We start from the raw sequence: 49073 nt of genomic DNA, 5'->3' as shown, positions 1-49073 counted from the left end.
ATAATAGGAGAAGCGGTAAAGTGCTTACCACCTGATATTAGACAAACATTTTCTGATATTTCCTGGAGTGCCATAGCAAAAATGCGGGATAAAGTTATTCATTTTTATCATGAGATTGATTATGAAATAATATGGGAAACAGCCACTTCTGATATACCGGCTTTGATACCTAAGTTAGAAAAAGTCTATCGATATTTGCTAGATTTAGAAAAATCCTAAAAACTAGCCGAAGTTGTTTGAGACTTTGGACTGGGTGGTTTCTAGGCCTTTTACAAGGTTTCCATAGACTTGATAGGCTTTTGAAAGGTCGATAAGCTGCACCATTTCTCTTACTGGATTTACGTTAGAACCTTCTAAAGCCCCTTGTATTAAAGTGGATGTTGTGTCTGGCGTGGCGTTTTGAGCGGTATAAAGGTCGTTGCCGGCTTTTTCTGGATTAGTTAGGTCTACAAGCCTATAGTTCCTACTTGTGTGGGCGTTTCGTTGGTACCTTGAGTTGTTATAAATACGTTTCCTTGGGGTGATATATGGATAGATGTAGCTATGGGTGGTATTTGAATGGGTTGGTTTTTTGGACCCAACACCTTCATGCCGTAGTGATTTACGAGATACCCGTTCTTGTCTAGTTGAAAATCTCCTCTTCTTTGATAAAATATTTGGCCTTTGTCGTTCATCACTTTGAAAAAGCCTTTGCCGTTTATGGCTAAGTCAAGGGGGTTGTCTGTTTTCTTGATGGGTCCTTCGGTAAAATTTGTGTATATTTTTTCCATGATAGGATAAACGTAGTTGTTTGAAGGGTTGTCAGGAGCTGTGCCTGGTTCTTTGGTGGCGTCTGGTGTATAGTAGGCCAAAGCCGATAGAAAATCTTTTTTAAAACCGGGTGTATCTGCGTTTGCTATGTTGTTGGCTACTACATCCAATCTTCTTTGCTCTAAACTCATTCCGCTGGCAAGCACGTACATCGGTTGGTAGTCCAAGGCCATATTTTAACTCCTTTCCTTCTTATAAATATATGCATTTTCTATAAAAGATGCAAACAATTTGTGGGCTTTGAAAGGTTTGCTTTTAAACTCTGGATGAAATTGACATCCTATATACCATCTGTGGTCCTTTAACTCTAATATTTCAACTAGAGATTTTTTAGGGTATATACCAGAAGCTATAAAACCGTTTTTTTCAAAATCTTCTTTGTATTTGTTGTTAAATTCGTATCTGTGTCTGTGTCTTTCGTATATTAGATTTTCTTTGTAGATTTCATAAGCTTTTGTATTTTCTTTTATAAGGCATTCGTAAGCTCCCAATCTCATAGTCCCACCCATGTTTTCTACGTTTTTCTGGTCTTCCATAATGTCTATAACGGGATTTGGTGTATTTGGGTCAAACTCTGTAGAATTTGCATCTTTAAAGCCTAAAACGTTTCTAGCAAACTCCACCGCCATAAGTTGCATGCCAAGGCATATGCCAAAAGTAGGTATGTTGTGGGTCCTGCCGTAGTTAAGGGCTTTTATCTTACCCTCTATTCCCCTTTCTCCAAATCCCCCTGGTATTAGTATACCGTCCATATGCTCTAAATCTTTTTCTTCAACATTTTCAGAGTCAAACCAAACCATATTTACTTTCAACTTATTTTCAATACCACCGTGTATAAGAGCTTCTATAAGGCTTTTGTAAGCGTCTTTTAGCTTTATATATTTTCCTACTATAGCTATGTTGACGCTGTCTTGCAAGCTCTCAAGCCTTGATACAATATCTTCCCATTTTGATAAGTTTGGTGATTTTTGTTCTAAGTTAAAAGCTTCTATTATGATTTTATCTAAGTTTTGGGCTTTTAAAATAAGAGGGATTTTATAAATATAATCTACATCATAAGCAGATATGACATTTTCCGGTTTTACATTGCAAAACATCGCTATTTTTGATTTTACATCTTGAGGAAGCTCTACCTCAGAGCGGCATATTATAATATCTGGCTGGATACCTATAGCTCTTAACTCTTTTACCGAGTGTTGGGTTGGTTTGGTTTTTAACTCACCTGCAACTGATATGTAAGGGACATAGGTTAGATGTATAAAAAGTGTGTTTTGTTTTCCAAGCTCAAGCTGAAGCTGTCTTATAGCCTCTAGAAAAGGCAAGCTCTCTATATCTCCAACGGTACCACCTATTTCAACTATTGTGATGTCTTTATCTTTTGAGACTTTTAATATCATAGACTTTATTTCATCGGTGACGTGCGGGATCACTTGCACTGTAGAACCAAGGTATGCACCTTTTCTCTCTTTTTCTAAAACGCTGTTGTATATTTTCCCAGCGGTTATGTTGTTTAGTTTAGACAAGTTTGTATTGGTAAACCTTTCATAGTGTCCTAAATCAAGGTCGGTTTCGGCACCATCTTCTGTTACAAACACCTCACCGTGTTGATACGGGTTCATAGTTCCGGGATCTACGTTTAGATAAGGGTCTAACTTTTGAAGAGTTATATTAAGCCCAAGACCTTCCAATAAAGCCCCTATGGAAGCGGAAGCTACACCTTTACCAAGAGAAGATAAAACACCGCCTGTTACAAATATGAACTTGCTACTTGAATTGTGCATTCTTTATTATATCATGCTAATGGGTTTTAAAAGTTGTTATAATGAATGTATGAAAAAAGGTAAACTTTTATTTTTCGTTTTGGGTTTTTGCGCTATATCCTACGCCTATCCAGATATAAGCATACAGCTTAAAGATAACAAGAGTCTTTTGCCAAGCGTTTATAAGCTTGGTGTTGCTATAAATTATAGCGCTCAAAGTAGCGACGATGTAGTAGTTTATCTTGGTAGAGTTGATACTATGATAAGGAGTCTTAACATACCTTACAAAGGTGGTAATTTTAGTATTTTAAGAAACTGCTTTTATAATAATAACAAATACATATGTGAAGGCTACAAAGGGATAGATAGCTATACTTTTTATATGAAAAACCCAAAAGACCAAGATAAGCTATTAAACGCTTTAAAAGGTATAAACTATCAAATAACTTACTCTGGTTTTGTTGTTCCCAAAGAAGAAATTGATAAAGCAAAAGATTATCTTGTAAAAGATTTAGCTAAAAAATCTATTGACTATGTAGCAGAGTTTTCTAAGATCTTTAACAAAGATTGTTTTGTAAAAAGCTTATCTTATGCAGAAAACACTCCTAGACCAATAGCTTTTGCTATGGCAAAAACTTTACCTTTACCGGCTGTATCGAAGCAAAATGTCAGCATGAGTGCTTTTGTTAATATCTCATGTAGATAGAGCTTCTTGGGGTACATTTGGTAGATATACTATTTCTCCTTTATCTGTGAGGGCAAACTTATCTTGAAACTTATCTTTGTAGCCTTTGTCGTTGTTTATAAAACGCTCTAAGGTTTTTGGTTCGTTGTGTGCTCTCATAACATACTCTTTTGTAGTGCCATTTGAAAATGTGATTAAAACTTTAAGGCAGTAAAATTTAGAATTTTCACCGTCAGCACAGCGCTCTATCTTACCATCTATTGGTTCTACCTTAACGCTTCTTGCCACTATCTTCATAATCTTACCAATATTATATCATTTATTTTGTCAAATTTTTCCATAAAAAGGTCTCTTGGAGTTAGTTCTATATAATTTTCTGTGATGGCTTTATCAGAGGATATGGTTAGTGCTCTTAGTGTCTTGCCTTCCATGTTTTTTCTAAAGATTGCTCTTTTTTCTTTGTCAAGTATATGAAGGGTGTTTGAGCGCTCTTTTTTGGTGTTTGTATCTACTTTCGGTGTTAGTTTTTGTGCTTTTGTAAGAGGCCTATCTGAATATGTAAATATGTGAAGGTAAGCAAAAGGAAAACCCTTTAGGAAATTGTAGGTGATGTTAAAATCTTCATCGGTTTCTGTTGGAAATCCCACTATTACATCTGTACCTATAGCGCTAATTGGTCTTTTTTTAATGATATAATCTACAGTTTCTTCGTACTCTTTTAGCGTATATTCTCTTCTCATTGCTTTTAGGATGTTGTCGCTGGCGCTTTGAAGAGAAAGATGAAAATGAGGCATTATATTTTCTTCTTGGGTTATAAGGTCTAACAGGTTTTTATCGTTTTTTATCTCATTCACATTCATAGAGGAAAGTCTTATAAATATTGGTATTTTTATTAGTTTTTTTAAAAGCTTAAAAAGTGAAGTGCCTTTATCGTGTCCGTATTGGCTTAGCTGTGTGCCGGTTAGTACCACTTCTTTATAGCCTTTTTCGTATAAATTTTGCACGCTTTTAAAAACAAGCTCTTCGTCTACGCTTCTTGATTTACCTCTGGCAAAAGGTATTATACAAAAAGTGCAAAAGCTGTTGCAACCTTCTTGTATTTTTAAAAAAGGTCTATGGTTCTCAAAAATTATATCCTCTTGAAAGGCTATATCGTTTTGCCTAAATATGTTGTCTACGTAAGATAGCTTTTGTTTGGTATCCATGTAATTTTTTATAGCTTCTAATATATCTGTCCTATTTGCGTTTCCTAAGACTATATCTACTTCTTTTAATTTTTCCAAAACTTCTTTTTGAGTTTGGGCATAGCAGCCAGTAGCTATTACAACGGCGTTTGGATTTTCTTTTTTGGCTTGATATATAGCTTGTCTTGAGCTTCTATCCGCTTGTGATGTGACGGTGCAGGTGTTTATTATGTATATATCTGGTATTTCTGATTTTTCATAACCATGTTTTAAAAGCCATGAGCTTATAAAGTCTCCGTCAAATTGGTTCATTCTACAGCCTAAGTTTACTACCTTAAACTTCATTATCCGCCTATAGAAGTCATCGCTCTGTTGCAGTCTAAAAAGTTATAATTGTTGTTTATTATATATTCGTTCGATAGGTTTTTTTGCGTAATTATGTCTGGCATTATTTTCCTAAAAGCTTCTATACCCTCTTCTCTTATCAACTTTTTTATATTTATGCCGCCGTTGGTCCTAAGACAATACATAATAGTGCCTTCAGGCGTAAGCCTTAGTTTTGAACATCCATCGCAAAAAGGACTTGATATAGGACTTATAAAACCCACCTCCGTGTCTATAGATTTTATTAAAAACCTTCTTGCACTTTTAGAACCATCTGGAGGTAGCGCTACAAGTTTTCCATAAGTTTTTTCTAAAAGCTCAAACACTTGGTGGTTGTAAAAAATTTTTGATCTATTGAAAAAATCAAGCTTCCCAACAGGCATTAGCTCTATAAACCTTATCCTTGCTCTTACATCTCTTGCAAATTCCACAAGGGGTATTATCTCATCGTCGTTAAAATTTTTTATGAGCACTGTGTTTAGTTTTATGTTAAATCCCAAAGAAGAAGCTTCGTAAATACCTTCTAAAACTGGCTTTATATCGCTTTTGGTAACATGTTTAAACTTATCTTCATCTAACGTATCTAAGCTTATATTTATAGTATCAAGACCAGCTTCTTTTAAAAGTTTTGCATACTCTTTTAGATATGTACCGTTGGTGGTCATTGATATAGACTCTAAGTTTATAGCTTTTAGCAAAGATACCAGTTTCCAAACTTGAGGCCTTACGAGTGGTTCTCCGCCGGTGATTCTAACTTTTTTAAGACCAAAATCTTTCATGATAGAAACTATATCTCTTATCTCCTCGTAAGATAGAAGCTCCTTGTGTGATATATAATCCACGTTTGTGGGTCTACAGTAAGAGCATTTCATGTTGCACTTATCGGTGATGGATATTCGAAGGTAAGTTATCTCATGCACCCATGACCCATTTAGAGCTTCCATCTCTAAAAACCTCCTTTTTCCATATGGGGGCTTCTTTTTTTACTTCATCCACTATAAACCTTGAGCCTTTGTAAACCTCGTCTCTGTGAGAGCCAAGCACCAGTACGAAAAAAGATACTTCTCCCACTTTCACGCTACCTATCTTATGGTAAATATAGGCGTCTATTAAAGAAAAATCCTTTATGGCTTTTAATCTTATGTCTTCAAAAATTTTTAAAGCCATGGGTTCATGGGCTTCGTAGAAAAGCTCTACTATATCTCCGTCTTCTTTTGAGGCTCTTGCTATACCAAGAAATGTAAGCGAGGCTCCTACCTCTTTGTGTATAGACTTAAGTATATCTTCTTCGGTGGCAATAAACTCTACTCCTATAGATACCTTAGGAATCATCAAATTTAATATATTTAAAAGCTTATAAACTTCTATGCAGTATATTAGCTTAATCCATGGCTTCTGCTGCTGTTACTATATCTATTAGCTCTGCGGTGATGGATTCTTGACGGGCTTTGTTGAATATAAGAGTCCATTTCTTGATTAGGTCTGAGGCGTTTCTGGTGGCGTTGTCCATTGCTACCATACGGGCAAAGTGCTCTGCGGCGTTTGATTCTAACATGGCTCTGTAAAGTTGGTAGTTCATGTATATGTTTATAATGCCGTCTAGTATATCAGTTTCATTACCTTCTATGTTGTATACTGTGTTGTGGTCCAATGGGCGTTCTTGTATATTTATGTCCTCTTCTCTTATTGGTAAAAACCTTCTTTCTTTTGGAGCGTATGTGGCTTTTGTTATCATTTCATTGTTGAAAAGCACTATAAGGTCAGTTTCTTCTTCTTTATACCTTGATATTAGTTTAGCACCAAGTTCTTTTACTATATCAAAGTTTATTTCTTTCTTAAATACATCTTGATAAGAGCTAACTATGTTGTATTTTCTCTTAGAATAGTACTGATGGGCTTTTCTTCCTATTATATGAAGATTTACGTTTTGATTCTGACAAGATTTTAGATAGCTATCCACTTTTTTAAACAAGTTTGCGTTAAAAGCTCCAGCCAATCCTCTATCTGCGCTTATAACCACCAAGTCCACGGTTTTTAAATCCCTTCTTCTAAAAAGTGGATGAGAATAAGTATCTATATGGGCAAAAAGATGAGCCATTATTTCGTAGAGTTTATCAGAGTATGGTCTTGCTTTGAATATAGCCTCTTGGGCTTTTCTTAGCTTGGCAGCAGAGACCACTTTCATGGCGTTTGTAATACGCATAGTGTTTTTTATACCAGCTATTTTACTCTTTATATCCCTTGGTGATAGTTTCGGCATAAATCTTCCACCTCTTAAAAGTTTGCTTTATATTATATCATTCTTTTGATTGTTATTTTACCGTTTTTTACCTCTAATATTTTATCCTTTGATAGTCTTATTTGCTTGGCGTTTTCTAAAAGCCTTAAAACAAGCTCTGTTTTTTGAAAGGTCTTTGTACCAAAGATTTTCCTTACTATGCGCCTTTGTATAGCCTTTGGTTGGGATTTTAGGCTTTTGATATCAAAAACATCTATACTTTTTATAAGGTTTTCCGTATAATTTTCTAAAAAAGCTTCTTCATCTTGAAGGATTATAGATTCTTGCAGCACAGTGGATAAAAAATTTGGGTTTATCTTTTTTAAAATAGGTATCACCTTGTGTCTTATTAGGTTTCTTGATATAGTCTCATCGTAGTTTGTATAATCTTCTTTCCAGCTTAGGTTTTCTTTTTGTGCAAAATCCTTAATTTCCTCTTTTGTGGCGGTGATAAGGGGTCTTATTATGTTGTTTTGAAAAGCCTTAAAACCAGATAAACCTTTCAATCCACCTCCTCTTACAAACCAAAGAATCATCGTTTCTGCCAAATCATCTAGGTGATGGGCTGTTGCTATCTTGTTAAAAGCCTCTTTTTTCGCTGTCTTTTGTAAAAATTCGTAGCGCTTTTTACGAGCGTTTTCTTCTACGTTTCCCTTTAGGGATTTTATATCGTAGCTTTCTACGTATATAGGAATACCAAAGGATTTGGCAAAGTTTATACAAAACAGCTCATCATCTTTTGCATCTTCTCTTAGGTTATGGTTAAAGTGAGCTAATCCAATCTCAATTCCAAATACATCTTTTAGTTTGTACATAAGATAAGACAATACAACAGAATCCACACCGCCAGAAAAACCAATTAGTATTCTATCGCCTTTTTCTAAAAGCTTAAAAATCCTGTTGGCTTCAAAAATCTTTCTTGCAAGGTTCATCAATTTTACTTGTTATAATCTCTTTCACCAAATATGTAGGTACCTATCCTTATTATGGTGGCACCTTCTTCTATGGCTACTTCAAAATCATGAGACATGCCCATAGATAACTCCGGTAGCGTTATATTAAAAATATTTTCTAAATCTTCTTTTAAGTTTCTTAGCTTAGCAAAAAAAGGGCGTACTTTTTCTTTATCTTCAAAATAAGGTGGTATGCACATAAGCCCTTTAAGTTGTAGGTTTGGTTTTGATAGTACATATTCGACTAGTTCTTTTAGATGCTCTTCTTTTACGCCGGATTTTGACTGTTCTTGTCCTACGTTTACTTCTATAAGAATATCCATACGCTCCATTCGTTTTGAAATCTCGTCCACAAGCGCTTTTCTATCTACTGAGTGTATGAGTTTTACTTTATTTTTTAGGTATTTTACCTTGTTTGTTTGAAGTGTGCCTATAAAATGCCATTCTATATCAAAATCTTTTAGAGCTTCGTATTTTCCTAAAAACTCTTGGACTTTGTTTTCTCCAAAAAGCCTAAGACCGTATTTGTAAGCTTCTTTTATAACATCAACGGGTACTGTTTTTGTGACGGCTAAAAGCTTTATATCTTCTTTTTTTCTAGAAGCTTTTGATGAAGCTCTTTCTATCTTGGTGTATACCTCTTCGATGTTATTTTTTAGCATACTTATTTGGATACGTTGCCCAATATTTTTGCTATAAGCTCCAAAGAGTTTTGATTTAAAACTATCTCAAGCACTCCTAAGATAAAAATCCACATCTTAAGCACTTTTATCTCTCCTCTTACTTCTTGCCTTAGTGCTTCAATCTCTCCTTTTAGCTCTTGTCTAATCGTCTGCATCTCTTGTCTTAGCGACTCTATCTCTTGTCTTACAAGCAGTATATCTTCTTTTGTGGCTAACTCTTTTCTTAGTTCATCTCTTAACTCTATTTTTCTTTTTTTAGTTTCTTCAACTACTTTTTCTTCTAAATAGTCTTGGGTATCTTCAAGAAGTTCTACAATTTCAACGGCAGTCTCTTTACCAAACTTTTCTACCAACTTATCGTAAATGGCCATTGGTATGCTTGTGCCCATTCGTTTCCTCTAATAATAATATAACACCTTGTTGGTGTTTTAGCCAGAGTATAATATTTTTATGGAAGATGTAAGGTTAGAAATCCTAAAAAATGAAAAAGTGGGCATACATACTTATTTGATGGTGTTAAAACTAAAACATCGTTACGATATAAAGCCCGGGCATTTTGTTATGATAAAGCCAAACGATAGTTTTGATCCTTTAAACAGAAGGGCTTTTGCTATAGCAGATGTAGAAGAAGATAATATGTATATATACTACGACGTAATAGGCAAAGGGACTACTGTCATGAGCGGCTTGAAAGAAGGGGAGTTTGTGGATGTGCTGATGCCTCTTGGTAATGGATTTTTTGAAGCTTCTTACGATAAGTTAAACGTTGTGTTGGCTGGGGGTATTGGCATATCTGGAGTTAGTTTGTTTTGTAAGCTTTTAAAAGCTAAAAACTTAAATTTTAAAGTATATTACGGAGCAAGGTCAAAAGAACACCTTGTTATGCTTGATTGGTTTTCAAAATACGATATACCTGTTGAGGTTTATACCGACGATGGGAGTTTTGGTAAAAAAGGTTATGTGACAGATGCTTTAAAGGATATGGAAAATGTGAGTGTGCATGCGTGCGGTCCTACCCCTATGTTGAAAGCTGTGCAAAACATTTCAAAGCAAAAGGGATTTGAAGCCTATATTTCTTTGGAAAATCCTATGGCTTGCGGATACGGAGTTTGTCTTGGCTGTGTGGTGAAAACAGAAGATGGTTATACGAGAACCTGCGTAGAAGGTCCTGTTTTTAAAAGCGACCATATAATCCTTTGAGAGGTGATTTATGATGTTTAACTACTATATGCCTGTGGATATACATTTTGGATACGGTACTCTTTCAAAAGTGGGTGAAGTGGCAAGGCGGTTTGGTTTTAAAGGGCTAATTGTAACAGGCAGATCTTCTAAAAAGCATGGATACTTAGACAAAGTTATATCAAACTTAATTTTAAACAACATAAGGGATGTAATCATATACGATGAAATAGAACCAAACCCTACTGATGCAAGCGTAAACAAAGGAGCTAGAATAGCTGCAGAAAACAAAGTAGATTTTATTATAGGTCTTGGAGGAGGTTCAATATTAGATGCGGCTAAAGCTATAGCCATAGTGTCTTCTAACGAAGGTTTTGCTTGGGAATACGTGTTTTATCCAGAGGGTCCAAAATCTATACCCTATTACACAAGGCCGGTGATAGCTATACCCACCACCGCTGGTACTGGCTCTGAAGTAAACAAATACTCTGTAATATCAAATCCAAACAGAAAAGAAAAGCTTGCGATAGCCCATTCTTTAAATTATCCAAAGGTAGCCATAGTAGACCCAGAGCTTACTATGAGTATGGACAAAGACCTAACCGCCACCACAGGTATGGATGCTTTTTACCATGCTTTAGAATCTTATACGAACAGGCTTAACAATAGACTTGCAGAAGACTTAGATGTAGTAGCCTTAAGGTTAATACTGAGATGGCTTGAAGTGGCATACAAAGACGGAACCAATAAAGAAGCCAGAGAAAACATGAGCTATGCGGCTATGCTTGCAGGTATTGCTATAGACCAAAAAAGGGCGGGTCTTATTCACGCTATGGAGCATCCTATATCTGGTAGGTATCCACAAGTAGCCCACGCAAAAGGTTTATCGGCTTTAGGATATTACGTTACCCTTTACAATATAAAAAGAGCGCCAGAAAAATATAGAAAGTTAGCAACAGAGTTAGGCTTAAAGGATGAATATCATCTTCTTGAAACGCTAAAAACCCTCACCAAAAGGCTAAATCTTCCGCTTAGCTTAAAAGAGCTTGGTATAGCCCCAGATGAGGATCTTCCTTACACTCTTGCAGAAGATGTGTACTTTACCGGTAGAAACGCTTTTAATATAAATCCAGCCGATATTACAGAGAAAGAGGTAGAGCTAATTTACAAGGCTTCCTTGCTTGAAGATGAGTCTTTGATAGCATAGTTTGATGAAATTTGCGCTTGTCCACGATTGGCTTGTAACAATTGGGGGAGCGGAGAAAACTTTGGAAGCTATATATGAGCTTTATCCTACTGATGTATATACGCTTTTAAAAGCTGAAGAATCGTTGAAGGGTTCTATTTTTGAAAAAGCCAACATAAAAACATCTTTTATTCAAAAACTGCCCAAAGCAACAAAGCTTTATAGAAATTATCTACCACTTTTTCCTTTTGCTATAGAGCAGTTTGACTTATCTTACTACGATGTAATTATATCTTCTTCTCATGCTGTGGCAAAAGGAGTTTTAACAAACTCAAATCAGCTTCACATATGTTATTGTTATACTCCTATTAGGTATGCTTGGGATTTATATCAGGAGTATTTAAGAGAGAGTGCTCTTGACAAAGGCTTAAAAAGCATGTTGGCAAGATATTTTTTACATAAGATAAGGCTTTGGGATGTGGTGAGTGCAAATAGAGTTGATTATTTTATAGCCATATCAAATTATATAGCAAAGAGGATAAAAAAAGTTTATAGAAAAGATGCGAAAGTTATATATCCCCCTGTGGAGGTAGATAAGTTTGAGGTTTATACAAAAAAAGAAAACTTTTACCTGACAGCTTCAAGGCTTGTGCCTTACAAAAGGATAGATTTGATAGTAAATGCATTTTCAAAAATGCCCGATAAAAAGCTTGTTGTCATAGGAGACGGGCCAGATTTTGAAAAAATAAAGCGAAACGCCTCTAAAAATGTAGAGATGCTTGGATATCAGCCTTTTCATGCTCTTAAAGATTATATGAGTAAGGCAAAAGCGTTTATTTTTGCGGCTGAGGAAGATTTTGGTATAGTTCCAGTAGAAGCTCAAGCCTGTGGTACACCGGTGATAGCTTATGCTAAAGGTGGTGTTCTTGAAACTGTTGTAGATGGTGAAAGCGGTTTGTTTTTCGAAAACCAAACTACAGAGGCTATCGTAGCTGCTGTAAAAAAATTTGAGGCTATGGAAGATAGTTTTGATGCTTTTAAGATAAGAAAGAACGCAGAAAGGTTTAATAAGGATAGATTCAAAAACGAGTTTAAAGAGTTTGTAGAACAAAAGATAGCAGAGTTTTTTGGCTTGACATAATTTTTTCCAGTGTATATATTTATACTATGGAATCTGTAGAAGGAAGGCTTTCAGAAGTCGAAGAGATGTTAAAAGAGTTTATGGCTGGTATGTTGATGCTTGAGAAAAGCGATAAGGAAATGAGAAAAAACATAGAAGCTCTTTATGAAAGTCTAAAAGAAGAAGGCAAGAAAATAGAAGAGCTTAGAGAAAGCCTAAAAGAAGAAGGCAAGAAAATAGAAGAGCTCAGGGAAAGTCTAAAAGAAGAAGGTAAAAAGATATCAGAGCTAAAAGAAAGTATAATAGAGCTAAGGAAAAACTCTGAAGAGTCACTAAAAAAACAGGAGAAGATGGTGGAAAGTCTAAGAGAGACTGTAGAAAAATCTATTAAAAGAATGGAAATGATAGAAAAAAGACAAGATAAAGAGATAAAGCGCTTTAACAAAGAATGGGGAGCTTTGTCAAACAAGCTGGGGACTATAGTAGAAGATATCATATTTCCAGCCACAAGACCTGTTTTGGAAAGCTATTTTAAATGCAAGATAACAGACTTATCTTTGAACAGAGAAAGAATAAAAGATGATTTACAAGATGAGTTTGACGTAATAGCGGTAAGCGATGAATGTAAAACTGTATTCCTTATAGAGGTAAAATCAACACCAAAGATAGACTATATAGATGATTTTAGAACCGATAAGATAGAAAGGTTTAGAAAGCTTTTTGACGAGTATAAAGATTACAAACTTGTACCTATATTTGCCTCTTTGAGGCTTCAAAAGAACATCATCAACTATCTTACCAAGCACAAGATATACGCAATGGCTTTTAGAGAGTGGGAGTATATGGATTTGTTAAATTTTGATAGTATAAAAAGCTAAAATATAAGAATTGTTTATAGGATTTTAACTTGAGTAATATTTTATAAAAATATGATAAACTAATAAAAGTATGGCTCAGCAAAGTGGTTTAGACAACATTAGAAAAAGGATAGAGTTTGCTCTTAGTGAAAATTTAGATAGTTCTGTAGATACCATATTAAAAGCTGGAAACTCTATCATAGAAGCCGGTGGCAAGAGAATTAGACCGCTTTTGCTGGTTTATTTGGTGGAAAGTCTTGGTGGTGATTTAGATAAGGCTATAACACTTGGATGTGGTATAGAGTATATTCATATAGCTTCTTTGCTTCACGATGACGTGGTAGATAAAGCAGACTCAAGAAGAGGAAAGCCTTCTGTAAACAAAGTGTTTGGCCAAGAAGTGGCGGTGCTTACCGGAGATTACCTTTACGCTAAAGCCCTATTTTTATATGCTAACTACGGCAACGCAAAGATGATAGACATTTTATCAAAAGCTGTTATGAGAATGGCAGAAGGTCAACTTTTAGAGCTTAAAAGCATAGGTTCCATAATAGACGAAAAAACATATTTTGACATTATAGACGGTAAAACCGCATACCTTATAGGGGCTTGTTTTGGCGTTGGGGCTCTAATATCAAACTACGAAGAATATGAAAAATTTTTTGATATCGGTTTAAAGCTTGGTAGAGCTTTTCAGCTTATAGATGATGCTCTTGATTATGAGGTAGATAGTCAAAAACTAGGAAAACCTTCAAGAAGCGATTTAAAAGAGGGCAAGGTAACATATCCAGTTATATCTGTATTAGACGAATTAGATAAAGAACTGCTGCAAAATATATTGGTCTCTCAAAACCCTTCTCAAGAGGAGCTAGATAACATAATCGATATGGTTATTGAAAAAGGCGGGGTGATACACACAAAAGAACTTGCTTTTAGGCTTTTAGAAGAGGTAAAACAAGAGTTATCTTATTATCCTATCTCAGAAAAACTTATGGAGCTTATAGAGAAAACCGTCAAAAGAGATTTTTGATGGAGCTTATAGGCTATATATTAGGAATCATATTTTTTATACTGCTTGAGGGTTTCTTCTCGGGCTCAGAAATGGCTATCCTATCTTCAAATAAGTCAAGGCTTGAAGCTTTTGCCAAAAAATCAAACAACTCCTACAAAGATATGGTTTCAAAGTTTTTAAAAAACCAAGAGGAGTTTCTAACGTTTACACTATTTGGATACACCATAAGCATAGTATTTGCAGCAAGCCTTTACACCATAATGCTTTTCGAAATATCCAAAGATGTACCTATTTTAAAACACACTTACATATTTTTTTCCGAAACTCTTGTTATATTAACAATAATATTTGGAGAAATAATACCCAAAATAATATTCCAAAAGTATGCCGATAAAGTCATTTTACCTGTTATATTTATTTTGTACAAGCTAAGATTCTTGTTTGGCTTTTCTTCTTTTTTATCAAAAGCTATAAAACATATATTTTTCAAATACATGTCAAAACCGCACGCTCATGTCAGTAGAAGTACAATTTTAAAAATTATCTCAAAAGAGCTTGACGTAGATAAATTTGAATCCCTAATTTTATCAAACATAGTATCCTTTAAGGAAAGAAGAGCCGGTGAAATAGTAAGACCTATCTATGAAGTAGCCATGATAGAAGAAGGAGCACTCGTAGAACAAGCTATTTATCAGATGAAGTCAAGCGGATATTCAAGATTACCAGTATTTAGAAATACCGTAAACGATATACTTGGTTATATCAGGGCTTTTGATATAATAGACAAAGACCCAAATACACCAATAGGCATATCCATAAGGCCTATACAACTTTTCTCGGAGTTTTCCTTTTTAAAAGATGTTTTGCAAGAGTTTAAAAGGAAAAAAGAACATATAGGGGCTGTTGTGGATGAAAGGGGTGTGATACTTGGCATTATCACATTGGAAGATATTTTAAAAGAAATTGTAGGGCAAATATCTGACGATATTAGAAAAGAAGACCAGCTTTTAAGAGAAATAGCAAAGGATAAATGGCTTGTAGATGGAAGGCTAGAGATAAACGAATTTTCTAGAGTTTTAGGTATAGATTTGCCAGTGGGTCCTTATACTACAGTATCTGGTTACATTACTTACTATCTTGGTAGAATACCGCAAAGAAATGAAGTAGTAAACATTGATAAGCTAAAGTTTAAAATCATAGATAGCGATAGAAGACGTATATTGAAAGTCATTGTGGAAATATAAAAATCATTGACTTTTTCAAATATTTTTTTATATTTTCTTTAAAAGGAGGTGTTTTATGCAAAAAAATATGGCTATGTGGGACAGAATAGGAAGAGTTATATTGGGCATCGTATTCATATTGTTAGCCATAAAACATGGTGGAATGCTGTTTGACCTGTTAGGTGTAATAGGGCTTGTATTTTTAGTAACAGCAGCTATAGGCTTTTGCCCTCTTTATACTGTACTTGGTTTTAAAACAGGCGAGTAATATTTTCCTAACTTTGTAAAAGCTTTAAAATTTTAAATATAAATTCAAAGTTTCATACTTTTTTCAATAATCTAAGTCTGACTCTAAAAATATAAATAATCTCTCATATATAAACTTATTTTATGCCATCTTAATTAATTGTTATAAGAATATTATGTCTGTATGTTATTATTTTTAATAATGGCATTAATTGTTTTGGAGGTTTAGCATATGGATAGAAGAGGTTTCCTTAAAGCCATAGGCGCAGCTATAGGCGTTGTAGCATCCGAAAAAGCTGCAGAAGCTATGGAAGTACCTCCTATGCTCACAATACCAGGAAGAGAAGAAAATAACCCTCAATGGGTAGGTCAAAAAGGCAAAAAATTTGCCATGGTTATGGACCTAAGAAAATGCATAGGATGTCAAGCTTGCACATCTGCTTGTGTTATAGAAAACGATGTGCCCACAGATCAATATAGAACATACGTACCTGAATATGAAGTCGGTACATTTCCTAATGTAAGGAAGGTTTTTTTACCGCAGCTGTGTAATCATTGCGAAAACCCACCTTGCGTTCCCGTTTGTCCAACTGGTGCCACCTACAAAAGACAAGATGGCATAGTAGTTGTCGACAACACGATATGTTGGGGTTGTGGATACTGTGTGAATGCATGCCCTTACGATAAAAGATTTATGAACGACAGGTATCATGTGGCTGATAAGTGTACCTTCTGTGCCCATAGAGTAGACAATGGAATGTTGCCTGCTTGCGTAGAATCATGCGTAGGCGGAGCTAGGATATTTGGAGATTTAAACGATCCAAACAGCGAAGTTTCAAGGCTTATAAGAACTTATCCAGTAAATGTACTAAGACCAGAACAGGGCACTATACCAAATGTATTTTACATAAACCTTTATGGAGAACTTCAAGATACACCACCTACAAACTTTGAAAGTTTAGATGACTTAGCAAGAGAATATTACAAAATAAAATCTGAAGAGTCCGAGTGGATGATTTTAAAGCCACTTCAAGATATAGTTAACGTGGAGGATTACAAACATGATGCTTGATACTTACCACAAAATTTTGGTGTTTGCCTCTTCCATTACCCCTTCTAGACCATGGGGTGTAAACATACCAAACTATTTTTGGACAGGTGGCATAAGCGTGGGGGCTTTCTTTATATACAGCCTTTACGCTGTTTTTGGTATGGAAAAATTTAAAAGGCTAGCGAGCATGTGTCTTTTAATAGCATTCTCTTTCATAGCAATAGCCCCTTTAAACTTAGTAGATGATTTAAAACAACCTGGCAGAATGATCCACGTATTTTTATACGGATGGTCTCACTTCCCAACGTCTCCCATGAAGTGGGGTGTTATACTGTTAACTACTTACACGGTACTTTCTTTGCTTAGCTTGATAGCTTACTATAGACCGTTCTTCGTAAATTTATACCACAGCGTTGAAGACAATAGGTTGAAGTTAGTTTTTAAGCTTTTAACGCTAAATAGATTAGATTTAACAGAAGAAGCCATCAAAAAAGATAGAAAGATATTGTTTTATCTTGGTGCAATAGGCCTTTTGTTTGGTATTGGTGTTGAATTTTATACAGGTTACATTGTAGGAATATTGGTGGCTTTCCCGCTAGTGCATTTTCCAGCGTTACCGCTTGTTATGCTCACATCTGCTTTAGTATCTGGTTCTGGGTTTGTATTGTTTTTTTATCCAATATATCAAAAGCTTATGGGTAAAGAAATAGATAGAGACGATATAGCTGCCGTAGCTAATATAATGGCTTGGGCTATCGTAGGTGAATTAATTCTAGACCTATTCTGGTACTCTTTTAGTCTTGCTTTTAGTGGCATTACAAAATACTATATGAGAGCTTACTTCAAAGAAGACCTAATTGGTATATTGGTATTTGATTTAGGTTTATTCTTGTTTGTGCCTATGATACTCGCTTTTAGTAGATTTAAAAAATCCGCTTTCTTTATGTTTATAGCTGGTGCTTTAGCAGCCTTTGGAGCTTGGTATTTTAAATACAGCCTTGTAATAGGTGGGCAAAGCTTCCCAAAGATGATAGGAGGCTTTCTCACTTATACAATGCCAATATTTGGACACAACAGTTTACAATCTTTGATAGCCAACTGGAGTGGTATTATAGGGCTTTTAGCAGCTACCATAGCTTTATTACCCCACACAGATGACTTGTACAAAGGCTTTGGTAAGGAGGTAAAAGGATGAACACTACTCGTAGAAAGTTTCTTTTAGGCGTATCGGCCGCCGGCCTTGGTACGATGGCTTTAGGATATTTGAAAACATTTAAATATCTTTTTACATTTGGAAGAAGAGGTCCAAAACCAAGATTTCCTATATACGGTAACGTACATTTACCAGAATTGTTAAAAGCCAAAACCCCTACCAACGAAAATGGCAATTACGTTGTAAATAAAGATTATTACTATGCAAACACGGTGTGTATAGGCTGTACTACCCAGTGTGGAGTGCGTATTAAGGTCGACAAAAAAACCGGGAAAGTTGTAAGGGTATTTGGAAATCCTTACAATTTGCTTTCTTCAGATCCATGGCTTCCTTACGATAAGCCTGTAAAAGAAAGCATCTTTTGGGTATCTGGTATAGATGAATCTGGTCTTAAAAACCGTTCCACGGTTTGCGCTAGAGGAAATGTAGTATTTGACAAGCTTTACACTAGATACAGAGTCACAAAACCTCTAAAGAGAGTAGGTCCCAGAGGCTCACATAAATGGGTAGAAATAGAGCCAGAGCAGCTTATTCAAGAGATTGTAAACGGCGGTAATTTATTTGGAGAAGGATTTGTAGAAGGTCTTAAAAGCATAAGGGATATAAATACACCTATAGACCCCAACAATCCAGAGTATGGCCCAAAATCAAATCAACTTGGCGTGCTTGGTACCAACGACGATGGAAGAAAAACATTTATAGTACATAGGTTTGTCAAAGCCTTTGGCACTGTTAACTTTTCTGGGCATACTTCAATGTGCGGTCTTGCAATGAGGATAGGTCAAGCTGCTTATTTTGGTGATTTCAAGAAGCTTCCCCATGCCAAACCAGATTTTGACAATACAGAGTATATACTATCCATAGGTACAGCACCAGCCCAAGCTGGAAACCCATTCAAACGTCAAGGCAAACTTTTAGCAAGGGCTAGGACTGAAGGACCTTTAAAAAAGATAGTGGTTGTTACGCCTACTGCGGTGAATACTGATAATATGTCTATAGGTGCAAAGTACGAATGGGTACCTATTTATCCTGGGCAAGATTTAGCTTTTGTTATGGGGCTTTTCAGATACATTATAGAAAACAACCTCTATAACGCTCCTTATTTATCTATACCAAGCGAAGAAGCTATGAAAGCTGCCAACGAAGTAAGCTATACCAATGCCACACATCTTGTCATACAAGACCAAGGAGAAGACTACGGTAAAATCCTAAGAGACGCTAACGGTGACCCTTACGTCATAGACGCTGCCACAAACTCGTTGCAAAACGCCAAAAATGTGAGAACTGGTGTTTTGTTTGTAGATCAGCAAGTTAGTTTAAATGGAAAAACCTACCATGTAAAAAGCGCTTTTCAGCTTTTAAAAGAGGCAGCTTTTGAATATTCGTTAGATGAGTATGCTCAAATGTGCGGTGTACCAAAAGAAACCATCGTAAGAATAGCTCAAGAGTTTACTTCTTACGGCAGAAAAGCTACCACAGATATACACGGAGGGGCTATGAACACCGTAGGCATGTACACCGCTTACGCTGTGGCAATGCTTGGTGCGATGGTGGGCAATATGAACTATAAAGGCGGCATGGCTATAAAAGGTGGTACTTACGACGCATACAAAGGTCCAGTTTATGATCTTCTTGATTACGATGGAAAGGTGAAAACCCACGGAGTCAGAATAGATAGAGCTGGCTTTAAATATCAAGATACCACAGAATATAAAAATAAAAAAGCTCAAGGGTTAAATCCTTATCCCGCAAAAGACAAATGGTATCCATTCTCAAATGCTATTGAATCTGACTGGATAGCGTCTTCCGCCCATGGATATCCATATTCTTTAAAGGCTCTCATAACAGTAAACTCAAATCCAGCTTACGCTCAATCTGGCTTTTCAAACGTAATAGAATATCTGAAAGACCCTAAAAAGATACCTCTTTTCATTGCTATAGACCCATTTATAAACGAGACTAGTACATACGCAGATTATATAATTCCAGATACCGTTTTATACGAAGAATGGGGTGCTATGGCTCCTTGGGGCGCTTATCTGACAAAGATAACTACTATTAGATATCCTGCTATAGAAAGCCCCAATGCTAAGTTTAAAAACGGCGAAACTATTTGTGCAGAAAGCTTTTTTATAGAACTTGGCAAAGCTCTAAACCTACCAGGTTTTGGAGACAATGCTATAAAAGGAAAAGACGGCAAAACATATCCTTTACATAGGCCTCACGATTTTTATTTAAGAGCTTTTGAAAATCTAGCCATGCAAGAAACACCAGTGCCAGACGCTACAGACGAGGATATAGAGCTTGCAGGCCTTACAAACTGGGTACCGCTTTTAAAATCCATAAATGGCGACAACTGGCGTAAAGTAGCAACAATTATGAGTAGAGGTGGCAGATACGCCCCTTACGAAACAGCGTATGATGGTATATACGTAAACCATAAGTATAAAAAAATACTAAACATATACAACGAAGAACTAGGAAGCACTAAAGATGCCATCACCGGAGAATACTATCATGGAGTGCCAAAGTACATAGAAGGACCAATATGCGCAGATGGTTCAAGCTTGTGGACAAAGGTAGATAGAAACCAATATTCTCTCATAGCCTTTGGTTATAAATCAAACGTGTTATCATCGCCAAACGCCTCTTCTGATAAGCTAAGAGATATAAAACTTTCTACTTACATAGATATAAACTCCAAAACTGCCAAAGAGTTTGGTATAAAGTATGGGGATTTGGTAAAAGTTTCAAATCCATTTGGACAATATATAATAGGTATAGTTAGAGTAAAAGAAGGTATAACACCAGGTACAATAGGTATAGAACATGGACTTGGAAGGTTGGCTGAAGGTGCAGATACTATATATATAAACAATAAAAAGCTACCAGCAATGCCGCTACGTCAAACTGGCGTCAATATAAATATGCTTGGTATTCAAGACCCAGTACGCCCAAAAGGACATGTGCTCACAGATTTTGTCACCGGAGCCACCGCAAGAAACACCATACCGGTAAAGATAGAAAAGATAAGAAGCTTAGCTTAAAGTTTAAAGATGTAGAAGTGGAGGGAGGGTTTATCTATACAAAACTGATAATTTCAATAAAAGCCTAAAAATGTTTGTGTTATGCCTCATGTGAACTCTTTTTAGATTGTAAAGGTTATCTCCTTTTTTTATATGCCCAGAATCCACGCTAAAAGCCAACTTATATCCAGCCTCTCTTACAAAATCCATCACTCTTTCGTTATAATCTCCATATGGATAACAAAAAGATTTAATTTCTACGCCGAGTTTATCTTCTAGTATTTTTTTAGATAGCTCTACTTCTTGTTTTAAGCTTTTATCATCAAGATGGGTCAACGGAGTATGAGTCAACGCATGAGAGCCTATCTCAAACCCTTCTTTCAACGCCTCTTTTATACGTTTCCAAGAAGCTACTGGTTTTTTCACGTTTAATCTTTCAAAATCCCATTTGTTGTATTCTCCCACAAGATTTACCGGTACAAATATAATCGCTTTAAAACCATACTTTTTAAGTACTGGTATAGCGTTATCAAACACATCGTCATAGGCATCATCAAAAGTTATACACACCTTTTTCTTCATATCTTTACCTTTTACAAAATCCACAATTTCATCGGAAGTTACACTTTTAAAACCTAAAACTTTCAAGATTTTAACTTGATTTTCAAAAAGCCTTGGGTTTGTATACAAGCTTTTCAACAAAGCTTCTTTTGGTGGTATTCCCACGCTGTGATACATCAACGCTTTTATACTCATAAAATATACACTTTTAGAAAGTAGTATATAGCCAACGTATATCCTACAATATTTATAAACATCCTTATATAAACTCTATCTATTTTTTGAGATATTAAAGAAGATAGTATACCTCCGGCGGCAAAACCAAACATCATGATTGTTGCATAATGCCATTCTACTTTGCCGTATAGAGAAAACAGTATAGCTGCACTCAAGTTTATCAAAAAAGCCAAAGTATTTTTTACAGTATTTGCTACGTGTATATCATCAATTCCAATAGCTGTAATACTTCCAAGCATAACTATACCCATACCAGCACCAAAGTATCCACCGTAAACAGCCGTTATAAGCTGTATTAAAAATATGTATCTAGCTTTTATGCGAGAAGTAAACCTTGATATTTTTGGCCCAAAACTAAACAATATCGCTGCAAAGAGTATGAGAAAAGGAACTATGAAGTTAAAAGTTTTTTGTGGTGTATATAAAAGCAAAAATCCACCCAATACACCACCTATCAAAGACGGTACAAAAAGCTTTCTTATAGTGGGCAAGGCATCTTTAAAATAGCTTTTATAACCTATCGCTCCAAGCAATGAACCTGTCCATAAAGCAACGGTGTTTGTTGTGTTTGATATCTTTGAAGATAAACCAAGCTCTATAAGTGTAGGAAAGCTTATCAAAGTACCGCCACCTGCTACAGCATTGATACCGCCAGCAAATAAAGATGCGAAAAATGCCAAAAGATAATGTATCATTTCTTTGGCTTATAAGTACCAGCTCTATATTCTATAAAAAAGTTCCAGTTTGGAAATTGTTTTGGCATTTGTAGTATGTTGTATACCATAACACCCGTAAATATACGCTCAAACCAAGAAGACAAAGGCCATCCAAAATGTATGTTGAAAATTTTATCTGGATATTGGTTGTTTATGTCTTCTAACAGTTTCTTAGAGCTGTACCCTATGCCCCAAAAAGCATTTACTGGCAATATAAAGTGGCTTTTAAAAAGCTTCTTAGGTGGTCTTTTTTGCCTTAGAAAGAAAAATGTTATATATATCATATTTTCGCCTATTTCGTGAACATTTTCAGAGGGCCTTCTAAAATAAATATGAATTGGCTTATCTTTCGGTAAAGAGCCTATATAATCTATTACATCGGCGTATTTATCTATCTGGGCTATCTTTTCTTCTTCTTCAGTAGTTTTAATGCGAGTCACAATATTTCCAGCTATGATGAAAAATAGTACTACAAATGTCCACATTGCAGTACCGTAAGGCTTGTGAATAACTATATATATAAACGTTGATAGAAACACTATAAATAGTATTAAATTTCTAAATATACCCGTTCTATATTCTTTTGTTTGCGCATTTCCTCTTACAATTTTGTAAAGTATTATAGTGCCTGTGTTTATAACAAACGTTGCTATAAGCCCTATAGCGTACATATCAGCAACTATGTCTTGGTTTCCTTGGGTTATGAGTACTATAAACGAAAAAAATACGCTCATAAAGATTATTATGCGGTAGTGAGCGTGAAACCTGTTGGTGGTAGATATCCAATAAGCTTTATGGTTGTCAGCCATTGTGGATATTAGCTCTGTAGCGCCTACCAAGGCAGTGTTGACAGCAAAAGCAAGGGTTAAAGACGCTAAAATAACTACCGCTATGGCCATTATATTTGTGCCTACAAGTTTAGAGTAGTAAGTTATAAGATCATCTACGTGATCCAATGGGTTCTCTACCCTTGCCAAAGCCAATGTGCCTATTAAAGGTGTAAATATCCCTACTGTTAACCCAAGCATTATATAAGCTTTATATATGGTTTTCCAATTTTCCACCAATTTGTGGGTTTGAAGCACAGATTCTATGCCTGAGTAAGCCAAAATAGTTGATCCAAATCCAATAGATATAAGCTCTATAGTTTTTAAAGGATCTAACGTTAAGAAATCTTGTGAAAGGGTTGTTTTATAAGAGGATACAACTCTACTAATTTGAGTATGGTCTAATTCAGATATACCCAAAAAAGCCAAAATCGTAAGCACATAGGCTGTTATCGCAAACAAAGCGTATGTTACTTTTGCATTTTCTTTTGCTCCTATGAGATTTAAACCAGCTATCAACCATATTATCAAAAGCTCTAAACCTAGTTTAAATACAAGTGGCCAATGAAAAAAGAAGTTTAAATTTTCTACAGCGCTTATTGAAGACATAACAGCTGTATTTACATAATCTACTATAATAGAACCGGCTGCTATAAAAGATGCTGTAGCACCAAACACAAAATAGGAAAAGCTATATACCCCGCCGCCTTTTATCTTGTTGTTTTCAAGTATCTCAGCTATTTCAGTCATAGTAAGAGAGTATAAAAATATCAGAAGCGATGTGAGCGAAAGATATGTAATAGACTTATAACCTATGAACCTAAAAGCTTCGCCAGGTGCGTAAAATATGCTGGTGAGCTCGTCCATCATGGTAATAACTGCAACTCCAGCGAAACCTAACCATAATTTACCTTTTTTTGTGTAGTAAAGGTATTCTCTTTTTCTTGTAAGGAAAAACAAGACCAAGCTTACAAATAAAACTGCCAACAATACTGCTATTATCTTCATGCTTGCCCCCTTTATTTCTTAAACACATCCATAAATATTAGTAAGCCTATAAGTATTGTCTCCGTTATAACACCAAAAATAAACTGAGAACTGCTTATATATGGTTTTAATATTACTATTAAAAGCCCGTAAACTATAGCTATTACGGTGACTACTCTTGGATTTGAAAGTTTTTTTAAAAAATTCATAATATTATTTTAGCACCATCAAAGGCAGCTATGGTTTTTACATTTGTTTTATCTTCTATTTCTTTTGCTACGTTCTCTGGCCCAGCTTCAAGCATATCAGAAGCAAAATGCGTAATAATAGCCATTTTTGGTTTTACTATATTTAATATATTTATAACATCGTCTTTACAAAGATGGTCTATATTTTGCCTTTGTCTATAGAAGGTTGTATTTAAAATAAGCGCTTCTACGCTTTTTGGATAATGCTCTACTATATGTGGTTCAAACTTTGCGCATGGATGATATGCTATTTTATTGTTAAAAACAATACCATACGTTATGGCACCATGATGAGTGTGTTTTTTTAATATATCAATCTTTAAATCCTTCCAGATATAGCTGGCATATTCTTTGAAGATAAAATGTTTATCGGTTTTCTTGAGTATAAAATCTAATATAACCTTCGTATTTCCATAAAAAGCATCTTCTGGAGCACCTATAGCTAATTGTTTATTAGATTCTTTGGTACCAACTTTAGCAGACTCAACCATCGTGTTTATGTCTGCCGAATGGTCTAAATGTATATGAGAAAGGATAAATATATCCATATCCCAAGGTCTAAAACCAAGAGATAAAATGTTTAAAAAGGCTCCAGGACCGGGATCTATATGGGCTGTTGTGTTTTCGGCTTTTATAATAAAGCCGCCTGATTTTCTTATATATTTAAAAGTAGAAACACGGCCACCGGCCGTGCCTACAAAATATATTTCTATAGAAAATCTCCTTTCCGAGATATCATTCTTCTATTACTTCTGTGGCTATAGCGCCGCTTGGGCACTCATCCGTTACTTCTAAAACCGCATCTTGAAGCTCTGGCGGTACATCTGATTTAACAACTTCAGCTATACCGTCTCCGCGGTTTTTATATATCTCTGGAACCCTATCATAGCAAACCTCACAGGCTGTGCATAGATCAGGGTCAACTATGGTTTTGACGATTTTTGCCATAACAAAATACCTCCTTAAAAATAATCTTATTATAATATAACAATCTGTTAATTTTTGCTACCTTTTTAATCATGATAATGCATCAGCTATAACTTTACCTATAAAAGCTGGATTTTCTATGACAGTCACATTGGCCTCTTTCAAAGCTTTCATTTTTGATTCTGCAGTTCCCTTACCACCGCTTATAATTGCTCCAGCGTGTCCCATTCTTTTACCTGGAGGAGCTGTGATACCTGCTATATAAGCAAATACTGGTTTTTTAACGTTTGAAGCTATGTATTCTGCAGCTTCTTCTTCCGATGTACCTCCTATCTCACCTATCATAAGTATAGCCTTTGTCTCCTCGTCTTCGTTGAAAAGTGCTATCACGTCTTTGTGAGACAAACCATGGACTGGATCACCACCTATACCTATAGCACTAGATTGTCCTATTCCAAGGTTAGAAAGTTGAAAAGCAGCCTCATAAGTCAAAGTTCCGCTTCTTGAGACTATGCCTACGTTACCTTTTTTAAATATATGCCCTGGCATTATTCCTACCTTTGCCTCTTCTGGTGTAATAGCTCCAGGACAATTTGGACCTATTAGTTTTGTATTGGGATAATTTTTCTTAAGATAATATTTTACGGGTATCATATCCTTTACAGGAATACCTTCTGTTATACATATTATAAGCTCAATACCAGCGTCTGCAGATTCTACTATAGCGTCTGCTGCAAAAGGAGGTGGAACAAATATTAAAGAACAGTTAGCTCCGGTGTTTTTCACTGCATTTTCTACAGTGTTAAAAACAGGTATACCTTCTACTTCTATACCTTCTTTACCCGGAGTCACTCCAGCCACCACTTGAGTACCGTAGTTTTTGCATTGTATAGCATGAAAAGAGCCTTCTTTACCGGTTATACCCTGTACTACCACTTTTGTATTTTTATTTACCAATATAGACATACAAAACCTCCTTTATTGTGCAAGTTTTATAGCTTTCTGAGCACCGTCCCACATATCTATAGCGCTCTCAAAGTTTAAGCCAGATTCTTTTAATATCTTTCTTCCTTCTTCTACGTTTGTGCCCTCTAGCCTTACTACCACTGGAATCTTTATATTTACCATTTTAGCAGCTTCTATCAAACCTTGAGCAAGCCTATCACACCTCAATATTCCACCAAATATATTTATAAAAACAGCCTTTACATTTTCATCGGATGTAAGTATTCTAAATGCGTTGGCTATTTGCTCCACAGAAGCTCCTCCACCTACGTCTAAGAAGTTTGCAGGTGAGCCACCAGCCAACTTAATAATATCCATGGTAGTCATTGCAAGCCCAGCACCATTTACCATACATCCTATATTGCCTTCTAGTTTTATATAATTTAAGCCGTACTTTTTGGCTTCAACTTCAAGCGGGTCTATCTGAGTGATATCTTCAAGCTCTTCTATATCTTTGTGTCTAAAAGCTGCATTATCATCTATTTCAACCTTCGCATCTAAAAGTACTATATTACCGTCTTTTGTAAGCACCAAAGGATTTATCTCTAACAAGGAAGCATCCAAATCCATGTAAGCTTGATATAGCTTTGAAACTATTTTACCAAACAAAGATGGATTTAAACCCAGCTCAAAAGACAACTTTCTAGCTTGATAAGGCATTATACCGAGGGCTGGGTCTACATACTCTTTTATTATAGCATCTGGTTTTTCCTTTGATAATTCCTCTATCTCCATGCCGCCTTCTTTAGAAGCCATTATAAGTATTTTTGAATTTGATCTATCCAATGTTATACTAAGGTAAAACTCTTTTTCTATGGGAGTTGCTTTTTCTATTAAAAGCCTTGAAACCACTTTCCCATTTGGACATTGGACAGTTTTTAGCACCTTTCCAAGCATGGATTCAGAAAATGATTCCAACTCTTCATCTGATTTTACAATCTTTACACCGCCGGCTTTCCCTCTAGCGCCACAGTGAATCTGAGCTTTTACCACCAATGGGTAGCCACCTAAAGCTTGAGCTGCTTCTTTCGCTTCGTTTAAATTAAAAGCAGCGTAACCTTCAGGAACAGGCAAGCCGTATCTTTTGAGCAATTCCTTAGATTGATGCTCATGCAATTTCATAGAAAACCTCCAGCTAAGATTAGACTAATATTATATCAAAGGTTATATTTTGATTTTAATAAAGTTTTGATTTAATTTAGCTGAATAATGTTTTAATTTTATATAACTTTACAGATTGATTTTGATTAGATTAGATATTATTTTTATATAAATTTGAAAGACCCGTATGCCCCCGCTAAAAAAGCGAAGGCATAGGATTTTATATCACTTAAGATAAAACGCGAACGTTTTTTGCCCTTGGACCTTTTGAATCTTGGTCTACTTCAAACTCCACCCTTTGACCTTGGACTAAAGTCTTGAAACCTTGTCTGTTTGGGTCAATTGCTGAGAAGTGAACGAAAACGTCGCCTTGGTTATCATCCCTTGTAAGGAATCCATAACCTTTTTCTTTGCTGAACCACTTAACTGTGCCTGTGATGCCCATGGAACTAAAACCTCCTAAAATTTGAGACGCTGGAATACTTGAATTGTTATATTCAAATATACCTTAATCTCTTGCCTTTAATAATAGCATATTTTTATATTTTGTCAATATGATACATATCATTATCACTTTGCATTCTTAAAGCTTTTAAAAAGCCGTTTTTTATTTCTACAATACCATGAAACTTGTCATCTTCTGACAAAAGTTTGTAAATGCCGTTTTGAGAATGATATTTTAATATTTTACCGTGTTTTAGGCTTTTTATAAAGTTATTGTTTAAGATTAAAGGTGGTAAAAAATAAAGGGCATCTTTTATATTGTATATTTTACCTACGCTACCTTCGTCAAAATTTCCAATGGCTATTCTTTTTATAAGCTCTGTAGTGGCTCCTATTTTCAACGCATCTCCTATATCGTTAATAAGGGTTCTTACGTAAGTGCCGGTGGATACTTTTGCCCTTATAGAAAAATAAGGTATATTGCATTCTAAAAGCTCAATACTATATATATTAACTGTTATAGGTTTCAGTTCAAAGTGCTCCATTTTGTTTTCTCTTGCTAACTTATAAGCCTTTTTGCCGTTTATTTTCTTAGCAGAGTAAATGGGTGGTACTTGAGTTATTTCTCCTACAAACTTATTTAATATATTTTTTAAATCTTCACAGCTTACTTTTATATCCTCAATTTTTTGTATAACATTTCCTGTAATATCTTGAGTATCTGTCTTTATACCAAGTATAGCCTTCGCTTCGTAAGTTTTTTCAAGCGCATTGAAATACTGTGTATATTTGGTGGCTTGCCCAAGAGCCACTATCATTATGCCTTCTGCCTCTAAATCAAGAGTACCAGTATGTCCTGCTTTTGTATTTAGGCTTTTAGCTATATCAAGTACAAACTTTGAAGATGATATACCAACTGGTTTATAACCTATATAAAAACCATCCATCTAACTTAAGAAATCTTTTAAATGTCTTTTTAAAGCAAAGCTTCTTAGTTTTTTAATAGCTCTTGTTTCTAACTGCCTTACCCTTTCCCTTGAAATACCTAAAGCATCTCCTATCTCTCTCAGCGTTAGAGGTTCGTTGCCATTTAGACCATACCTCAGCTCCAAGACTTTCCTCTCCTTCTCCGGAAGTTTGCTGATTATATCGTGTAATTCCTTTTCCAAGACATCTTTTATAACACCCTCTTCTATCTCGTCTGTATCAGATATGCTAAGAAGGTCAACGAAAAGAGTGTCTGGATTATCCCCTACAGGCGTATCCAAAGAAAGAGGTGTTTTACATATCTGTAAACATTTTTTTACATCCTCTTCAGTTACGGTATATTTATGCTCTTGATTCATCGACTGCTCTAACTCCTCTTCCGTAGGAGCAAAACCTGTTTCTTTTTTAAATTCTCTAATAATATTTTTTTTGTTTATATAATCTGCTATTTCTTTGTAGGTAGGTTCTCTTTCAAGCTCTTTTAGAAGCTCATTGTAAGCAAGTCCCACTGCACTTATAAGATGAGAGTGCTTTACAGGTATCCTTACAGCTCCGGTTTGTTGAGATAAAGCTTGCATTATAGCTTGCCTTATCCACCATACAGCATAGGATATAAACTTTACGTTTTTATCTGGATCAAACCTCGTAGCCGCTTCCAAAAGACCGAGATTGCCAGCCGCTATTAACTCAGACAAAGGTATGCCATACCCCATATACTGCTTTGCTACACTTACTACAAATCTTAAGTTTGCTTCTACTAAGGCTTTCAAGGCTTCCTTATCACCAGCTTTCGCTCTTTTGGCAAGCTCCCTTTCTTCTTGAGGCGTTAAAAGCTTTACACTAGAGACCCGCTTCAAATATTGGTTGATGATATCTTGTTCACTATCAGAATACATATTAAATCACCTTGTTTGTATGCTTACATAAAACCTTTGCCCATCCCTTGCCACCAAAAACAACACATACCCAGATTTTACATATTGAGATACAAGCGATTTGAAATCATTTACAGAGTTTACAGGATGGTTGTTTACCATTAGTATAACGTCTCCAGGCTGAAGAGAGCTGGCTGCTGGACTATTTGGGTCTACGCTTACCACATAAACACCGCCGCCGTAAGTTTGCATCTGTTGGGGAGTTAGGTTTGCTACAGATATACCAAGGTCCGTCGTAGTTTGAGTTTCGCTAACAGACATTGGATTTGTAGGCATTTTCCCTATAGTGACCTTTAAGTCCATGGGCTTTCCATTTCTTACTATGTGAAACGTGAGAGTAGTACCAGGTTTTGTCTCCATCACTTTAAATTGAAGCTGTTGCACAGTGCTTATATTTTCGTTATCTATACCCACTATAACATCCCCTACTTTTATACCGGCTTTATCTGCTGGGCCGTTTGGCATAACTTGTACTACCACAGCTCCGTTTTGAACTTTTAAAGCTTTTGCTAGACTAGGTGTTACTTGTTGTATCATTACACCTATCCATCCCCTTGTAACAGAACCATGTTTTATAATTTGAGAAGATACCCATTTTGCTAAATTTATAGGTATGGCAAAGCCAAGCCCTTGACCACCTTCTACCATAGCAGAATTGATTCCTATTACCTGGCCCTGTATATTTACAAGAGGACCACCGCTGTTGCCTGGATTTATAGCAGCGTCCGTTTGTATGTAATTCTCATATTGAGTTAAACCTATGCTCCTATGTAAAGCAGATATAACACCCATCGTCACAGTCCTATCCAAACCGTAAGGGTTACCTATAGCCAATACGATTTGTCCCACTTGCAACGTATCTGAATTACCCAGCGTTGCTACTCTAGAGCTTGGATCACTCACTCCTTTTGCGCTAACTTTCAATACAGCTAAATCTGTTTTTGGATCGGCTCCCACTATCGTAGCTCTATGTTGTTCGTTGTTGCCAAAGCTTACCACTACGCTTTTGCTATGGGCTATAACATGGTTGTTTGTAAGTATAAAAAACGTATCGTCTTTTGGATTGTATTCAAATATAACACCAGACCCGAGAGCCTTTGTTTCTTGTGGTATCGAAGGCGTTGGAAGATCAAATCCAGGTATTTGTGGAAAAAGCGGTACGTTTACTTCTTGAGTAGAAAATATCGTTACCACAGAGGGAGATACTTTTTTGACAATTTGCACAAGTTCATTCTGCATCTGAGCCAAAACTGGTACATTTAAATTGATTTGGTACTGGCTAGATGGTTGTTGATTCGAAGTAGCTTGCTCTACTCTACTTTTCTTTACGCAGGAGTTTGTGAAAAACAAAAGGGCAAATACAGATAATATTGCAAAAATTTTTTTCATGTCTTCACACCTCTATTAAAAATGATAACACAACAAAAGAAGGATTTTCTACTTTTAATAATATATCTTTTATCTGTGATTTACCAATGAAATAATTGCTATACTTTTTCTTTGGTTTACCGGTTTTGTTAATAAACTTAAGTAGCTCAAGCTTTGTAAAGTTTAAATGGTATACCTTTTTTTCAAATACTTTTATGGTTTTTGATTTTAAAAGCTCAAAAACTCTTTTTTCATCTGGAAAATCGTATATCCAATTTTCTAAACTCCCCCTTACCGGAAAAGAGCAAGCTACGTACCTTTTTGACACTCTAATCATTTCTTTTATGGATAAATCAAGTTCACAAAGATGTAAGGCGAAGTTGCTAACAACGATGTCAAAGCTCTTATCCTTAAAAGGGAGTTCTTCAGCGTTTCCTATTAAAAAGTTTTTATGATAAGTTTTCAGGCTTTTATCAATATCAAGAGCTACGCATTTATTCATATGTTTAGTCAAAAATCCAGTACCAGCCCCTATATCAAGGGCAGTTTCGTAGTTTAAATGTTTTATAATTTCTAAAAGGTCATTTGCCGCTTGTTTTTGCACGATGGCATACTTTTCGTATAAGGTTTTATTCATTTATAGCTTTTAAGATAATATCAGACAATTCTTCATCTGTCATAAAAGAAATTTTTAGGTTTGTCTTATCAAAAAATGTTTTTACCTTTTGACTTATTTCGTCAAAGTAAGAAAATTTAAGGTGACTTTCCAAATCTTTTACAGCATTTGGTGGTGTAGCAAAAAAATCTCCATTTATAACTATGTATTCTAAAAGCCTTTTTGATTTATCTATCTTGAAATTTATTTTAAAAGTCCCAGCTTTGGTGCGTATTGTTTTCGTACTTATAAGTTTATCTGTAATTTCATTTTCAAATACCCAATCTTTAGAGTTCAATTTTTTTGATAACTCTAGAAGTAAATTCGTTTCTTCCTCTGTCAACGTTCCTTGCTCTAAACCAAAATCTTCAAACTCTTTTTCTATAGCTTTTGCAATATCTTCAAAAGATGGACTATAACCAAGCTCTTGTTTTAAAGAAGTTACTCTTTCTTTTGCAGAAGATATATTTTTATCTTGTAGTTTTTCGTAAGGTATTTTCAGCAAAGAAGCCATTTTGTCTGGGTCAAAATCTATAAGTATGGTACCTTGATATAAAAAAGCCCCACCTTGTAAAACACCGCCAGTACCGGATATTTTTTTAGAGTTTATCTCGATATCGTTTCTTGGCCTATATTTAGCATTTACACCAAACGTTGACAAGGCCTTTGCTACTTTCTCACACATGTATTGAGAAAGCTCTTCGTAATTTTTTATATCAAAATCCTTTAAAGAAGCCACCACCTCCCATCCTATCTGAGCTTGGTTAAAATATATAGCTCCGCCACCCGTTCTTCTTCTTCCTACATCTATATTTAGAGATTCACAAAGCTCTAAATTTACTTCGTCGTAGGGATTTTGATGATAACCTATCAATACACACTCTGGTTGAAAGCTCAAAAATCTCAACGTATTTGGTATTTTGTTTTGAGCTTTTAAAGACAATAAAACAGAATCAAGCGCCATGTGGTAATACCAAGGTTTATTAAAAGTGTACAAAACTCTCATTTTTTAATGGATTCAAGCTCTCTAGCAGCCGCCATTAAAATCGCCTCTGCCACCACTTGGTTGTTTACCGTGGCCACTCCTTTCATTTTTGATATGGTTTTTTTAAGAGATATGGTTTCAAGCTCCATTATAAGTTGGTCTCCCGGATACACCGGCCTTTTAAACCTAGCCTCGTCTATACCAGCAAACACCACAGCATATTTTCCTATTTCAAGCCCAAGACTCTTTATCATCAATATTCCACCTACTTGAGCCATGGCTTCAAGCATATAAACACCTGGCATCAAAGGATATCCGGGAAAATGTCCCTGAAAAAAAGGCTCGTTCATGCTTACATTCTTTAAACCAACTATACGTTTTCCAAGTTCCATTTCCAATATTTTATCCACCAACAAAAGCGGATATCTGTGTGGTATTATCTTCATAATTTCTAAAACATCCATATTTTGCCTCCAAGTGAATTAGATATTTTATTATATAATATTTTTATGATTAGAGAGGAAGCTGTAGCTGGACTTTTTTATCCGGGGGAAAAAGAAACGCTTTTAAAAGCTATAGACTTGGTGTGTGAAAACGAGGTTATCCAAGATGTGGACGCTAAAGGTGTTATAGTACCCCACGCTGGATATATATATTCCGGACACACCGCCTGCAGTGTTTATAAAAGGTTAAAACCAAAGAAAAACGTCATCATGATGGGGCCAAACCACACAGGGCAAGGGCCTGTTATATCTATAGATAGCGCCGATGCTTGGAAAACACCCCTTGGAGAGGTAAAAATAAATAAAGAGTTAAGAGACAAAATCGCTTCTTTTGGTATAGAAATAGAGCACAACGCTCACACTAAAGAACATTCTTTGGAAGTACAGCTTCCTTTTTTACAAGTGTATTTTAAAGATTTTACTATAGTTCCTATAATATTGGGCTTTTTAGATTATGAAACGATAGTAAAATTTGGTAGGTTTTTATCCTCTTTTGTAGATGAAGATACGCTCATATTGGTTAGCTCTGATATGTCTCACTATATATCCCAAGAAGAAGCTCAAAAAAAGGACAGCTTTCTTTACGATGCCATATCAAGGCTTGATTCTAAAGAACTTTACAGAAGGGCTATCCAATACAACATCACGATGTGTGGATTTATACCAGCAGCAGTTGCCATAGAAGCCTTAAAAGACAAAGTGAAAAAAGTTTACGCAGTGGAGTATACAAATTCTGGTATGGTCACGAAGGATTTTGACAAGGTAGTGGCATACCTCGGCGTCATCTTTGAATGAAGATAGCTACTATAGGCTTTTCTGGAAGCGGTAAATCCTACGTTTCTTCAATTTTAGAAGGTATGGGCTTTTATTGGTTACGCTCAGATGTTATAAGAAAATCTTTGTTTGGAAGTTTTTACGACGAAGAAACCACTAAAAAAGTTTACGAAGAGCTTATAAAAAGGGCAAAAGAACACAAAGATGTCATACTGGATGCAACATTCCTTAAAAAATGGCAAAGAAAACTTGTAATAGATAACTTTCCCAATGAATATTTTTTTATCTTTGTAAAAGCCGATGAAAACATAATAAGGCAAAGGCTTCAAACAAGGAAAGATATATCTGATGCAGATTTCAACGTTTACCTCATGCAAAAATCCTCTTTTGAACCCCCTGACGAAATTCCCAGCGATAGGCTAATAACAATAGAAAACAACAAAGAACAAGTAAGCTTATTTTTAAAAAGCTTAATAAATAAAATAAAAGCTTGAATATATAAATTTTCTCAACACATTCTTTTATAACATTTATAACTTACAATTGTTAACATTTTTGTTAACATATGTACAATAAACACAAGATAGGTTTTCTCATAATCATATATATATCAATAATCTTGTAGATGGCATAAAATTTGCTAAAGATATCTCCAGAAAACTTTCAAGGAGGTAGTTTATGAAGAAAATAGAGGCTATCATCAAGCCTTTTAAGCTTGATGAAGTCAAGGATGCACTGGTGGAGATAGGCATCGGTGGTATGACTATCACCGAGGTGAAAGGCTTTGGCCAGCAAAAAGGCAAAACGGAAATCTACAGGGCCACCGAATACGTTATCGATTTCCTACCAAAAATTAAGATAGAAACGGTGGTCAAAGATTCCGAAGTGGAAAAGGTGGTAGAAACCATACTGAAGTCTGCCCAAACTGGCAAAGTGGGTGATGGAAAGATCTTTATCTACAACTTAGAAGAAACGGTAAGAATAAGAACCGGCGAAAAAGGAGAAAGCGCCATATGAAAACTTTTAGAGGAGGTATAGATATGTTGAAAAAAGTCGGAATAGGTTTTCTGCTTCTTACAGGAATCGCTTTTGCCGATACGGCACCAAAGCTAAACCACGGCGATACGGCATGGATGTTGGTGGCAAGTTCTTTCGTTATGCTTATGACGTTGCCTGGTTTAGCGTTTTTCTACGGTGGGATGGCAAAGAAAAAAGACCTTTTAAACACTATAGCCCTTAGTTTTATGGCTTATGCTATAACGAGCGTAATATGGGTACTTTACGCTTACTCTCTTGCCTTTGGCAAAGATGTGCACGGCATCATCGGTAACTTACAATACCTTTTCATGAACGGAGTAACGCCAAATTCACTTCATCCTTCTACAACCGTGCCTGAGTTTATATACTGTGGATTCCAACTAACCTTTGCAGCCATCACAGTAGCTTTGGCTAGCGGTTCTATAATAGAAAGGCTAAAGTTTAGCGCATGGCTTGTAATAGTGCCTCTTTGGATAACCCTCATATACGCTCCTATAGCTCACTGGGTATGGGGAAATGGATGGTTGTCTCAGCTTGGAGCCCTTGATTTCGCAGGTGGTACAGTTGTTCATATAAACGCTGGTGTAGCAGGGCTTGCAGGTGCTTTGGTGCTTGGCAAACGTAAAAATACTCAGCTTATACCGAACAACGTCGCTTATACAATCCTTGGAGCTGGTCTTCTTTGGTTTGGATGGTTTGGTTTCAACGCAGGTTCAGAACTAGCAGCTGATGGTATAGCCTCAAGCGCATGGCTTGCAACAAACACAGCTACAGCTATGGCAGCTATAGCTTGGATGATAACAGAGTGGATGTTGCACGGCAAACCTACCACATTGGGCATGGCTTCTGGTGCTATAGCAGGTTTGGTAGCTATCACTCCCGCGTCAGGTTATGTAAACGTCATAGGTTCTATAGTGATAGGTATAGTAGCTGGTGTGGTACCTGTGTTTACAGTATCTTGGTTAAAACCAAAACTTGGCTACGACGATTCTTTGGATGCTTTCGGTGTTCACGGTGTTGCTGGTTTCTTGGGAGCTATCTTAACGGGTGTGTTTGCAGACCCATCTATAAACCCTGCCGGTAAAGGTCTTTTGTATGGAAACCCTCACCAAGTGGTAATACAGCTAATAGCAGCTATGTCTACAATGACATACTCATTTGTAATGAGTCTTATAATATTCAAAGTAGTTGACATCTTTATGGGTATAAGAGTAAAAGAAGAAGACGAAATAGAGGGTCTTGACTCAGTAGCTCACGGTGAAACAGCTTACAACTAACATTTTAAGGAGGTTTATATCATATGAAAAACTTTAAAACTTGCAAACGCTTTTTCATGGCTTTGACCATCCTATCTCTCCCCCTCTCCTTTGGGGGAGCCTACGCCTTCCAAATAGATGAAGGAGCTTTTGGTAAGCTAAATATAGACGGTGCTGTGAGCGGATACTACCTCTACTCAAACAATGTACCTCCAGCCTCCACAGGATCTTCCACTAATGGAGATAAAAAGAATCGTTACGATATATCAAACGCTTTAATAAATATATCAAAACCAGACGGTGTGGTAAGGTTTACTATAGTAGCCGGTGCTTACGCTTTTCCTACAGTAGGTGAGACCACAGCCAAAACCACCCAAAGTGGATATAATACCGATCTTTTTTCTGCTTTGCCTATAGCTTACTTAGAGTTTGACCCAAATTCAAATGTATCTATAAAAGTTGGTAAGCTTCCTACAATGATAGGATATGAATCAGCTTTTACCTATCAAAACATAGACATCCAAAGAAGCATACTTTGGAGCATGCAGCCTGTGGTAAGTAGGGGTATTAGATTTACCTATACAAAAGGCATCTTCACAGGCAACTTAGAGCTAAACGATGGTTTTTACTCTGAGAAAAAACCTGCCTTAGAGGGCTCTTTTAGCTTGGCCCCAAATCAAAACGCTTCAATAAGCTTCAACTTCATATATCCAGATAAAAACACCAAACCAAATCCAACCTCTACCCCAGCCAACAAGCAAGAGTATGAACTTACTGGTTCTTATACGATATCTAAGTTTACATTTGCCTTTGATTCTATGTATGTACATGTGCCCACTAGCACAGAAGGAGAGACTACTTCAAATCATGCTTTTGGTATAGCCGGCTATGCCACTTACAACATAAACGATGCATGGTCTTTGAACGCAAGGGCTGAGTATGACGAGGAAGGAACTTCTGGTACTGATATAATGGGTTTTGGAACAGGTGCTCATGCTTACTCTATCACCATAACACCAGAGTACAAGTATAAGCAGTTTTTCATAAGACCAGAAGTATCGTATGTTCATATTACAAACGTAGCATCAGCTTATTATTACACTTCCCCTACTGCTAGCACAGCTACCAAAAATACACAAATAAGGCTTGGTTTAGAAGCTGGTTTCGTATTTTAAAAACGATGGAGGGAGACCTAGCAAAGCAATAAACCAAACAATAACATCAAAGGTATGATATATCTCATTTTGTTTTCTTAAGCGTTATGTTACATTATATATAACGGAAGATCAAAGTAATTTAAGGTATATTTAGGAGGAAAAGCGATGAAATCCAAAGTAGGTAGTCTTTTGCTTTTCAGTGGGTTATGTATTCTAAGCCATAACGCTAAAGCTATCTTACTAAAAGCTTCAAACGATGAGTTTGCACAAGTGGGCTTAAAAATGGAAATATGGGCTCAACAAGATGGTGCCACTTACACAAATGACCATAGCTCCACGAACTTCTCGGTAGCTCAGACGCGTCTTTACTTTGCAGGTCAGATAAACCCAATCGTACAATTTGGTGCAGATTTGGATTTTGCCGATAACCATACCCTTGGTGCCGATGGTACAGCTAGGACTCATCAAGGCGTGCCGTACACGATGGTAAGAGACGCTTTTATAAATCTACATTTTAACAAAAGCGCAAATATTATGGCAGGGCTGTTTTTAAACCCGTGGTCAAGATACGAGCTTGAATACACATGGAGCTTTTACATACCTACGGAAAATTTTATACCAGAGATAGGGACAATCAACAACGACATAACCAACAAGCTTAACCCAAGCCAGAACAAAAAACCATTTATAACACCTTTAGCAAGCTTCAATATAGGAGGAGATTCTCAATTTTTAAGCGCCCTTAGAGATATGGGCGTTGTGTATTGGGGAAGCGTAGGTAAAAATGCAATGCTAAAGTATTACGCTTTTATAGGCAACGGTAAATACGACTATCAAGATGGATACAACGGCAACAGCAATTTAAAGTATGGATTTAGATTGGAGTTTACACCTACGATGCTTGGATACAAGGGAGAATCAAGTTATGTGGATCAAGATACTTACCTTGGAAAAAGAAATACGCTTACCTTTGGTTTTGGCTATCAACAACAAAAGATAAACTGCTCACCCTTGAATGAGAATCCAACTCCAGTAGGTTGTGGCAGCGTTTCTGGCGCCACATCTTCCACCACAGCAAAAGCTTATACATTAGATATACTATGGGAACAAAAGTTTGGTGATTTTGTGCCAAATTTCCAAGCGGCATGGCTTGACCAAAAAGATTTAGGTTATGCAAAAGCAGGTACTAAGGTAGCTCAACCAGAAGTAAAAGGATATTACCTTCAGACACAGCTTTTATACGACAGGTATGTAGGTATAGGAAAACCAGCTATAGCTTTTAGATACGAGCAAGATGAAGATAAAAACTATTATGTAAACTCTAATAACATAGGTTTTACCGATGCAAAGATAGGGCTTTTTAGTGCAGCTGTTGATTATTACATATCTGGTTTAAACGCAAACGTTGGATTAGAAGCGACAAGGTTAGTCCCAAACGCCAACCTTATAGGTGCTACGGCAAATGGCAACAATTCTTTAAAATCTTTTTGGGACTATACGTTGGCTTTAAGAACGGTCTTTTAATATAATATTGCTATGATAGAGATTAAGGGTGATATCTTTATAAACAAAGATGGTGAAGGCTTTTTTGGAGAAGGTCGTTATAAGCTTTTAAAGCTTATAGACAAATACGGTTCTATATCAAAAGCTGCTAAAGAGATGAAGATGAGCTATAAGGCAGCTTGGGACCATATACAGTCTATAAACAACTTAGCAGAAGAACCTGTTGTTTATACAAGAACCGGCGGAAAAGATGGTGGACAAACTGTGCTTACACCATACGGCAAAAGGCTTTTAAAACATTATGAACACATACAAGAAGAGTACCAAAAATTTTTGGAGCTTTTAAAAGAAGAAGAATTGGAAAGTTTATATTTTATAAAGAGGTTAGATATGAAATTGTCTGCAAGGAATCAGCTGCTCGGGAAAGTAAGCTCTGTAGAAAGAGGTCAAACGGTCTCAGAGGTTGTAATCTCAATAAGAAACGGTGCTACGGTAAAATCTGTAATCACCACAGAAGCGGTTGATAGCTTGGATTTAAAGCCAGGTAAAGATGTAGTGGCTATTATAAAGTCCTCTGATGTTATGTTGGGGGTGGGGGAGGAAGTAGAAAAACTTCCCTTAAGCGTTAGAAACATCTTAAAAGGTACCGTCAAACAAGTGGTGGAATCTGATGTAAACAGCATGGTAAAGGTGGATATAGGCGCTGAGCTTACAATTAGTTCTGTAATCACAACAGAATCGTTAAAAGAGCTTGGTATAAAAGAGGGATCTTCAGTTTACGTCATAATAAAAGCTTCAAACGTAATGATTTACGTAATTTAATGTGGAGGTAATGCTATGAAAAAGTTTGTGGTTTTTGGGCTTTTAGCAAGCAAAATAGTTTTTGGTGCTACAATTACAGTGGCGGCTGCCGCTGATCTTAGGTTTGTATTGCAAGATTTGACAGCGTTGTATGAAAAACAATACCCGCAGGATAAATTAAAGTTTATATATGGGGCTTCTGGTAACTTCTACAATCAAATAAGAGCGGGTTATCCTATAGACGTGTTTATGTCCGCAGACACTCACTATCCAGAACTTCTTTACAAACAAGGTTTAGCTTATAAGCCTAGACCATACGCCATAGGAAAATTAGCTCTTTTTACCGTAGAGCCCAATATAAACGTAAACAATCCAAAATTAGCCCTTTTAAAAGCTTCAAAAATAGCCATAGCTAACCCTAGGGTAGCTCCCTATGGTATTGCTGGTATATCAACGCTTCATTGTTATCATATATATCATGCTGTCAAAAACAAAATAGTCTTCGGTGAAAATATCATACAAACTGCCCAATACGTAGCCTCTAAAAACGCAGACGTAGGGCTTGTATCGTATTCACTCCTTTTGACACCACAGCTAAAAGGAAAAGGTAAAATATACCTTATACCTCAAGCTTGCTACAAACCTATTGTGCAAGGTGCCGCTGTAATAAAATCAACAAAAAACAAAAACGCCGCTATGAGATTTTTTAACTTTTTATATTCCCCTCAAGCAATAGCTATATGGAAATCTTTTGGATACGGTATACCAAAATAAATGGATTACAAAGTTTTTCTAATAAGCTTTGAGTTGGCTATATCCACTACGCTAGTCCTCGGCGTGGTGGGTATTTTTATAGCCTATTTTTTGGCTTTTAGCAAAAGCTTATGGGCAGATATCGTAGAGCCTTTTATCATGAGTCCATTGGTGCTTCCACCGACGGTACTTGGATTTTATATAATATATATATTTGGGCTCGGAAGCCCTATAGGACAGTTTTTAAATCATTTTGGTGTAAAGCTTGTGTTTAATTTTAAAGGGCTTCTTTTTGGTTCTATCATATACAGCATGCCTTTCGCTGTTTCTCCAGTAGTATCTGGCTTTAGGTCTGTACCAAAGTCTATCATAGAAGCTTCTTACACTCTTGGAAAATCAAAGTTTTATACGCTTTTAAGAGTAATAATACCAAACTCCAAATACTCTATAGTAAGTGCTTTGGTGCTTGTATTTTCTCATACCATAGGTGAATTTGGCGTTGTCCTTATGGTAGGCGGTGATATTCCAGATAAGACCAGAACCGCTTCTATAGCTATATTTGATTATGTGCAAGAGCTAAATTACAAAGATGCAAATATTACAGCGCTGATACTTTTTGGTATAGCTATGAGCACCCTTATATTTTTACAAATTTTAAAGAGGCTTCAAGAAAGATGATGGAAATAAGTATCGAGACTAGATTTTTTAAATTTGATATTAAACTTTCTAAAAGCCAAATACTTGGCATATTGGGACCTTCTGGCATTGGCAAAACCACCACTTTAAGAGCTATAGCTGGCCTAGAGGATGCTAAAGGTAAGATTGTAGTAGACAATGAAGTTTGGCTTGATGAAAACATATCTTTGCCACCTCAAAAACGTTCTGTGGGTTTTGTATTTCAAGACTTTGCATTGTTTCCAAACATGAGCGTACTTGATAACGTAGCTTACGCCTCTTCAAAAGAAGAAGCTTTAGAGATTTTAAAAGCTTTTAACATAGAACATCTAAAAGATAAACGCCCAAATAAATTATCAGGTGGTGAACGTCAAAGGGTGGCAATAGCAAGAGCTATAGCAAGGCGTCCAAAAGTGCTTTTGATGGATGAGCCGTTTTCAGCTTTGGATAGAAAGACAAAACACTTTATACAAGATAAAATAATAGAATTTGCAAATACTTACAAATGTTACACACTTTTTGTAGCCCACGATTTGGGTGATATATTCAAACTATCTGACTTTGTCTTTTCTGTGGAAGACCAAAGACTTTTACCAAAAGAAGAATTTGAAGAATATTCTCTTAATTTAATGTAATAAACATTGCAAAATCGTTATACAATCTTTGTTGTGGTTTAGATATTTTATATGACATATATCCAAAAGCTTAAACTAAATCATTTTGGCTTTATACATATAAAATCATCTATTACTTTAATTGTGATGTTAAGATCATAAAGATTTGATATATCGTATTCTTTAAAAATACTACGTTTATCTTTAAAAGCCACTATCTTGCCATCTTTCATCAAAATTATAAAATCGCTATAATAAAATGCAAATTCTAGCTCATGTATAGTCATTATACATATCATATTGTTTGATTTTGTAAAATCTGTTATAAATCTTAAAATATGATGTTTGTTTTTAAAATCCAAGTGGTTTGTAGGCTCATCCAATATTAAAATTGGTGGGTTCTGTGCTACTGCTCTTGCTATTAGTATTAGCTTTTTCTCACCTCCGCTTAGCTTATCAAAATCCTTATTAGCAAGGTATTCTAAGCCAAGCATCTTGATAATTTTTATTGCCTTCTCATAATGTTTGGTTGATGGGGTTGAAGTTATATCAGACAACATCCCCATAACTATTACATCCAACACATTTAAAGGTTGTTTTGACAAATGCTCCTGTCCCAAAAAAGCCACATATTTTACTATTTCTCTCTGTTTTATAGTTTTTAGGCTTTTATTAGCTATAAAAATATCTCCAAAATCTGGTTCTATTAATTTTATTAAACTCTTTAAAAGTGTGGTTTTCCCAGCACCATTAGGCCCTACAATTGAATAAACAAATCCATTTTTAAACTCTAAATCAATATTTTTTAAAATAGACTTACCTTTTACACTATAGGATACGTTATTTATTTTTAGCATAATTCATTTTATACAAAAAGCCAAACAACGGTGCACTTATAAAAGATGTAACGATACCTATAGGTATTTCGCCGGTAGTTAAACTTCTTGCTATATCATCACATAAAAGTACAAATAAAGCACCTATTATTAGACTAGCAACAACAACATACTTGTTATCGTATCCTACTACAAGCCTCGCCATATGAGGCACTACAAGCCCTACCCATCCAATTATACCAACAAGAGATATACTTATAGACACAAGCAAGGTAGATAGTCCTATCATGAGTATTCTAAATCTATGTATATCAAAGCCTATAGCTATAGCCTCTTCGTCTTCTAAGTTGGCTACGTTTAAAAACCATCTTTTGTAATATATTACGCAAATTGGTATTAGACACACAAGCCCTATTGCTACATCCTTATAACCAACGTCTGAAAAACTGCCCATAAGCCAAAACGTAATAGCCGGAAGTTTGTTGTCTGGATCTGCGAAATATTTTGCCAGTCCAAGCAAAGATGAGAAAAAAGAACCTACTATAATTCCAGATATTACTAGGCTAAGTATATCTATATGCCCATCTTTTCTAGCTATATAAAATACTGCAAAGGTAGACAAAATCCCAGATATCAAACTAAAAAGCTGTATTAATATAAGGTTGCCAGAAAGCAAAATACCAACAGCCGCTCCAAAAGCACATCCAAAAGCAGTGCCTAGTATATCTGGTGAAGCTAAAGGGTTTCTAAACACACTCTGATAAACAACTCCAGCCAAGCTCATACTTCCACCCACTACACAAGATAATATTATACGTGGCAATCTTACATCATACACTATAGTTTCATAATAGCTTTTATTTTTTAAAAACCAAAAATCAAAAGGTATTTTAACAGGGCCTATAAATACAGAAAAAAATATAATCGCTGTCAACAAAAAACCCATGAAAAATAATTTCTTGTTCATTTTACGTTTAAACGTCAGAATTCATAACCTATACTCGCTATAGCACTAAAAGGTGCGCCTACTTGATATGTGGGTTGACTTAACGTCGCTTGGTTTGAATTTGGGGACCAAACCGTAGATACATAATGTTTATTAAACAGATTTAAAAGTGCCAACGAAAAATCTATATTATGATTTTGTATAGATGTTGTATAATCCAATGTAAGATTTGCTATTAAATATGGTGGCACTTCTTGAGTATGCGTAGAATCTCCCCATCTTCTACCTATATAATAAACGCTTGGAACTATGGATAGATTTTTATACTTATATAGCATGCCTACTTTTGCCATATTCTTAGGGGTATCTGGGGCTTGATTTCCAGCGATATTATAATTTTGAGATACTATACCTGGTAGCGAAACGCTAACATTGTCAGTATAATAAAATCTATTGTAAGAATACCCCGCAAACAAAGATAAATAATTGGTAAAAGCATAAGAGGATATCAGCTCAACTCCATAAGATTTTGCGTTAGAGATGTTAGCTGGTAGATATATCGTGCTTCCATTGGCATTAAGAGGCACAAAAGCACCATAGTGATGCAAAAAGCTATAAAAAAGTGTAGGGCTTATATAAAAATTATCTTTTTGATACTTTAATCCTAAATCCACGTTATCTGCCGTAGTAAGATTGAAAAACCTATTCCAAAGATATTGAAGGTTTATATTGTGTTGAGTAAACACTTGCTCGTTTGAGGCGTAAAACGGCCATAGGTTAACGTTGGCCCCAGCATATGTTTCACCGTAATTTGCAAATAAATTAAGATTTTTACCAAAAGAATGGTTTACCCCTATATAAGGAAGAGGCTTGTTAAAAACAACGCTTGAAGCCTGCTCATTTTGATTTTGACCAACTATAGCCATAGATTTATAGTTTAACCATTTAAACCCGGCTTCAAAACGCGTATTTTCTATATTCCATTTAAAAGCCAAAAATGGTTCATTGGTAGTGTGATAATTGTGAAGAGATTTAATACCATACTTTTTAAAAACAAGCTCTCCAGTACTTGGGCTAAAAACAGCTATAGAATAAGGAGGACCAGGTTGTTGTTGCCTATCATACCAATAACCAAGTATAAGTTTTCTGCTTTTACCAAAGTCATACACATATTTTGTAATAAATCCATACCTTTTACTATCCAAAGAAAAAAGTTGAACCACAGGTTGAGGACTCTTTATAGGCCCTTGCATCATACCATATTCGTTATAACCTTTTATAGACCACCAATAAGGTTTAAATATAAGCTTTTGATAACCATCAGGCTTGATCGTAAAAGTCGGCAACATATAATAATATCTGACATCTTCTAAATTGTAGTTGTAATAAAGAGGGGATTTAGGATTTGTATTATAATCGTAATCATAACCATATTGCTGAAGTTGAGTAAACGTATATTGAAAATAGTTGTTATGCTTGTTTTTTGTATAACCAGTTAGAAGGTTTATATCTAAAGCATCGCCTATTTTTAAGTCTCCATCAAAGGTAAGATTATCTCTTCTTATTTCGCCGGGTCCTTTCCATTTGTGTGAATAAAGATAAGATCCAGATATAAAAAACTTAAATCTATTGTCTATATTTCCAGAATCCACTCTAAAGTATGTATTTGTAAGATCATGTGTACCAAAATACTCTTTTATATTGGTGGAAAATGTGTTTCTTGGTTTTAATATATGTAAATCTAGTATACCGGGAAAATCCCCAAATACGTTAAAACCTTGGTCTGGTGGTATAGCGCCAAGATATGTGGTTATGTTGGATATATCTTGCGGATTAAAGATAGATACAGAAGCACCAGCTCCTGGGCCATTCGGCATAGGCATATCTTCTATTTCTACATTACCAGCATGAGTAACATTGAGCCCTCGTATTCTTACAACCTCATCCGTCCCTATGTAATCTGGCCCTGCTACGTTTATAGAAGGTAGTATCTTAACCATGTCAAAAGCGTCAAAATTTAGAGGACTAATCACTTTAAAACTTTTATTTGATATTACAAAACTTTGAGACGTTGAATCTGTTTGTTTTGTTTGATTTACAAAAAAGTTTAATATTTTTTGCTTTTGACTCTTAACCTCGTAAAGATTACCAGAAGCACCAACTTTCAAAGGTGGGAGCTCGTAAACTTTTTCCGCAAAACTAGACAAAGAAAACAAAGCCATCAAAAGATATAACTTTTTCACGCTTACCTCCTTTAAATCAAAAACTTAGATTGCATACTTTCATCGAGCTTATATTCCAAAATGTGTTTAGATAATACTTTTCCTCTTTTTGTATATAGCTTTTAAAATTTTTAAAATGGGTAGGATGCAACATGTAAGCTGTCCAAAGAAGTCCTAATGGAAACTGCTCAGAAGAATACCAATTTGAATAAACGGATTTTTCTCCAGAGCAAAAAGATGGTACCAAATAAACTCTTTTATCTATTACAGCCTTTACATGAGAAAGGGCTTTATTTTTATAAATTAAATTTATATCACCACCAGCTCCTACAAAAATAAAATCAGGATTCCATTTTATTATATCTTCTGTAGAAATTTGCCCAAACATACCCTTTACATCCTTTGCCACATCAATACCACCTGCCATACTTATAAGCTGTGAATCCAATTTTGTAAACCCGCCACCAGCAGTTAAAGACTTCCCGCTTGGTCCTTCTTGTGTAAGATATAAAACTTTTGGCTTTCGCTTTATATTTTGAAGATGTAGCTTTACATAGTTGATGCTTTGTTTATAAAAATCTTCTATTTCCTTGGCATCTTGTTGATGATTTAAAAGTTTTCCAAGCTCATTCACATCACTTAATAGGGATTTTACACCACAAAATTGCCCACAAAAGGAAAACGTTTTAATACCCATGCTGTTTAACTTTTCATTGTAAATACCAAAAGGCGCTGTTATTACTAAAGATGGATTCAAACTTTTTATAACTTCTAAATTTGTAATATGAGGATTTCCTATGTCTATAGTTTTATCTATAAAATCTGGGTCCTCTTTCAAAATAAGATTACCAGCAAAAAATGGTATAGCTTTTCTATTCATACCCGGGTATCCCACTATACCGTCTTGAGCTTTTAGCATAAAACAAAAAGGCAAAGCCATAGGAAACAAAACCGCATATCTTGGAGTCTTGCTAATGCTATTATATTGGTTACCTGTAGAAGGCGATACGGTTGATTTTTGAGAACAAGCAAATATGAAAAATGGCACCAAAATTAGGGAAATCTTGTTTAATTTCATAACCCATATTCCTTAAAAATATTTTTTGCTTCTTCACTATTTGTTATAAAATCAAACAAGAAAATAGCTTCTTCAGTTTTATTTATAATCACTCCGGCTTGCTCTACAGGTTTATAATAAGAGATATCTAATTCAAGATAGTTTTCTGATTTTAGCTTTGCTAACACAAAAGATAAGGGCAAGAAAGCTATACTTGATTTTTGAGTTTTGTGTATCTCTAAAACTTCCTTTGGATTTTTACCAAATATTAGTTTATCCTTATCATATAGATTTGTGTTTTGCAAAAACTCGTATGCTGCTCTCCCATAAGGGGCAACGCTCGGGTCTGGCATCGCTATAGCATCTACTTTCTTTATATCTTCTAAAGATGGTTTTCTATCAAAAGCAAATAAACAAAGCCTTCCTCTAGCATATACTCTTAATTCACTACCTATACCAAGCTCTTCTAGCTCTTTGGCTGACTCTACATCTGCCGACAAGAAAATATCATAAGGCTTTTCATATGAATTGATTAGCGATTTTTTGTATACTAAACAATTATCACCTATAGTAATAGATACAACGATATTTACCCTATCTGTTATCTTATCAATTATACCTTCTAAATTTGGTGCACAAGCTAACTTCACCATAATCACTCCTTCTCTACTAATACATCTGAAAAGTTAGTATATCTAAATCGTAATATATTTTATTATATTACGATATATAAAAAATGTCAATAACAATATATATGATAAAATATAACGGTTTTACATGATAAAAATCTATAAAGGTTTTATTTCTGCCTTAAAATCCATCATAGGTGCTTGGTATAAACTTGAGGTGACCAATATATCTACACCAGTACTAGCATATTGTTCTACATTTGACATATTTATACCGCCAGCCGCCAAAACAACCATTTCTGGTTTTAGAGATTTTATACGTTTTACCGCTTTTTCCAAAAGTTCAACACCAAGCTTATCAAACTGTATCATATCAACAGCATCTATAAAGATTAAGGCTTCATCTAAGGAAGAAACTTCCACACATACCTTATGTTCTTTTGCTCTTTGCTTTAGATTTTTAATAGTTTTTAACAAATCTTCATGGGTTTTAAAAAATACTTTATGCTGATCAAAAATCAATATACTTTCAGATAACCCAAGCCTATGAGGGATTGCTCCACCAGTTAAAATAGATTTTATAGTTAAACCTTTATTAAAGCCTATCATTTTTCTAGTAGTGGCTATTTCTATATCTTCTCTTACGCTTTTTGCTTTTCTTACCATTTCGTAGGTTTGCGTGGCTATACCAGACATATACTCTAATATATTTAGACATATTTTCCAAGCTTTATGTATATCTTTTGCGTCTCCTGATGCTTCAAAAAATGCTTCGTCGGGTCTTAAAATAGCGCCGGACAGCTTAAAATAATTTACATCTAAATCTAATTTCTTGGCTATCCTTACAGCCTCTTCTGTACCACAAAGTATACATTCATTTTTTCTATTCGATATTGCAAGCGTAGCACCGGATCTTATACCTAGTAGTTCTGTAGTTATATCCCAATAAGGAACATCATCTTTTATAAACTTATCTATTTCTTCATCTGATATATATATCATATAAAAACCCGAGACCGGTATTAAACCGGTCACCGAGCCTTATTACAAACTAATTATTTCTTCTTAGCTTTCTTACCAGCAGCTTTTTCGTGAGCTTTCTTTGCTGTCTTAGCTGCTTTTTTAGCATGGTGAGCATGACCACCAGCTTCTACAGGTTTACCATGCAATATACATAGAGGGTTGCGTTTTCTATCTTTGTATTTTAGCGTCCAGTAGTTAAACTCACGTCTTGCCTTTGCTCTTTCGGCTGGTGTGAGGTGTACTAAGTATCTTAGTCTCATACCCACTCTCAATATCCATGGATCTCTACCTATAGTTCTTCTGTTTAAGTCATAGATTGACGGCCAGTATACTTGAGTACCATAAATCTTTTGAGATATAGTAGAAAGGGTATCGCAAGGCTTTACTCTGTAGTATCCATATACTCCATGTGGCTTTACTATTGGCTTACTTACTGGTGGAGGTGGTGGAGGT

Annotated in this window: 55 protein-coding genes; 22 read left to right on the top strand and 33 right to left on the bottom strand. The window is 35.6% G+C overall.

The genetic code is table 11. The annotated features are described in order from the left end of the window. A partial coding sequence (locus ACP5S8_RS01635) for a HepT-like ribonuclease domain-containing protein (protein ID WP_461875451.1) occupies nt 1-219 on the top strand: 219 nt, incomplete at its 5' end. Nucleotides 220-222: 3 nt separating this feature from the next. Here the strand turns inward: ACP5S8_RS01635 and ACP5S8_RS01630 are convergent. The 3 genes from ACP5S8_RS01630 to ACP5S8_RS01620 all read right to left on the bottom strand — a co-directional run bounded on the left by ACP5S8_RS01630 (nt 223) and on the right by ACP5S8_RS01620 (nt 2591). Further along, nucleotides 223-324, bottom strand: coding sequence for a hypothetical protein (locus ACP5S8_RS01630; protein ID WP_461875450.1), 102 nt, complete (start codon nt 322-324; stop codon nt 223-225). Between the two features lie 122 nt (nt 325-446). Continuing rightward, complete coding sequence (locus ACP5S8_RS01625; protein ID WP_461875449.1) at nt 447-983, bottom strand: flagellar hook-basal body protein; 537 nt, start codon at nt 981-983, stop codon at nt 447-449. Nucleotides 984-986: 3 nt separating this feature from the next. Further along, a complete protein-coding gene (locus ACP5S8_RS01620; protein WP_461875448.1) occupies nt 987-2591 on the bottom strand; it encodes a CTP synthase in 1605 nt (534 codons plus the stop codon). Between the two features lie 49 nt (nt 2592-2640). Here ACP5S8_RS01620 and ACP5S8_RS01615 point away from each other — a divergent pair, with 49 nt between their 5' ends. Further along, nucleotides 2641-3276 carry a hypothetical protein gene (locus tag ACP5S8_RS01615; protein ID WP_461875447.1) on the top strand — a complete coding sequence of 212 codons (636 nt, stop codon included), beginning with the start codon at nt 2641-2643 and terminating at the stop codon, nt 3274-3276. Here ACP5S8_RS01615 and ACP5S8_RS01610 read toward each other — a convergent pair. The 8 genes from ACP5S8_RS01610 to ACP5S8_RS01575 are packed head-to-tail and all read right to left on the bottom strand — an operon-like array spanning nt 3265 to nt 9126. Next, a complete protein-coding gene (locus tag ACP5S8_RS01610; protein ID WP_461870893.1) occupies nt 3265-3552 on the bottom strand; it encodes a hypothetical protein in 288 nt (95 codons plus the stop codon). The two genes, ACP5S8_RS01615 and ACP5S8_RS01610, sit on opposite strands and share 12 nt — an antisense overlap. Further along, nucleotides 3549-4784: a tRNA (N(6)-L-threonylcarbamoyladenosine(37)-C(2))-methylthiotransferase MtaB gene (gene mtaB, locus ACP5S8_RS01605; RefSeq protein ID WP_461875446.1), complete on the bottom strand. Its 1236-nt coding sequence runs from the start codon at nt 4782-4784 to the stop codon at nt 3549-3551. The genes ACP5S8_RS01610 and mtaB overlap by 4 nt, the downstream gene beginning before the upstream one ends. Further along, nucleotides 4784-5767 carry a GTP 3',8-cyclase MoaA gene (gene moaA / locus ACP5S8_RS01600; RefSeq protein ID WP_461875445.1) on the bottom strand — a complete coding sequence of 328 codons (984 nt, stop codon included), beginning with the start codon at nt 5765-5767 and terminating at the stop codon, nt 4784-4786. Before moaA ends, mtaB begins: the two co-directional genes overlap by 1 nt. Continuing rightward, on the bottom strand, nt 5736-6155 hold the full coding sequence (locus tag ACP5S8_RS01595; RefSeq protein WP_461875444.1) for a molybdenum cofactor biosynthesis protein MoaE: 420 nt from the start codon (nt 6153-6155) through the stop codon (nt 5736-5738). The genes moaA and ACP5S8_RS01595 overlap by 32 nt, the downstream gene beginning before the upstream one ends. 49 nt (nt 6156-6204) lie before the next feature. Next, the gene (locus ACP5S8_RS01590) at nt 6205-7083 is read right to left on the bottom strand and encodes a F0F1 ATP synthase subunit gamma (protein ID WP_461875442.1); all 879 of its coding nucleotides are present in this window, start codon (nt 7081-7083) and stop codon (nt 6205-6207) included. A gap of 32 nt (nt 7084-7115) precedes the next feature. After that, entirely contained in the window at nt 7116-8033 is a 918-nt protein-coding gene (gene tilS, locus ACP5S8_RS01585; RefSeq protein ID WP_461870888.1) for a tRNA lysidine(34) synthetase TilS, read from the bottom strand. Nucleotides 8034-8038: 5 nt separating this feature from the next. Beyond that, nucleotides 8039-8716, bottom strand: coding sequence for a YggS family pyridoxal phosphate-dependent enzyme (locus tag ACP5S8_RS01580; protein WP_461875441.1), 678 nt, complete (start codon nt 8714-8716; stop codon nt 8039-8041). Between the two features lie 2 nt (nt 8717-8718). Continuing rightward, nucleotides 8719-9126 (bottom strand): hypothetical protein, encoded by a 408-nt coding sequence (locus ACP5S8_RS01575; RefSeq protein WP_461875440.1) that lies wholly within the window; start codon nt 9124-9126, stop codon nt 8719-8721. Nucleotides 9127-9187: 61 nt separating this feature from the next. Here ACP5S8_RS01575 and ACP5S8_RS01570 point away from each other — a divergent pair, with 61 nt between their 5' ends. From ACP5S8_RS01570 to ACP5S8_RS01525, 10 genes are all read left to right on the top strand, one after another. Continuing rightward, entirely contained in the window at nt 9188-9937 is a 750-nt protein-coding gene (locus ACP5S8_RS01570) for a dihydroorotate dehydrogenase electron transfer subunit (protein WP_461875439.1), read from the top strand. 10 nt (nt 9938-9947) lie between these two features. After that, nucleotides 9948-11123 carry an iron-containing alcohol dehydrogenase gene (locus ACP5S8_RS01565; protein WP_461875437.1) on the top strand — a complete coding sequence of 392 codons (1176 nt, stop codon included), beginning with the start codon at nt 9948-9950 and terminating at the stop codon, nt 11121-11123. A gap of 4 nt (nt 11124-11127) precedes the next feature. Then, the gene (locus ACP5S8_RS01560) at nt 11128-12243 is read left to right on the top strand and encodes a glycosyltransferase family 4 protein (RefSeq protein ID WP_461875435.1); all 1116 of its coding nucleotides are present in this window, start codon (nt 11128-11130) and stop codon (nt 12241-12243) included. A gap of 26 nt (nt 12244-12269) precedes the next feature. After that, nucleotides 12270-13100 (top strand): hypothetical protein, encoded by an 831-nt coding sequence (locus ACP5S8_RS01555; protein ID WP_461875434.1) that lies wholly within the window; start codon nt 12270-12272, stop codon nt 13098-13100. Between the two features lie 70 nt (nt 13101-13170). After that, entirely contained in the window at nt 13171-14109 is a 939-nt protein-coding gene (locus tag ACP5S8_RS01550; RefSeq protein WP_461875433.1) for a polyprenyl synthetase family protein, read from the top strand. Continuing rightward, the gene (locus ACP5S8_RS01545) at nt 14109-15335 is read left to right on the top strand and encodes a hemolysin family protein (RefSeq protein ID WP_461875432.1); all 1227 of its coding nucleotides are present in this window, start codon (nt 14109-14111) and stop codon (nt 15333-15335) included. The genes ACP5S8_RS01550 and ACP5S8_RS01545 overlap by 1 nt, the downstream gene beginning before the upstream one ends. A 55-nt stretch (nt 15336-15390) precedes the next feature. Continuing rightward, nucleotides 15391-15582: a YgaP family membrane protein gene (locus tag ACP5S8_RS01540; protein WP_461875430.1), complete on the top strand. Its 192-nt coding sequence runs from the start codon at nt 15391-15393 to the stop codon at nt 15580-15582. Nucleotides 15583-15792: 210 nt separating this feature from the next. Further along, the gene (dsrO, locus tag ACP5S8_RS01535; RefSeq protein ID WP_461870429.1) at nt 15793-16632 is read left to right on the top strand and encodes a sulfate reduction electron transfer complex DsrMKJOP subunit DsrO; all 840 of its coding nucleotides are present in this window, start codon (nt 15793-15795) and stop codon (nt 16630-16632) included. Continuing rightward, nucleotides 16622-17806, top strand: coding sequence for an NrfD/PsrC family molybdoenzyme membrane anchor subunit (gene nrfD / locus ACP5S8_RS01530; protein ID WP_461875429.1), 1185 nt, complete (start codon nt 16622-16624; stop codon nt 17804-17806). Before dsrO ends, nrfD begins: the two co-directional genes overlap by 11 nt. Then, the gene (locus ACP5S8_RS01525; protein ID WP_461875428.1) at nt 17803-20871 is read left to right on the top strand and encodes a molybdopterin-dependent oxidoreductase; all 3069 of its coding nucleotides are present in this window, start codon (nt 17803-17805) and stop codon (nt 20869-20871) included. The genes nrfD and ACP5S8_RS01525 overlap by 4 nt, the downstream gene beginning before the upstream one ends. Nucleotides 20872-20901: 30 nt before the next feature. Here ACP5S8_RS01525 and ACP5S8_RS01520 read toward each other — a convergent pair whose 3' ends face one another. From ACP5S8_RS01520 to fabZ, 15 genes are all read right to left on the bottom strand, one after another. Next, the gene (locus ACP5S8_RS01520; protein ID WP_461875427.1) at nt 20902-21606 is read right to left on the bottom strand and encodes a polysaccharide deacetylase family protein; all 705 of its coding nucleotides are present in this window, start codon (nt 21604-21606) and stop codon (nt 20902-20904) included. Next, nucleotides 21603-22343, bottom strand: a complete 741-nt coding sequence (locus ACP5S8_RS01515; protein WP_461875426.1) for a sulfite exporter TauE/SafE family protein — start codon at nt 22341-22343, stop codon at nt 21603-21605. Before ACP5S8_RS01515 ends, ACP5S8_RS01520 begins: the two co-directional genes overlap by 4 nt. Beyond that, nucleotides 22340-24199, bottom strand: a complete 1860-nt coding sequence (locus ACP5S8_RS01510; RefSeq protein WP_461875425.1) for an APC family permease — start codon at nt 24197-24199, stop codon at nt 22340-22342. The genes ACP5S8_RS01515 and ACP5S8_RS01510 overlap by 4 nt, the downstream gene beginning before the upstream one ends. A gap of 11 nt (nt 24200-24210) precedes the next feature. Then, entirely contained in the window at nt 24211-24387 is a 177-nt protein-coding gene (locus tag ACP5S8_RS01505; RefSeq protein ID WP_461870435.1) for a polysaccharide biosynthesis protein, read from the bottom strand. Beyond that, entirely contained in the window at nt 24384-25061 is a 678-nt protein-coding gene (locus tag ACP5S8_RS01500; RefSeq protein WP_461875453.1) for an MBL fold metallo-hydrolase, read from the bottom strand. The genes ACP5S8_RS01505 and ACP5S8_RS01500 overlap by 4 nt, the downstream gene beginning before the upstream one ends. A gap of 100 nt (nt 25062-25161) precedes the next feature. Continuing rightward, on the bottom strand, nt 25162-25374 hold the full coding sequence (locus ACP5S8_RS01495; RefSeq protein WP_461870436.1) for a ferredoxin: 213 nt from the start codon (nt 25372-25374) through the stop codon (nt 25162-25164). Between the two features lie 69 nt (nt 25375-25443). Then, the gene (gene sucD, locus ACP5S8_RS01490; RefSeq protein ID WP_461870437.1) at nt 25444-26319 is read right to left on the bottom strand and encodes a succinate--CoA ligase subunit alpha; all 876 of its coding nucleotides are present in this window, start codon (nt 26317-26319) and stop codon (nt 25444-25446) included. A 12-nt stretch (nt 26320-26331) separates the two neighbouring features. Beyond that, nucleotides 26332-27480, bottom strand: coding sequence for an ADP-forming succinate--CoA ligase subunit beta (sucC, locus tag ACP5S8_RS01485; protein ID WP_461870438.1), 1149 nt, complete (start codon nt 27478-27480; stop codon nt 26332-26334). Nucleotides 27481-27688: 208 nt separating this feature from the next. Then, a complete protein-coding gene (locus ACP5S8_RS01480; RefSeq protein WP_012513969.1) occupies nt 27689-27904 on the bottom strand; it encodes a cold-shock protein in 216 nt (71 codons plus the stop codon). Between the two features lie 94 nt (nt 27905-27998). Next, nucleotides 27999-28850: a tRNA pseudouridine(55) synthase TruB gene (truB, locus tag ACP5S8_RS01475; protein WP_461875424.1), complete on the bottom strand. Its 852-nt coding sequence runs from the start codon at nt 28848-28850 to the stop codon at nt 27999-28001. After that, complete coding sequence (locus tag ACP5S8_RS01470; protein ID WP_461875422.1) at nt 28851-29786, bottom strand: sigma-70 family RNA polymerase sigma factor; 936 nt, start codon at nt 29784-29786, stop codon at nt 28851-28853. 6 nt (nt 29787-29792) lie between these two features. Continuing rightward, the gene (locus ACP5S8_RS01465) at nt 29793-31214 is read right to left on the bottom strand and encodes a Do family serine endopeptidase (protein ID WP_461875420.1); all 1422 of its coding nucleotides are present in this window, start codon (nt 31212-31214) and stop codon (nt 29793-29795) included. Between the two features lie 4 nt (nt 31215-31218). Next, nucleotides 31219-31830 (bottom strand): methyltransferase domain-containing protein, encoded by a 612-nt coding sequence (locus ACP5S8_RS01460; protein ID WP_461870442.1) that lies wholly within the window; start codon nt 31828-31830, stop codon nt 31219-31221. After that, nucleotides 31823-32854 carry a lipoate--protein ligase family protein gene (locus ACP5S8_RS01455; RefSeq protein ID WP_461870443.1) on the bottom strand — a complete coding sequence of 344 codons (1032 nt, stop codon included), beginning with the start codon at nt 32852-32854 and terminating at the stop codon, nt 31823-31825. The genes ACP5S8_RS01460 and ACP5S8_RS01455 overlap by 8 nt, the downstream gene beginning before the upstream one ends. Then, on the bottom strand, nt 32851-33297 hold the full coding sequence (gene fabZ / locus ACP5S8_RS01450) for a 3-hydroxyacyl-ACP dehydratase FabZ (RefSeq protein ID WP_461870444.1): 447 nt from the start codon (nt 33295-33297) through the stop codon (nt 32851-32853). Before fabZ ends, ACP5S8_RS01455 begins: the two co-directional genes overlap by 4 nt. Nucleotides 33298-33342: 45 nt before the next feature. Between fabZ and amrB the strand changes: the two genes are divergently transcribed. The 10 genes from amrB to ACP5S8_RS01400 all read left to right on the top strand — a co-directional run bounded on the left by amrB (nt 33343) and on the right by ACP5S8_RS01400 (nt 41928). Then, nucleotides 33343-34131, top strand: a complete 789-nt coding sequence (gene amrB / locus ACP5S8_RS01445) for an AmmeMemoRadiSam system protein B (RefSeq protein ID WP_461870445.1) — start codon at nt 33343-33345, stop codon at nt 34129-34131. Further along, on the top strand, nt 34128-34604 hold the full coding sequence (locus ACP5S8_RS01440; protein WP_461875419.1) for an AAA family ATPase: 477 nt from the start codon (nt 34128-34130) through the stop codon (nt 34602-34604). Before amrB ends, ACP5S8_RS01440 begins: the two co-directional genes overlap by 4 nt. A 184-nt stretch (nt 34605-34788) precedes the next feature. Beyond that, on the top strand, nt 34789-35127 hold the full coding sequence (locus ACP5S8_RS01435; protein WP_461875418.1) for a P-II family nitrogen regulator: 339 nt from the start codon (nt 34789-34791) through the stop codon (nt 35125-35127). Next, nucleotides 35124-36425, top strand: a complete 1302-nt coding sequence (locus ACP5S8_RS01430; RefSeq protein ID WP_461875417.1) for an ammonium transporter — start codon at nt 35124-35126, stop codon at nt 36423-36425. Before ACP5S8_RS01435 ends, ACP5S8_RS01430 begins: the two co-directional genes overlap by 4 nt. A 23-nt stretch (nt 36426-36448) precedes the next feature. Continuing rightward, nucleotides 36449-37579 (top strand): outer membrane beta-barrel protein, encoded by a 1131-nt coding sequence (locus ACP5S8_RS01425; protein ID WP_461875416.1) that lies wholly within the window; start codon nt 36449-36451, stop codon nt 37577-37579. Nucleotides 37580-37726: 147 nt separating this feature from the next. After that, nucleotides 37727-39085: a short chain amide porin gene (locus ACP5S8_RS01420; RefSeq protein ID WP_461875414.1), complete on the top strand. Its 1359-nt coding sequence runs from the start codon at nt 37727-37729 to the stop codon at nt 39083-39085. 12 nt (nt 39086-39097) lie between these two features. After that, nucleotides 39098-39886: a TOBE domain-containing protein gene (locus ACP5S8_RS01415; protein WP_461875413.1), complete on the top strand. Its 789-nt coding sequence runs from the start codon at nt 39098-39100 to the stop codon at nt 39884-39886. Between the two features lie 15 nt (nt 39887-39901). Then, nucleotides 39902-40639 carry a molybdate ABC transporter substrate-binding protein gene (modA, locus tag ACP5S8_RS01410; RefSeq protein WP_461875412.1) on the top strand — a complete coding sequence of 246 codons (738 nt, stop codon included), beginning with the start codon at nt 39902-39904 and terminating at the stop codon, nt 40637-40639. After that, a complete protein-coding gene (modB, locus tag ACP5S8_RS01405) occupies nt 40640-41296 on the top strand; it encodes a molybdate ABC transporter permease subunit (RefSeq protein ID WP_461875410.1) in 657 nt (218 codons plus the stop codon). Next, nucleotides 41296-41928, top strand: coding sequence for a sulfate/molybdate ABC transporter ATP-binding protein (locus ACP5S8_RS01400; RefSeq protein WP_461875409.1), 633 nt, complete (start codon nt 41296-41298; stop codon nt 41926-41928). Before modB ends, ACP5S8_RS01400 begins: the two co-directional genes overlap by 1 nt. An 80-nt stretch (nt 41929-42008) precedes the next feature. On the opposite strand, the gene ACP5S8_RS01395 is transcribed toward ACP5S8_RS01400, so the two are convergent. The 7 genes from ACP5S8_RS01395 to ACP5S8_RS01365 all read right to left on the bottom strand — a co-directional run. Continuing rightward, nucleotides 42009-42764 (bottom strand): ABC transporter ATP-binding protein, encoded by a 756-nt coding sequence (locus ACP5S8_RS01395; protein WP_461875407.1) that lies wholly within the window; start codon nt 42762-42764, stop codon nt 42009-42011. After that, a complete protein-coding gene (locus ACP5S8_RS01390; RefSeq protein WP_461875406.1) occupies nt 42748-43689 on the bottom strand; it encodes a FecCD family ABC transporter permease in 942 nt (313 codons plus the stop codon). Before ACP5S8_RS01390 ends, ACP5S8_RS01395 begins: the two co-directional genes overlap by 17 nt. Before the next feature lie 35 nt (nt 43690-43724). Next, nucleotides 43725-45932 (bottom strand): TonB-dependent receptor, encoded by a 2208-nt coding sequence (locus ACP5S8_RS01385; protein WP_461875405.1) that lies wholly within the window; start codon nt 45930-45932, stop codon nt 43725-43727. Nucleotides 45933-45948: 16 nt separating this feature from the next. Beyond that, nucleotides 45949-46989 carry an ABC transporter substrate-binding protein gene (locus tag ACP5S8_RS01380; RefSeq protein ID WP_461875404.1) on the bottom strand — a complete coding sequence of 347 codons (1041 nt, stop codon included), beginning with the start codon at nt 46987-46989 and terminating at the stop codon, nt 45949-45951. Continuing rightward, complete coding sequence (gene modA, locus ACP5S8_RS01375) at nt 46986-47621, bottom strand: molybdate ABC transporter substrate-binding protein (RefSeq protein WP_461875402.1); 636 nt, start codon at nt 47619-47621, stop codon at nt 46986-46988. Before modA (ACP5S8_RS01375) ends, ACP5S8_RS01380 begins: the two co-directional genes overlap by 4 nt. Nucleotides 47622-47756: 135 nt before the next feature. After that, nucleotides 47757-48599, bottom strand: a complete 843-nt coding sequence (gene modD, locus ACP5S8_RS01370) for a ModD protein (RefSeq protein ID WP_461875400.1) — start codon at nt 48597-48599, stop codon at nt 47757-47759. A 53-nt stretch (nt 48600-48652) separates the two neighbouring features. Then, nucleotides 48653-49073, bottom strand: a 421-nt coding sequence (locus tag ACP5S8_RS01365) for a LysM peptidoglycan-binding domain-containing protein (protein ID WP_461875398.1), incomplete at its 5' end; no start/stop codon positions are given.

The organism is Hydrogenobaculum sp. (assembly GCF_049967395.1).
Classification (GTDB): Bacteria; Aquificota; Aquificia; order Aquificales; family Aquificaceae; genus Hydrogenobaculum.
Note: the sequence above shows the minus strand (reverse complement) of the source record. Positions and strands in the feature narration are given on the sequence as shown.

Bases quoted from the DNA above. Each gene is read 5' to 3' on its own strand.
- ACP5S8_RS01630 (WP_461875450.1), bottom strand. From the start codon at position 324: ATGGTGCAGCTTATCGACCTTTCAAAAGCCTATCAAGTCTATGGAAAC.
- ACP5S8_RS01625 (WP_461875449.1), bottom strand. From the start codon at position 983: ATGGCCTTGGACTACCAACCGATGTACGTGCTTGCCAGCGGAATGAGT.
- ACP5S8_RS01620 (WP_461875448.1), bottom strand. From the start codon at position 2,591: ATGCACAATTCAAGTAGCAAGTTCATATTTGTAACAGGCGGTGTTTTA.
- ACP5S8_RS01615 (WP_461875447.1), top strand. From the start codon at position 2,641: ATGAAAAAAGGTAAACTTTTATTTTTCGTTTTGGGTTTTTGCGCTATA.
- ACP5S8_RS01610 (WP_461870893.1), bottom strand. From the start codon at position 3,552: ATGAAGATAGTGGCAAGAAGCGTTAAGGTAGAACCAATAGATGGTAAG.
- mtaB (WP_461875446.1), bottom strand. From the start codon at position 4,784: ATGAAGTTTAAGGTAGTAAACTTAGGCTGTAGAATGAACCAATTTGAC.
- moaA (WP_461875445.1), bottom strand. From the start codon at position 5,767: ATGGAAGCTCTAAATGGGTCATGGGTGCATGAGATAACTTACCTTCGA.
- ACP5S8_RS01595 (WP_461875444.1), bottom strand. From the start codon at position 6,155: ATGATTCCTAAGGTATCTATAGGAGTAGAGTTTATTGCCACCGAAGAA.
- ACP5S8_RS01590 (WP_461875442.1), bottom strand. From the start codon at position 7,083: ATGCCGAAACTATCACCAAGGGATATAAAGAGTAAAATAGCTGGTATA.
- tilS (WP_461870888.1), bottom strand. From the start codon at position 8,033: ATGAACCTTGCAAGAAAGATTTTTGAAGCCAACAGGATTTTTAAGCTT.
- ACP5S8_RS01580 (WP_461875441.1), bottom strand. From the start codon at position 8,716: ATGCTAAAAAATAACATCGAAGAGGTATACACCAAGATAGAAAGAGCT.
- ACP5S8_RS01575 (WP_461875440.1), bottom strand. From the start codon at position 9,126: ATGGGCACAAGCATACCAATGGCCATTTACGATAAGTTGGTAGAAAAG.
- ACP5S8_RS01570 (WP_461875439.1), top strand. From the start codon at position 9,188: ATGGAAGATGTAAGGTTAGAAATCCTAAAAAATGAAAAAGTGGGCATA.
- ACP5S8_RS01565 (WP_461875437.1), top strand. From the start codon at position 9,948: ATGATGTTTAACTACTATATGCCTGTGGATATACATTTTGGATACGGT.
- ACP5S8_RS01560 (WP_461875435.1), top strand. From the start codon at position 11,128: ATGAAATTTGCGCTTGTCCACGATTGGCTTGTAACAATTGGGGGAGCG.
- ACP5S8_RS01555 (WP_461875434.1), top strand. From the start codon at position 12,270: ATGGAATCTGTAGAAGGAAGGCTTTCAGAAGTCGAAGAGATGTTAAAA.
- ACP5S8_RS01550 (WP_461875433.1), top strand. From the start codon at position 13,171: ATGGCTCAGCAAAGTGGTTTAGACAACATTAGAAAAAGGATAGAGTTT.
- ACP5S8_RS01545 (WP_461875432.1), top strand. From the start codon at position 14,109: ATGGAGCTTATAGGCTATATATTAGGAATCATATTTTTTATACTGCTT.
- ACP5S8_RS01540 (WP_461875430.1), top strand. From the start codon at position 15,391: ATGCAAAAAAATATGGCTATGTGGGACAGAATAGGAAGAGTTATATTG.
- dsrO (WP_461870429.1), top strand. From the start codon at position 15,793: ATGGATAGAAGAGGTTTCCTTAAAGCCATAGGCGCAGCTATAGGCGTT.
- nrfD (WP_461875429.1), top strand. From the start codon at position 16,622: ATGATGCTTGATACTTACCACAAAATTTTGGTGTTTGCCTCTTCCATT.
- ACP5S8_RS01525 (WP_461875428.1), top strand. From the start codon at position 17,803: ATGAACACTACTCGTAGAAAGTTTCTTTTAGGCGTATCGGCCGCCGGC.
- ACP5S8_RS01520 (WP_461875427.1), bottom strand. From the start codon at position 21,606: ATGAGTATAAAAGCGTTGATGTATCACAGCGTGGGAATACCACCAAAA.
- ACP5S8_RS01515 (WP_461875426.1), bottom strand. From the start codon at position 22,343: ATGATACATTATCTTTTGGCATTTTTCGCATCTTTATTTGCTGGCGGT.
- ACP5S8_RS01510 (WP_461875425.1), bottom strand. From the start codon at position 24,199: ATGAAGATAATAGCAGTATTGTTGGCAGTTTTATTTGTAAGCTTGGTC.
- ACP5S8_RS01505 (WP_461870435.1), bottom strand. From the start codon at position 24,387: ATGAATTTTTTAAAAAAACTTTCAAATCCAAGAGTAGTCACCGTAATA.
- ACP5S8_RS01495 (WP_461870436.1), bottom strand. From the start codon at position 25,374: ATGGCAAAAATCGTCAAAACCATAGTTGACCCTGATCTATGCACAGCC.
- sucD (WP_461870437.1), bottom strand. From the start codon at position 26,319: ATGTCTATATTGGTAAATAAAAATACAAAAGTGGTAGTACAGGGTATA.
- sucC (WP_461870438.1), bottom strand. From the start codon at position 27,480: ATGAAATTGCATGAGCATCAATCTAAGGAATTGCTCAAAAGATACGGC.
- ACP5S8_RS01480 (WP_012513969.1), bottom strand. From the start codon at position 27,904: ATGGGCATCACAGGCACAGTTAAGTGGTTCAGCAAAGAAAAAGGTTAT.
- truB (WP_461875424.1), bottom strand. From the start codon at position 28,850: ATGGATGGTTTTTATATAGGTTATAAACCAGTTGGTATATCATCTTCA.
- ACP5S8_RS01470 (WP_461875422.1), bottom strand. From the start codon at position 29,786: ATGTATTCTGATAGTGAACAAGATATCATCAACCAATATTTGAAGCGG.
- ACP5S8_RS01465 (WP_461875420.1), bottom strand. From the start codon at position 31,214: ATGAAAAAAATTTTTGCAATATTATCTGTATTTGCCCTTTTGTTTTTC.
- ACP5S8_RS01460 (WP_461870442.1), bottom strand. From the start codon at position 31,830: ATGAATAAAACCTTATACGAAAAGTATGCCATCGTGCAAAAACAAGCG.
- ACP5S8_RS01455 (WP_461870443.1), bottom strand. From the start codon at position 32,854: ATGAGAGTTTTGTACACTTTTAATAAACCTTGGTATTACCACATGGCG.
- fabZ (WP_461870444.1), bottom strand. From the start codon at position 33,297: ATGGATGTTTTAGAAATTATGAAGATAATACCACACAGATATCCGCTT.
- amrB (WP_461870445.1), top strand. From the start codon at position 33,343: ATGATTAGAGAGGAAGCTGTAGCTGGACTTTTTTATCCGGGGGAAAAA.
- ACP5S8_RS01440 (WP_461875419.1), top strand. From the start codon at position 34,128: ATGAAGATAGCTACTATAGGCTTTTCTGGAAGCGGTAAATCCTACGTT.
- ACP5S8_RS01435 (WP_461875418.1), top strand. From the start codon at position 34,789: ATGAAGAAAATAGAGGCTATCATCAAGCCTTTTAAGCTTGATGAAGTC.
- ACP5S8_RS01430 (WP_461875417.1), top strand. From the start codon at position 35,124: ATGAAAACTTTTAGAGGAGGTATAGATATGTTGAAAAAAGTCGGAATA.
- ACP5S8_RS01425 (WP_461875416.1), top strand. From the start codon at position 36,449: ATGAAAAACTTTAAAACTTGCAAACGCTTTTTCATGGCTTTGACCATC.
- ACP5S8_RS01420 (WP_461875414.1), top strand. From the start codon at position 37,727: ATGAAATCCAAAGTAGGTAGTCTTTTGCTTTTCAGTGGGTTATGTATT.
- ACP5S8_RS01415 (WP_461875413.1), top strand. From the start codon at position 39,098: ATGATAGAGATTAAGGGTGATATCTTTATAAACAAAGATGGTGAAGGC.
- modA (WP_461875412.1), top strand. From the start codon at position 39,902: ATGAAAAAGTTTGTGGTTTTTGGGCTTTTAGCAAGCAAAATAGTTTTT.
- modB (WP_461875410.1), top strand. From the start codon at position 40,640: ATGGATTACAAAGTTTTTCTAATAAGCTTTGAGTTGGCTATATCCACT.
- ACP5S8_RS01400 (WP_461875409.1), top strand. From the start codon at position 41,296: ATGGAAATAAGTATCGAGACTAGATTTTTTAAATTTGATATTAAACTT.
- ACP5S8_RS01395 (WP_461875407.1), bottom strand. From the start codon at position 42,764: ATGCTAAAAATAAATAACGTATCCTATAGTGTAAAAGGTAAGTCTATT.
- ACP5S8_RS01390 (WP_461875406.1), bottom strand. From the start codon at position 43,689: ATGGGTTTTTTGTTGACAGCGATTATATTTTTTTCTGTATTTATAGGC.
- ACP5S8_RS01380 (WP_461875404.1), bottom strand. From the start codon at position 46,989: ATGAAATTAAACAAGATTTCCCTAATTTTGGTGCCATTTTTCATATTT.
- modA (WP_461875402.1), bottom strand. From the start codon at position 47,621: ATGGTGAAGTTAGCTTGTGCACCAAATTTAGAAGGTATAATTGATAAG.
- modD (WP_461875400.1), bottom strand. From the start codon at position 48,599: ATGATATATATATCAGATGAAGAAATAGATAAGTTTATAAAAGATGAT.